Annotated in this window: 48 protein-coding genes (2 of these 48 cut by a window edge); 20 read left to right on the forward strand and 28 right to left on the reverse strand. The window is 72.1% G+C overall.

Annotated features, from left to right (window positions below; all coding sequences use genetic code 11):
• The 3 genes from AB0I15_RS36635 to AB0I15_RS36645 form a co-directional block, all read right to left on the reverse strand.
• Positions 1–625, reverse strand: partial view of an amino acid transporter gene (locus AB0I15_RS36635; RefSeq protein WP_358106011.1) — the beginning only. The gene continues 1,304 nt to the left of window position 1, outside the view; the window shows 625 of its 1,929 coding nt (coding positions 1–625); its start codon is at positions 623–625; the stop codon falls past the left edge of the window.
• A 146-nt stretch (positions 626–771) separates the two neighbouring features.
• On the reverse strand, positions 772–1,254 hold the full coding sequence (locus tag AB0I15_RS36640) for a GNAT family N-acetyltransferase (protein ID WP_358106014.1): 483 nt from the start codon (positions 1,252–1,254) through the stop codon (positions 772–774).
• Between the two features lie 173 nt (positions 1,255–1,427).
• Positions 1,428–2,594 carry a hypothetical protein gene (locus AB0I15_RS36645; RefSeq protein WP_358106017.1) on the reverse strand — a complete coding sequence of 389 codons (1,167 nt, stop codon included), beginning with the start codon at positions 2,592–2,594 and terminating at the stop codon, positions 1,428–1,430.
• Between the two features lie 294 nt (positions 2,595–2,888).
• On the opposite strand from AB0I15_RS36645, the gene AB0I15_RS36650 reads away from it, so the two are divergent.
• Positions 2,889–3,245, forward strand: coding sequence for a hypothetical protein (locus AB0I15_RS36650; protein WP_358106019.1), 357 nt, complete (start codon positions 2,889–2,891; stop codon positions 3,243–3,245).
• 72 nt (positions 3,246–3,317) lie between these two features.
• A complete protein-coding gene (locus AB0I15_RS36655; protein WP_358106022.1) occupies positions 3,318–5,429 on the forward strand; it encodes an alpha/beta hydrolase-fold protein in 2,112 nt (703 codons plus the stop codon).
• Between the two features lie 65 nt (positions 5,430–5,494).
• Here AB0I15_RS36655 and AB0I15_RS36660 read toward each other — a convergent pair whose 3' ends face one another.
• Complete coding sequence (locus tag AB0I15_RS36660) at positions 5,495–6,388, reverse strand: NmrA/HSCARG family protein (protein ID WP_358106024.1); 894 nt, start codon at positions 6,386–6,388, stop codon at positions 5,495–5,497.
• A 101-nt stretch (positions 6,389–6,489) separates the two neighbouring features.
• Here AB0I15_RS36660 and AB0I15_RS36665 point away from each other — a divergent pair, with 101 nt between their 5' ends.
• On the forward strand, positions 6,490–7,065 hold the full coding sequence (locus AB0I15_RS36665) for a helix-turn-helix domain-containing protein (RefSeq protein ID WP_358106027.1): 576 nt from the start codon (positions 6,490–6,492) through the stop codon (positions 7,063–7,065).
• 6 nt (positions 7,066–7,071) lie between these two features.
• On the opposite strand, the gene AB0I15_RS36670 is transcribed toward AB0I15_RS36665, so the two are convergent.
• Positions 7,072–8,565, reverse strand: a complete 1,494-nt coding sequence (locus AB0I15_RS36670) for a serine/threonine-protein kinase (RefSeq protein WP_358106030.1) — start codon at positions 8,563–8,565, stop codon at positions 7,072–7,074.
• A gap of 300 nt (positions 8,566–8,865) precedes the next feature.
• On the opposite strand from AB0I15_RS36670, the gene AB0I15_RS36675 reads away from it, so the two are divergent.
• The 7 genes from AB0I15_RS36675 (at position 8,866) to AB0I15_RS36705 (ending at position 27,365) form a co-directional block, all read left to right on the forward strand.
• Positions 8,866–9,315 (forward strand): Rrf2 family transcriptional regulator, encoded by a 450-nt coding sequence (locus tag AB0I15_RS36675; RefSeq protein WP_358106033.1) that lies wholly within the window; start codon positions 8,866–8,868, stop codon positions 9,313–9,315.
• 92 nt (positions 9,316–9,407) lie between these two features.
• Complete coding sequence (locus AB0I15_RS36680; RefSeq protein ID WP_358106036.1) at positions 9,408–10,832, forward strand: MFS transporter; 1,425 nt, start codon at positions 9,408–9,410, stop codon at positions 10,830–10,832.
• Between the two features lie 268 nt (positions 10,833–11,100).
• Entirely contained in the window at positions 11,101–16,383 is a 5,283-nt protein-coding gene (locus AB0I15_RS36685) for a LamG-like jellyroll fold domain-containing protein (RefSeq protein ID WP_358106039.1), read from the forward strand.
• Between the two features lie 80 nt (positions 16,384–16,463).
• Positions 16,464–16,682 carry a hypothetical protein gene (locus tag AB0I15_RS36690; RefSeq protein WP_358106042.1) on the forward strand — a complete coding sequence of 73 codons (219 nt, stop codon included), beginning with the start codon at positions 16,464–16,466 and terminating at the stop codon, positions 16,680–16,682.
• 98 nt (positions 16,683–16,780) lie between these two features.
• Positions 16,781–17,458, forward strand: a complete 678-nt coding sequence (locus AB0I15_RS36695; RefSeq protein WP_358106045.1) for a hypothetical protein — start codon at positions 16,781–16,783, stop codon at positions 17,456–17,458.
• A 375-nt stretch (positions 17,459–17,833) separates the two neighbouring features.
• Positions 17,834–21,097, forward strand: coding sequence for a LamG-like jellyroll fold domain-containing protein (locus AB0I15_RS36700; protein WP_358106047.1), 3,264 nt, complete (start codon positions 17,834–17,836; stop codon positions 21,095–21,097).
• A 76-nt stretch (positions 21,098–21,173) separates the two neighbouring features.
• Positions 21,174–27,365 carry an RHS repeat-associated core domain-containing protein gene (locus AB0I15_RS36705; protein ID WP_358106050.1) on the forward strand — a complete coding sequence of 2,064 codons (6,192 nt, stop codon included), beginning with the start codon at positions 21,174–21,176 and terminating at the stop codon, positions 27,363–27,365.
• 76 nt (positions 27,366–27,441) lie between these two features.
• Here AB0I15_RS36705 and AB0I15_RS36710 read toward each other — a convergent pair whose 3' ends face one another.
• The 5 genes from AB0I15_RS36710 to AB0I15_RS36730 are packed head-to-tail and all read right to left on the reverse strand — an operon-like array spanning position 27,442 to position 32,168.
• Positions 27,442–28,515 (reverse strand): hypothetical protein, encoded by a 1,074-nt coding sequence (locus AB0I15_RS36710; protein WP_358106053.1) that lies wholly within the window; start codon positions 28,513–28,515, stop codon positions 27,442–27,444.
• A complete protein-coding gene (locus tag AB0I15_RS36715; RefSeq protein WP_358106055.1) occupies positions 28,512–29,570 on the reverse strand; it encodes an extracellular solute-binding protein in 1,059 nt (352 codons plus the stop codon). Before AB0I15_RS36715 ends, AB0I15_RS36710 begins: the two co-directional genes overlap by 4 nt.
• Positions 29,571–29,614: 44 nt before the next feature.
• A complete protein-coding gene (locus AB0I15_RS36720; RefSeq protein WP_358106058.1) occupies positions 29,615–30,592 on the reverse strand; it encodes an ABC transporter ATP-binding protein in 978 nt (325 codons plus the stop codon).
• A complete protein-coding gene (locus tag AB0I15_RS36725) occupies positions 30,589–31,380 on the reverse strand; it encodes an ABC transporter permease (RefSeq protein ID WP_358106061.1) in 792 nt (263 codons plus the stop codon). The genes AB0I15_RS36720 and AB0I15_RS36725 overlap by 4 nt, the downstream gene beginning before the upstream one ends.
• Entirely contained in the window at positions 31,377–32,168 is a 792-nt protein-coding gene (locus AB0I15_RS36730; RefSeq protein WP_358106064.1) for an ABC transporter permease, read from the reverse strand. The genes AB0I15_RS36725 and AB0I15_RS36730 overlap by 4 nt, the downstream gene beginning before the upstream one ends.
• A gap of 166 nt (positions 32,169–32,334) precedes the next feature.
• Here AB0I15_RS36730 and AB0I15_RS36735 point away from each other — a divergent pair, with 166 nt between their 5' ends.
• Entirely contained in the window at positions 32,335–33,276 is a 942-nt protein-coding gene (locus tag AB0I15_RS36735) for a LacI family DNA-binding transcriptional regulator (protein ID WP_358106067.1), read from the forward strand.
• A 53-nt stretch (positions 33,277–33,329) separates the two neighbouring features.
• Here the strand turns inward: AB0I15_RS36735 and AB0I15_RS36740 are convergent, their stop codons facing one another.
• From AB0I15_RS36740 to AB0I15_RS36750, 3 genes are all read right to left on the reverse strand, one after another.
• On the reverse strand, positions 33,330–34,049 hold the full coding sequence (locus AB0I15_RS36740; protein ID WP_358106070.1) for a hypothetical protein: 720 nt from the start codon (positions 34,047–34,049) through the stop codon (positions 33,330–33,332).
• 112 nt (positions 34,050–34,161) lie between these two features.
• On the reverse strand, positions 34,162–34,869 hold the full coding sequence (locus tag AB0I15_RS36745) for an SGNH/GDSL hydrolase family protein (RefSeq protein WP_358106074.1): 708 nt from the start codon (positions 34,867–34,869) through the stop codon (positions 34,162–34,164).
• Between the two features lie 2 nt (positions 34,870–34,871).
• Positions 34,872–36,284 carry an MFS transporter gene (locus tag AB0I15_RS36750; protein WP_358106077.1) on the reverse strand — a complete coding sequence of 471 codons (1,413 nt, stop codon included), beginning with the start codon at positions 36,282–36,284 and terminating at the stop codon, positions 34,872–34,874.
• A gap of 166 nt (positions 36,285–36,450) precedes the next feature.
• Between AB0I15_RS36750 and AB0I15_RS36755 the strand changes: the two genes are divergently transcribed.
• Positions 36,451–37,929 (forward strand): AlkA N-terminal domain-containing protein, encoded by a 1,479-nt coding sequence (locus tag AB0I15_RS36755; RefSeq protein WP_358106080.1) that lies wholly within the window; start codon positions 36,451–36,453, stop codon positions 37,927–37,929.
• Here the strand turns inward: AB0I15_RS36755 and AB0I15_RS36760 are convergent.
• The 10 genes from AB0I15_RS36760 to argH form a co-directional block, all read right to left on the reverse strand.
• Positions 37,904–38,665 (reverse strand): Crp/Fnr family transcriptional regulator, encoded by a 762-nt coding sequence (locus tag AB0I15_RS36760; RefSeq protein ID WP_358106083.1) that lies wholly within the window; start codon positions 38,663–38,665, stop codon positions 37,904–37,906. The genes AB0I15_RS36755 and AB0I15_RS36760 overlap by 26 nt on opposite strands.
• 20 nt (positions 38,666–38,685) lie before the next feature.
• A complete protein-coding gene (locus tag AB0I15_RS36765) occupies positions 38,686–39,249 on the reverse strand; it encodes a hypothetical protein (protein WP_358106086.1) in 564 nt (187 codons plus the stop codon).
• Between the two features lie 184 nt (positions 39,250–39,433).
• Positions 39,434–40,750 carry an MmgE/PrpD family protein gene (locus AB0I15_RS36770; protein WP_358106089.1) on the reverse strand — a complete coding sequence of 439 codons (1,317 nt, stop codon included), beginning with the start codon at positions 40,748–40,750 and terminating at the stop codon, positions 39,434–39,436.
• Entirely contained in the window at positions 40,747–41,586 is an 840-nt protein-coding gene (locus tag AB0I15_RS36775; protein WP_358106092.1) for a polysaccharide deacetylase, read from the reverse strand. Before AB0I15_RS36775 ends, AB0I15_RS36770 begins: the two co-directional genes overlap by 4 nt.
• Entirely contained in the window at positions 41,583–42,461 is an 879-nt protein-coding gene (locus tag AB0I15_RS36780) for a polysaccharide deacetylase (RefSeq protein WP_358106095.1), read from the reverse strand. The genes AB0I15_RS36775 and AB0I15_RS36780 overlap by 4 nt, the downstream gene beginning before the upstream one ends.
• A 37-nt stretch (positions 42,462–42,498) precedes the next feature.
• Positions 42,499–43,338 (reverse strand): ABC transporter substrate-binding protein, encoded by an 840-nt coding sequence (locus AB0I15_RS36785; RefSeq protein WP_358106099.1) that lies wholly within the window; start codon positions 43,336–43,338, stop codon positions 42,499–42,501.
• An 8-nt stretch (positions 43,339–43,346) separates the two neighbouring features.
• A complete protein-coding gene (locus AB0I15_RS36790) occupies positions 43,347–44,099 on the reverse strand; it encodes an amino acid ABC transporter ATP-binding protein (protein ID WP_358106102.1) in 753 nt (250 codons plus the stop codon).
• On the reverse strand, positions 44,096–44,917 hold the full coding sequence (locus AB0I15_RS36795) for an amino acid ABC transporter permease (protein WP_358106105.1): 822 nt from the start codon (positions 44,915–44,917) through the stop codon (positions 44,096–44,098). The genes AB0I15_RS36790 and AB0I15_RS36795 overlap by 4 nt, the downstream gene beginning before the upstream one ends.
• 10 nt (positions 44,918–44,927) lie before the next feature.
• Positions 44,928–45,494 carry an XRE family transcriptional regulator gene (locus AB0I15_RS36800; RefSeq protein ID WP_358106108.1) on the reverse strand — a complete coding sequence of 189 codons (567 nt, stop codon included), beginning with the start codon at positions 45,492–45,494 and terminating at the stop codon, positions 44,928–44,930.
• Positions 45,491–46,909 carry an argininosuccinate lyase gene (argH, locus tag AB0I15_RS36805; RefSeq protein WP_358106111.1) on the reverse strand — a complete coding sequence of 473 codons (1,419 nt, stop codon included), beginning with the start codon at positions 46,907–46,909 and terminating at the stop codon, positions 45,491–45,493. The genes AB0I15_RS36800 and argH overlap by 4 nt, the downstream gene beginning before the upstream one ends.
• 107 nt (positions 46,910–47,016) lie before the next feature.
• Between argH and speB the strand changes: the two genes are divergently transcribed.
• From speB to AB0I15_RS36840, 7 genes are all read left to right on the forward strand, one after another.
• The gene (gene speB / locus AB0I15_RS36810) at positions 47,017–47,949 is read left to right on the forward strand and encodes an agmatinase (RefSeq protein WP_358106115.1); all 933 of its coding nucleotides are present in this window, start codon (positions 47,017–47,019) and stop codon (positions 47,947–47,949) included.
• Positions 47,946–49,520: a thiamine pyrophosphate-binding protein gene (locus AB0I15_RS36815; protein WP_358106118.1), complete on the forward strand. Its 1,575-nt coding sequence runs from the start codon at positions 47,946–47,948 to the stop codon at positions 49,518–49,520. Before speB ends, AB0I15_RS36815 begins: the two co-directional genes overlap by 4 nt.
• Positions 49,521–49,674: 154 nt before the next feature.
• The gene (locus tag AB0I15_RS36820; RefSeq protein WP_358106121.1) at positions 49,675–49,797 is read left to right on the forward strand and encodes a hypothetical protein; all 123 of its coding nucleotides are present in this window, start codon (positions 49,675–49,677) and stop codon (positions 49,795–49,797) included.
• A 49-nt stretch (positions 49,798–49,846) separates the two neighbouring features.
• Positions 49,847–50,668 carry an SDR family NAD(P)-dependent oxidoreductase gene (locus AB0I15_RS36825; RefSeq protein WP_358106124.1) on the forward strand — a complete coding sequence of 274 codons (822 nt, stop codon included), beginning with the start codon at positions 49,847–49,849 and terminating at the stop codon, positions 50,666–50,668.
• A gap of 99 nt (positions 50,669–50,767) precedes the next feature.
• Positions 50,768–51,100, forward strand: coding sequence for a serine hydrolase domain-containing protein (locus AB0I15_RS36830; protein ID WP_358106127.1), 333 nt, complete (start codon positions 50,768–50,770; stop codon positions 51,098–51,100).
• The gene (locus AB0I15_RS36835; RefSeq protein ID WP_358106178.1) at positions 51,022–51,282 is read left to right on the forward strand and encodes a serine hydrolase; all 261 of its coding nucleotides are present in this window, start codon (positions 51,022–51,024) and stop codon (positions 51,280–51,282) included. The genes AB0I15_RS36830 and AB0I15_RS36835 overlap by 79 nt, the downstream gene beginning before the upstream one ends.
• Before the next feature lie 6 nt (positions 51,283–51,288).
• Entirely contained in the window at positions 51,289–52,236 is a 948-nt protein-coding gene (locus tag AB0I15_RS36840; RefSeq protein ID WP_358106130.1) for an aminoglycoside phosphotransferase family protein, read from the forward strand.
• A 25-nt stretch (positions 52,237–52,261) separates the two neighbouring features.
• Here the strand turns inward: AB0I15_RS36840 and AB0I15_RS36845 are convergent, their stop codons facing one another.
• Together AB0I15_RS36845 and AB0I15_RS36850 are read right to left on the reverse strand one after the other, a co-directional pair.
• Positions 52,262–52,630, reverse strand: coding sequence for a barstar family protein (locus tag AB0I15_RS36845; RefSeq protein WP_358106134.1), 369 nt, complete (start codon positions 52,628–52,630; stop codon positions 52,262–52,264).
• 8 nt (positions 52,631–52,638) lie between these two features.
• Positions 52,639–53,052, reverse strand: coding sequence for a ribonuclease domain-containing protein (locus tag AB0I15_RS36850; protein ID WP_358106137.1), 414 nt, complete (start codon positions 53,050–53,052; stop codon positions 52,639–52,641).
• Between the two features lie 281 nt (positions 53,053–53,333).
• Between AB0I15_RS36850 and AB0I15_RS36855 the strand changes: the two genes are divergently transcribed.
• On the forward strand, positions 53,334–53,909 hold the full coding sequence (locus AB0I15_RS36855) for a hypothetical protein (protein ID WP_358106140.1): 576 nt from the start codon (positions 53,334–53,336) through the stop codon (positions 53,907–53,909).
• A gap of 9 nt (positions 53,910–53,918) precedes the next feature.
• On the opposite strand, the gene AB0I15_RS36860 is transcribed toward AB0I15_RS36855, so the two are convergent.
• The 3 genes from AB0I15_RS36860 to AB0I15_RS36870 all read right to left on the reverse strand — a co-directional run.
• Positions 53,919–55,550, reverse strand: coding sequence for a serine/threonine-protein kinase (locus AB0I15_RS36860; protein WP_358106143.1), 1,632 nt, complete (start codon positions 55,548–55,550; stop codon positions 53,919–53,921).
• Positions 55,547–57,337: a serine/threonine-protein kinase gene (locus tag AB0I15_RS36865; protein WP_358106146.1), complete on the reverse strand. Its 1,791-nt coding sequence runs from the start codon at positions 57,335–57,337 to the stop codon at positions 55,547–55,549. Before AB0I15_RS36865 ends, AB0I15_RS36860 begins: the two co-directional genes overlap by 4 nt.
• Before the next feature lie 67 nt (positions 57,338–57,404).
• Positions 57,405–57,671 carry the final stretch of a helix-turn-helix domain-containing protein gene (locus AB0I15_RS36870; protein ID WP_358106149.1) on the reverse strand. The gene runs 375 nt beyond the window's last position, so only the last 267 of its 642 coding nucleotides appear in the window; its start codon lies beyond the right edge, outside the window; the stop codon is at positions 57,405–57,407.

Below are 57,671 nucleotides of genomic sequence, written 5' to 3' on the forward strand. Positions count from 1 at the left end.
CGGCGGTGACCACGACGACCACGTTGAGCACGAGATAGACGGCGACCAGGACGACCGCGATGGAGATGGCCTCACTGAAGCCCGCCAGGAACACCCCGCCCAGCGCCGCGATCAGCAGCAGCGTGACCGGCACCTGCGCGCCCTCCCAGGAGCGCGGGACGAAGGGGTTGTGCAGGATGTGCGCGGTGGCGTCCGCCGCCGACAGGGTGATGGTGACGATGAAGGCGGTGGCCACGAAACCCAGCAGGAACAGCACCAGCAGCTTGCCGCGCCAGCCCGGCATCAGGCGCTCCAGCATCGACAGCGAGCCGAGCCCGTTCGGGCTCTGCTCGGCCACCGCCCGATAGGTCGGCAGCGCGCCGAACAGCGTCAACGCGACCAGCAGCAGCGTGGCGACCGGGCTGAGCGCTCCGGCGGCGAGGGCGGCGATGCCCGGCTGGTAGCCGAGGGTGGAGAAGTAGTCCACGCCTGTCAGGCACATCACCTGCCACCACGTGTGGCGGTGGCCGGGCGTCTCGTCCTTCGGCGGATGGCTCGCCAGGCCCTCGGGGCGTTGCAAGCCCTTGAGCAGCCACCGCTGCAGTGCCGTTCCCGGCATCGCCGCATGCTGGTCGCCGTCGCTCACGTAGAGCCTCCATCAAGGAAACATCAAGACGAATGCACCCTAGTGAGGCGAAGAGCCGTATTCCCGTGATCATGGCGTCAAGAAAACGTCAAAAATCGGCGCCGCTCCGGGACGCGATGTGTGCGTCCCGAAGCGGAGCGGTTCGGCTAGAGCTGCCGGTAATAGACGGTCACCGGAAGGGGGACGCACCCGAGCCGCTCGTAGAGGGCTCTGGCGGGCGCGTGGAACGGGTCGCCGCCGGTGCCGATCTCGACCACGTCGGCTCCCCGCGACCGCATGTCCGCGAAGGCGTGCTCGCAGAGCGCGGTGCCCAGGTGATGCCGGCGGTGCCGGGCCGAGACGGCCAGGTGGGTGATCGTGCCGTTCCTGCGGGCCGGGTCGACGCCCCAGGCGACGTATCCGGCGAGGGCGTCCTCCGATTCGGCGACCGCGACGTACCGGTGCCGGGCCGGATCATGGAGCTCGGCGACCTGCTCGCGGTAGTCGTCACGCCAGTCGCCGTGCTGGTTGGCGAAGATCACCTCGCCGACCAGGGGACGGAACCGCTCCTCGTAGAACGGCCGGAACGTCTCGATGGTGAGGTCGGTGACTCGGGCCAGGTCAGGCCGAACGAACGGGCGAATGCGCATGGAAGTGTGCCTTTCAGGCTGAGGGCTTGATACCCGGACGGAAAAGGGCATCGATCGGCCCGCTCACGCCTGTTGCCGGCGGTGAGCGGCCCTCAGCGGCGGGGACGCCCGGCGGCGAAGCACTCCATGACCCGCAGCATGGCCCCGGCGGGGCGGTGACGTCAAGGCGGTTTCTACCGCCAACGCCGGCGCAGGCCGAGCACTATGTCGCGCAACCACAGCAGGTGGTTGCCGCCGTCTTCGACGGTCGGCACGATGGCGTGCGCCTCGCTGTAACCGTTCCAGGTCTCGACGGAGAGCCCGGCCGTGGCGAACTCCAGCGCCAGAGCCCGTTGACGCTGCCGCCACTGAAGGTTGAATCCGTAGACGGCGGGGTCGTCCCGGAAGGGGAGGTGCCTGTCGTCGAAGCCCGGGATGACGGGGGCGACGAACGGGATCCCGGAGTCGTTCCAGCGGGTCAGGATGCCGCGCGCATAGGCGAGCCGCTCGTCCTCGGTGATGGCGGCCTGAGGCTTGCGCGGGCCGAGGCTCTGCGACGTGATGTTGTACGGGTTGACCGCCAGGACGCTGGGGGTGTCCCGCAACGCGGCCGGATCGGGTCCCTCATGGGAGCCGAACCCGGGCAGCGGGGTCGGGTCGACGATCATGCCGACCTGGTGCCCGGTCCGCCGGCGGATCAGCTCCGCGGCGCGGTCGAAGCCGGCCGCGAAGACCAGCGGGTCGATCGGGCCACCATGGATCGACTCGATCAGCCAGATCACGTGGCGTTCCTGGCCGAGGGCGTCGTAGAGCTTCAGGTGGTTGGGCTGGTCGCCGAAGTTGCCGAGCAGCCAGACGGCACGTTCGACGAGCCCGTCGAGGTCGGCCGGGAACGCCTCCCAGAACCTGAACTCGGGCGAGACCTCCAGCATCGGCGCGATGAGAAGGTCTCGTTGCCGGGCGGTGTCGAACAGCTCCACGACCCGGGAAATCTGCTCCGCTTCCGTGTAGGTCCCGGGGCCGTCCCAGCGCTGCCGCGAGAACAGCCACGCCGGCGCGAACGCGTCGGTCTCCCCGCGGTGCCCGAAGTACGAGAGCTTCATCGTGTTGAGGCCGGCCGAGGCGAACTGCTGCACCGCGAAGTCGATGTCCGCGCGGTCCGTCCAGTCCAAGCGGCCTTCCTCCAAGGGCGTGCGGGCGTAGAAATGTTGCCTGGTGACCGGGTTGGGCGGCCCGGCGAAGAACAGCGCGCTCAGGATGCGGTCACCCTGGTGGCGACCGTCGTTGGCGATCCTCCCGCGCACCGCGGTCGCCCGCCGGCGCGGGTCCTGGCCCGGCGGCAACCCGGCCGACGCCAGCATCGCTGCCCCTCCGACCAGCGCATGCCGCCTGGTGAATGTGGTCAAGTCCGGTGAACGGGTCGGCCTGGACATTCGTCCTCCTCTGCTCCAAAGAGACAGGTCTTTGACCCTGCAAAGACTGGCGTCGCCCGTTGCGGTCCTGTTGCAGGGAGAGCGGGCGGCGACCCTGGCACGGGCGACGGGACAGGAGGAACGGACTCTTCCGCCGCGCGCTCCTCCGCCACCGCTTCCACCGTGCACGGCCACCATCCCTGTACGAGCACGCGCTCGCCGCGTCCGGCACCGCGCTGACCGGTGACTACAACCGACGCCGGGGAGGTCGTGGTCAGGATCCCGATCGAGGGCACGGACGTGCGGGATCTCCGGGTGCGGCGGGAACACGAGGTGCTCGGCGCGCCGGGCGGCCTGACGCCTCGGATGCCACGGCTGCTCCACCACTCCGACAGGCCCGCGTTCCAGGTGCACACGTACGTCAGCGGCCTGGTCCTCAACGGCCTCGCGCCCGCGGCGTACCCGTGCCCGGCCAGGTCGGAGGCGCTGCTTCAGTGCATCGCGCGGGTGGTCGTGTCGATGGCCGACGACCCCGACGCGACGACCCCGCCCATGGCGGGCTGCCGCGGAAATCCCTTATGGGCCGTTGCCCACAGTTGACACGGCTTCCCCAACCCCATGAAACTCTCCCGAAACAGCAGACGCATGCCGTAAACGTTTACAGGAGTGTCGATGCCCCTACCCCGATGGATCGCCGCCGGCGCGCTCGCCGTCGTGGCCGCGCTCAGCCTGACGGCCGCGCCCGGCGAGACGGACGCGCGGGCGGGCGGGACGCTCACGACCGGCGCGGCGCCGTCGCCGGCCCTGGGGGAGGACATCGCCTACAACGTCTACCTGCCCGCCCGCTACGACCGGGGGACGGCCCGCCATCCCGTGCTCTACCTCCTGCACGGCCGTGGCGACACCATGCAGGCGTGGACCCGCGTGAAGACGACGCTCGACGACATGATCCGCACCAAGCGGATCCCGCCGGTCATCGCCGTCATGCCGGACGCCCCCTGGAACGAGCGCGGCAACTGGTACGTGGACTCGCGCCACACCGGCGACGACCTCCCCGGCCGCCCGGTGGAGACGGCGCTGACCCGGGACCTGATCGCGCACGTGGACGCGACGTACCGGACGGCGCCGATCAGGCAGGCGCGCCTGGTCGGCGGCTACTCGATGGGCGGCGCGGGCGCGCTGCGGTTCGCGCTCGCGCACCAGGACCTGTTCGGCGCCGCCGCCGTGCTCAGCCCCGCCGTCTACACGCCGTTGCCGCCGTCCGCCTCCTCCGCACGCGACTACGGGGCCTTCGGCAAGGGGGACGCGAAGTTCTCCGAGGAGGTCTACCGCGAGCTCAACTACCCGGCCCTGCTCCCCGGACTGGACGCGGACCTGCCCGTCCGGCTGTTCGTGGCGGTCGGCGACGACGAGTACGCCAACCCCGACCCCGCCGACGCCCGCCACGACCTCGACCTCGAATCCGCCGCCCTGTACAACGCCGCCAGGCGCTCGCCCGCGATCTCCGCCCAGCTCCGCGTCATGGACGGCGGCCACGACTGGACGGTCTGGACGCCCGCCTTCGAGCAGGCCATGGCCGAGCTGGGGCCGGGCCTGAGCACGACGCCGCCGACCGGCCTGCCCGCCCCGCTGCACGGCACGCCCGCCGCCGACTGGGCCGGAGGCGTCGCCGCCCACGCCGACGGCTCCCTGACCATCGGGTACGCCGCCGGTGGCCCGGTGAACGGACAGCCGCACGCCGGTCGCCTGGACGCCGTGCTGACCCGTACCGGAGGCTGGACCAGGCAGATCGGCACGGCGGCCGACGAACGCCTCTACGGCGTCGCGCCCCTGCCGGACGGAGGCGTGCTCGCGGCCGGCTACACCAAGGGCGACCTGGACGGCCGGCACGCCGGGAACGCCACGGACGACGCGTTCGTCGTCAGGCTCGACGCGAAGGGGGACGTCCGGTGGATCACCCAGTTCGGCGCCCCGGGCACGGCCGACCGCCTGTACGGCCTGACCGCCGCCCCTGACGGCGGCGCGTACGTCGCCGGGTACACCAAGGGGGCACTCGACGGCCCCAACGCCGGCGACAAGGACGCCATCGTCGCCCGCCTCGCCCCTGACGGCACGCTGACCTGGATCCGCCAGTACGGCGGCCCCGGCGAGGACAAGGCGTCCGGCATCGCCGCCGACGCCACCACCCTCTACCTGACCGGCAGCGCCACCGCCGCCCTGCCCGGCACCACCGCGCTCGGCGGCCTGGACGGCTGGATCGCCGCCTACTCCGCGGACGGCACCAGGAAGTGGGCCGCCACCACGGGAGGCGCCGGCGACGACCGGCTGAACGCGGTCACCGTCACCACGACCGGCCTGGCCGTCGCCACGGGGGTCACCACCGGAGCCGCCGCGGGCGACGCCCTCACCGTCGCCTACACCGCCCAGGGCAAGCGGCGCTGGCAGCACACGCTCGCCACGCCCTCGGCCGACGAGGGCGCCGCCGTCACCGCGCTGCCCGGCGGGGAGGTGGCGGTCACCGGCTACACCCGGGGCCGGGTCGGGGTGCAGGCCGGCGGGGCCGACGCCCTGACCCTGCGCCTGGACGCCAAGGGCGCCCAGCGCGCGGCCGCCCAGCTCGGGACGGCCCGCGACGACGCCGTGGACCCCTTCGCGGAGCCCAACCTGTACGCCGCCGCCACGCCCGCGGGCCGGCCGGCGATCACCGGCCTGACCTACGGGACACCGGAGGGCGGGGACGCCCCGGGCAACGGCGACGTCTTTCTCACCATCCTGCCGGGGTGACCCGGGGCGTGCGGTCGCCACCCTGCTCTTCGCGGCACGGGTCGGGACCGTGGGGAGCGGCGCGTTCAGAGGGTGGCGCGGGCCCAGTCGGCGAGGGTCGTCGTCGGGATCGAGAGGGCGTGGGCGAACTCGGGACGCGCCGGCGCGGGATGCAGGCTGATGTAGCGCTGGGACTCGACGAACGCGCTGAGCAGCCCCGCGGCCTGCGCCTCCGACGGATCGGCGGGAAGGGTGACGGGCCTTCCCAGGACGTCGGAGAGGATCGCGGCCACCTCGCGGAAGGTCAGCAGGTCGCCGGCCAGCTCCAGCTCCACGCCGTCGAACCGCTCGGGGCCGGCGAACGCGGCCGCGGCGGTGGCGCCGATGTCGTCCACGGCGACGAAGGGCTGGGGGACCTCGGGGTCGATGGCGATCAGCAGATGGTCCGGCTTCCCGTCGGCGTAGTAGAACGACGGGTAGACGAGGTTCTCCATGAAGGTGCTCGGGCGCAGGATGGTCGTGTAGCGGGTCGCCGCGTCCCGCATCGACTGCTCGGCGGCGGCCTTGCTGTGCCAGTAGTGCTTCATGTGGCTGCCCCATCGCCTCTCGTCGATGGGTTCGCGGCTGCCCGCTCCCGACACCGAGGTGTGCACGATCTGTTCGACGCCGGCCTTCTCCGCCGCGGTGGCGAGATTGCGGGCCTGCCGCATCTCCGAGTCGCCGAGGAGATCGGCGAAGTCGGGCATCTGCACCGAGAACACGCCTCGGGCGCCGTCGAGCGCCGCTAGCAGCGAAGCCGGGTCGTCCAGGTCGCCGGTCACGAGCGTGGCGCCGTGGGCGGCGATCTCCTGTGCGCGTGGCGAGGCGGGATCGCGTACGAGAGCGTGGACGTCCGTTCCCGCGCGGAGCAGCGCCCGCGCGGTCGCGCCTCCCTGCCGTCCGGTCGCTCCCGTGACCAGCACGAACGATGAATCCGACACGTCGACCTCCAGCGGCCCCATAAACGGAGGGGCACCCCGTTTCTCTGGGCGCTACGATATGGGGGGTCCCTCCGTTTTGTCCAATGAAGGTGAGCGCAACGATGAACGCAGCAGGTCCGGGACGCCGGGCGGACAGCCGGCGCAATCGCCAGCGGCTGCTCGACGCCGCGGAGGAGGTGATCGAACGGGACGGCGCACAGGCCTCACTCGAAGAGATCGCGCGCCGCGCGGGCGTCGGCTCGGCCACCCTGCACCGGCACTTCCCGTCGCGGCAGGCGCTGCTCAACGCGGTGTTCCACGAGGGCGTCGAACGGCTCTGCCGGCGCGCCCGGGAGCTCGCCGACGGCCTGGCCCCCCGCGACGCGCTCGCCGTCTGGCTCGAGGAGCTGACGACCTACACCACGACCACCCGCGGGCTCGCGATGACCCTGATGTCGGGCCCCGGCGGCGCCATCGCCGTGGAGGACAGTTGCCACGGCCTGATCCACGATGCGGCGGCGCGCCTGGTCACGGACGCGGAGAAGGCGGAGGTCCTGCGCGCGGAGGTGGCGCCGCACGAGCTCATCGCCCTGGCCAACGCCATCTCCCTGGCCTCCGAGGGCGATCCCGGCAGCGCGCGCCGGCTGCTGGCGCTGGCCCTGGGGGGCGTCCTGAAGAGCCCGCCCGCGAAGGTGTGAGGAGGCTCAGCCCGCCGGGCGCTGCGCCTCCAGCGCCTTGGCCACGGACGCGGCGGCGCGCTGGAGGGCTGCGGTGCCCGATCGGCGGCCGTAGTAGCTGAGGTTCACCGTGGCGTTGGACATGCGGAAGATCATGTTGGCCACGTACATGCCGTTCTCCTGGTGGACGGAGGCGAAGGACTCCTCACCGACCACGGGTTTCCGGGCGAACGTGACGTCCGGGTGCTCGTCCCGCAGGTCCTGGTAGGTCTGTTTGATGCCGGCGAAGTTGGCCTTGGCTCCCTTGAGGGTGGGGACCGGGTAGACGGCGACGGTCGCGTAGGAGCCGTTGACGCCTCTGTACTGGCATATCCCCCGGGTGCGGTGGTCGCTTTCGAGGCCGCCGCCGAGCAGGGTGCGTACCTGGGCGGCGGTCAGCACGCGGCATGAGTGCAGTTTGGTGGTGAAGAGCGGCTTCGCGGCCGGCGTGGTGGTCTTGGACGACGCGGACGGCGGGGACGACGCGGACGACGCGGGGGTGCTCCGGCCCGGATCGCCGGTCGCGCCGAGGGCGCCGGGGCGGGAGATCCCCCAGATCACCGCACCCACCGCAAGGGACAGTGCGACCACCACCGCGCCTCCCACGACGGCCAACCGGTGCCATGTGGGCGCGGGCCGCCCCGCCGAGGGCCGGGTGATCTCCGGGACGTCGCCCCGGGCCGTCGTCTCGAGCCACGCCGACGCCTGCTGGAGGGTGCAGCGCCGCTGGGGCTCCTTTTCCAGCAGCGCGGCGAGCACGGGCGTGAGCGGGCCCGCACGCTGAGGGGGCGCGGGCTCGTGCATGAGAACGGAGGCCATCACGGCCGCCGCGTTCGGGCCGGTATGGGCTTTTCTGCCCTCCACCGCCACGTACAGGGTGGCTCCCAGCGACCACAGATCGGCCTCCGGGCCGTCGGTCTCGCCGCGCAACCGCTCCGGCGCGATGTAGCCGGGGGAGCCGTTCAGCAGGCCGGTCTGGGTCAGCGCGGCGTCCCCTGCCACGGTGGCGATCCCGAAGTCGGTCAGCAGCACGCGTCCGTCCTGGGTGATCAGGACGTTGCCCGGTTTGACGTCGCGGTGCAGGACCCCCATCGCGTGCGCGGCGGCCAGCGCGTCGAGCACGTGCCGCCCGATCCAGGCGACCTGGGCGGGTGGCAGCGGCCCGTCATCGCGGACGATCTGGTCGAGGGAACGGCCGTTGACCAGCTCCATCACGATCCACGGCCGGCCGCTGTCCATGACGACGTCGTGCACCGTGACGATCGACGGATGAGAACGCAGCCGCGCCGCGGCACGGGCCTCGCGCAGGGTCCGTTCGGTCAGGTCTCTTCTGGCGGCCTCGTCCAGGTCGGGCGGCAGGCGTACTTCCTTGATCGCGACCTGCTGGCGCAGCAGTTCGTCGACGGCCAGCCACACCGTGCCCATGCCGCCCTGCCCGAGCTGTGACATCAGCGAATAGCGGCCTGCCAGCATCATCGCCATGCCCCCAGGGCGTGGCGGCACGCGTCATCGCGGCATAAGCGGGCCGTGCGTGGTCTGGCTCCGGCCGGCGTGGATTCCGCCGCCATCTGTTCCTCCTGGACCTGAGGGGCTCGCATGGATCGGCCGTCGGAGTACGTCGCGACCGCCCGGCATTCGGCGAAGCCCGTCGTGGAAGGGCAAACCGTAGCACGCGCGACGTCGGGTGCGTGGCTTGAAACGATCATTTCCGCTGCGCGGATTGACACGGCGATTTAACTGAAACTACTGTCGTTACAGTTCGGTCGGCGCCGGGAGGGGGACATGGTGGGGCTCAGCAGCAGGAGCGCGGTCGCGATTCACGCGCTCACCATGCTGGCCCGCTCGGACGACCACTCGCTGACCTCCGCGGAGATCGCGGACAGCCTGGCGAGCAACCCGGTCCTCGTGCGGCGCATCCTCGGCAACCTGCGGGACGCCGGCCTGGTGTGGTCCACCGAGGGGCGCGGTGGCGGCTGGTCCCTCGCCCGTCCCGCACGCGAGATCACCCTCCACGACGCCTACACCGCCGTCGAGGCGGGGCCGGTCCTGTCGCGGCACGCCCACCCGCCCAGCGACGCGTGCGCGGTCGGGCGCCACATGCAGGATCTGCTCGAAGCGGAGTTCCGAGACGCCGAAAAGGCCATGGAGGAGCGGCTCGGCCGGACCACCATCGCCCACCTGCACCGGCAGGTGCAGGACAGGGAGCGCGAGCTCGCGGCCCGGGATCGCTAGCCGAAGAACGGCGGAGGCAGACCCTCCGCCCTTCTTTTCCCCTAACTGTAACTACAACGGTGGCAGTATCTGCCGCGTGGAGGGCTCCTGGAATGGCACTCACCTCGACCTCGACCGGGCGAGCGGGCTCAGGGCGGGCCCTGCTGGCCGTGCTCATGCCGGCGATGCTCGTCACCGTCATCGCCAGCGACATGGTCAATCTCGTCCTCCCGTCGATCGGAGCGGAGTTCGGCGCCTCCGAGGCGGAACTCGCGTGGATCGTCACCGGGTTCCTGCTGATGTTCTCGGTCGGGGTCCCCTTCTACGGCCGCGTCTCCGACCGGGTGAGCCTGCGGCGGCTCTTCGGCTTCGCCCTGGTCACCTATGCCGCCGGAAGCCTGCTCTGCGCGCTCGCCCCCGGCCTCCTCGTGCTCGTGGCGGGCCGGATCGTCATGGGAGCGGGCGCGGCGGCGCTGCCCGTGCTCTCGATCATCGCCGTCACCCGGCTGATGCCGAAGGAGAGGCGGGGGATGGGCATCGGCGTCATCTCCGCGGCCACCGGTGTCGGCACCGCCGCCGGACCGGCCGTCGGCGGCGGCATCGGCCAGTTCCTCGGGTGGCCGGCGCTGTTCTGGCTCATGTTCGTGGCCGCGCTGGCCCTGCTTCCCGCGGCGATGCGCGTGCTGCCGGGCGAGCCCCCGGCGGGCGCGGGCCGGTTCGACCTTCCCGGCGGCATCCTGCTGGGGCTGGGCGCCGGGCTGGCCCTGTTCGGCGTGACCCAGGCCCAGGTCGCCGGCTTCGCCGCGCCCTCGTCCTGGGGCAGCCTCGTGGCCGCGGTCGTGGCGATCACGCTCTTCGGATGGCGTACGGCCCGCGTCGCGCAGCCGTTCGTGCCGCCCGCGCTGTTCACCAACCGGGTCTACGCGGCCGCGGTCGTCGTCGCGTTCCTGGCCATGATCGTCAACCTCGGCGGCCTGGTGTTCGTCTCGCTGCTGGTGGTCGACGTCAACGGCCTCGAACCGGGGCAGGGCGCCCTGGTCATGATCCCGGCCGGGATCGCCGTCGCCGCCCTCTCGCCGCTGATCGGCCGCCTCGCCGACCGCATCGGCACCCGTTCCCTGGTACTGGCGGGCCTCACGATCGTCGGCCTGTTCGCCCTGTTCCTGTCGAGCTTCGCGTCGGGCACGTCGGTGCTCCCCGCGGGGATCGGGATCTTCGGGCTCAGTGTCGGCTTCATCCTCGTGATGACGCCGATCATCAGCGCCGCGGCGAGCGCGCTGCCGGCCGAGCAGGTGGGCGTGGGCCTCGGGATCCTCCAGGGAGCCCAGTTCCTCGGTGCCGGCGCAGGTCCGGCCCTGTTCGGCGTACTGGTGACCGCGAGACGGGAAGGCGGCGGCGCGGCCCTGAACCCCCTGTACCCCGGCCACGAGGGCGCCGCCTTCTCCGACGTCTTCCTGGCCATGGCCGGGGTCGTCGTCCTCGCGCTGATCGTCGCCTTCCGGATGCGGCCAGCGGCGGGCCCTGCAAGATCACGATAATCCGCGGACAATCTCGACAGCACCGTCCTCCATGCTCATGAGGCTGTCCCGGCCCGGCCGGTCGTCCGGCCGGGAACCCTCGAAACGCATGGAGGAATGGGTGCCCCTTTTCCCCTCGATCCCCGGACGTGATCGTGATCGTCGCTTATCGGGAGATCACCCTCTGGCGGCGCCGGATCGGGCGCCGCTCCCGCCCCGGCGCGGGCCCGGACGTCCCGGTTGGGCCGCCGCGGCCTGCGTCGCCGCGCTGACCACGTCCATCCTCGTCGTGCCGTCCGCCGGTGCGGTGCCCGCCGCGGCCGAGACCGAGTCCGCCGCCGCCTCGGTCACCACATTCCCCAAGCCGGAGGATCCGGACGCCGACCTGCGCGCGGCCGTGGCCGAGGCGCGGCGGCGCGGCGGCGCGGTCCCCGTGGAGCCGGCCTATACGGAGACGTCGCGCACCTGGGCCTTCCCTGACGGGCACCTCACGACCCAGAGCTACGGAGGGCCCGCCCAGCGCAGGCAGGACGACGGCTCATGGGCCTGGATCGACACCACGCTGGTCGAGCGCGACGGCGTGCTCAAGCCCAAGGTGGGCCTGGCGGACGTGTCCTTCTCCCTGGGCGGCGATCGGCCGTTCGCGTCGTTGCGGCGCGCGAAGGGGCAGCAGGTGGCGCTGTCCTGGGCCAAGGACCTGCCCCGGCCGCAGGTCGCGGGGAGCGTGGCCACGTACCGGGACGCCGCCGGCCCGGGCGCCGATCTCGTCGTGACGGCGCTCCCGGCCGGATTCCGCCACGACGTCGTGCTGCGCGAACGTCCCACGGGCCCGGTGGAGTTCCGGATCCTCGTGGAGACCGACGGGCTCGACCTCGCCACCACCAGGCGAGGCGGCCTGAAGCTCACCGACCACGAGGGCGAGACCGTGCTGTCGGCGCCGGTCCCGAGGATGTGGGACGCGGGCGTGACCGAGCCCGAAGCCGGTCGGCCGGGCCGCGAGAGGCAGGTCGGCGCCCAGGTGGACGGCAAGGTGCTGGTGCTCAAGCCGGACGCCGCCTGGCTGGCCGACCCCGCGACCCGATATCCGGTCACCATCGACCCCACCACCACGCTGGGCATCACCCAGGAGGTGGGGGTCAGGTCCCCCACGAGGCAGTCCTCGCCCGGCTACGTGGGCCGGTCGAACGCGACCAGCGGGGACACCCTGGACCGGGCGTTGATGCAGTTCGACACCTCCTCGATCGCGAACCGCCAGGTGATCCGGTCCACGATGCAGCTCATGCTGCGCCAGGACGTCATCAACTGCGGCGAGTTCCAGGGGATCGTGGCCCAGCGCATCACCAAGAAGTGGGTGGCCGACAACACCTTCTGGGGCAACCAGCCCACCACCACCTCCGAGGGCCGCTCCGCCATCGACCCGTGCGCCCTCCCGGACACGGAAGGCTCGGTCTGGAGCTGGGACCTCACGGCGATGACCGCGATGTGGGCGTCGGGGACCGCGAACCACGGCCTGATGCTGAGCCTGACCGATGAGCTCCCCATTCCCCGCTACTACTCGGAGTCCTTCGCGTTCTGGCCCCAGTTGTTCGGCCAGAACGTGCCCAAGCTGAGCGTGGACTGGGTGCTGCCGCCGGAGATCCCCACCGTCTCCGCCGAGTCGATCGACTCGATCAGCGGCAACGACGCCATCGCCCGCAGTACGAACGTGAAGGTGACGTACGGATCCAGGGTCGCCGAGACCGCGAACCTGGACTACACGGTCACGGTCAACGACTCCACCATGACGCCGCCGGCCGCCCAGTTGCCCGCGGGGGAGGCGGCGTACTGGAAGCTGGACGAGACCGGCGGGAGCACGGCCGCCGACGCCTCCGGCAAGAATCTGCCCGCCACCCTGTCCGGCACGTACGGCAGGGAGGCCGGTCAGCTCGGCCAGGCGGTGACGTTCACCGGCAACGGGCGCGCCGCCACCGCCAAGCCGGTGCTCAACACCAACCAGAGCTTCACCGTGACGACCTGGGTACGGCTGGACAAGAGCAGCGAACCTCAGACCGTGCTGTCCCAGATGGGCGTCAACCAGCCCGGCTTCGCCCTGAACTACGAGACGTCCACCGCACCGGAGTACGACCAGCGGTGGGACTTCACGATGATCACCCAGGACGTCGCGGACCGCATCCACGAGGTCCCGATCCAGTCCAAGGACCTGGCCAAGATCGGTCAGTGGACCCACGTGGCCGTGCAGTACGACCAGAGCGCGGGCAGGATCCGCCTGTACGTGGACGGCACGCTGTCCGCCGAACGCGCCCACACCGTCACCTGGAACGCCCGCGGCGCCTTCGAGATCGGCCGCGGCCGGGTTATCGCCGGCAACCTCAACGGCTCGGTCGACGACCTGCACGCCTACCAGCGGGCGCTGACCGCGGACGAGATCCGCGCGCTGGTCGGCGTGCCCGGCACCACCACGCACAACGGCATCCCGTCCGGGCGCCCGCTGGACAAGGTGTTCACGCTGGACAACCCGGCGAGCTTCAAGTTCGTGGTCAAGGCGTGCCGCAGCGGCGTCACGCCGCCGTCCTGCAACGAGAGCCCGGCGTACCGGATCACCTCGGACGCGCCGATGCCGCCCTCCGACACGGAGACCGGCATGGCGGACCCGGCCCAGCCGATCCTGTCGGGCATGGTCAACCGGCCCTCGGGCGGCCCCGTCACCGCGAAGTACTACCTGTACGACGACCAGAACCTGCCGGTCGGCACCGCGCCCCTCGGGACACGCGCGGCCAACGGCGGGGAACGCGCCTCGCTCCAGATCCCGGTCGGCACCGTTCAGCCGGGGCGGACGTACAAGTGGCAGATGGTCGCCTGCGCCACCGGCCCGGCCGGCGGCACCTCGACGAACCCCACCCCCAGCCCCACCCCTACGCCCACCCCGACACCGACACCGACGCCCCCGCCGGGCGGGGGCAGGTACGAGGCCGAGGCCGCCGCCCTGTCAGGCTTCACCAAGGTGAGCGACGGCCCCGGCGGGGCATCGGGATCCGCGGTGTGGAGCGACGGCTTCGACGACACCGTGACCTGGACCGTGAACGCCGCCACCGCCGGCTCGGCGACGCTCCGGCTCCGCTACGCCAGCGATCTGTCCTCCAGTTCGATCTGGCTCGACGTCAACGGCGGCGAGACCGTCCGCACCCTCGACGCGTCGTCCGCCTGGGCCGACCACCTCGCCACCGTGAACCTCAAGGCGGGCGCCAACACCATCCAGGTCGGCGTCGACGACACGTGGTTCGGCCTCTACCTCGACTACCTGGAGGTCCAGCAGGGCGCGGCGCCCGCCGCCCGCTCGGCCGCTCCCTCTGCCGACCCTTCCGCCGACGAGGGCATCGACGAGGTGTGCACCCCGAAGACCGTCGCGGTCCCGTTCACGACCCCGGGAACGCCGCCGCCCCCTCCCCAGGAGGACAGCAGGAACCTGACCCTGGGCAGGGACGGTTTCCTCATCAAGACCGCCAGGACCGACCCGGCCGCCTGCGACGGTGCGCCCTGCCCCCTGGCGGACGCGACCGCCCTGCGGATGGGAGGCGCCGGCGCCGAGAGGACGGCCACGGTCATCGGGCTCAAGCTCGGCGAACTGCCCGACGGAGCCGGGGTGACGACGGGCCTGCTCAAGCTGGGGGCGCCCACGTGCCCGGCGGGACCCTGCCCGGCGGACGCGGTGATCACGGTGGCACCGCTGAAGAGCGGGGTCACCGGGGAGACCAAGGGCTCCGACCTGGCCGGCGACGTCGAGCCGGGCACGAGGTACGACCTTCCGCTGAGCGCCCCGGAGGCCGACATCGCCGGCAGCGAGTACCAGTGGCTGCTGGTGACCTCAGGCAAGGACGAGGTCATCACCTTTGGCGAGCCGTCCGTGGCGCTCACGTACCTGCCGGCCGGGCCGCCGAGCGAGGTGCTCAACCTGAAGGCGAAGGGCGGCGACTCCAGCGTGATGGCGAGTTGGGGCCTGCCCGAGAGCAACGGCAGCGTCGCCATGCTGGAGGGCTATGACGTGGAGGTCGCCGACAGCGGCGGCGCGACCGTCAGGACGCTGGCCGTGAAGGACCCGTACGCGCTGGTCGGCGACCTGGTCAACGACATGACCTACACCGTGAAGGTACGCGCCAGGACCGCCTTCGGCACGAGCGGCTGGCAGGCGGCGACCGCGACGGCCAAGGCCCTTCCGCCACCGCCGAGTGAGGAGACGCCCTGCGTCCTCGACCCGTTCCCCAGGGACACGAAGGCCGCGACGCCGGAGTCGGGCGCCCAGGGCTATGTCGACCTGGTGAAGGCGTACTTCGAGGCGCAGGACGCCGTGCTGGAGGGCCGGGCCGGCAACATCTGGGACGCGCCGGGCGTCACTCCCCAGGCCGCCGCCACGGCCAAGCTCTCGCTGCTCAACGGCACGCTGCTGGATGAGCGTGCCTCGCTTGCGGCCCAGGGGCTGTCTCGTACGGGCTCCACGGTGACCCTCGGCGACGCCGTCGTGCACGCCGGGGAGAACGGCACCGTCCGCGTGGCGGTCAGCGTCAAGCGGGACTGGACGATCGAGGCGGACGCGGCCGGGCAGGCCAGGGCTCCGATCGGGACCACCGGGCAGGTCGAGCCGAGCGAACCCACCATCTCCATCTTCGTCTTCGACCGGTGCGGCAACGTCACCATCATCGAGGCGCCGCTGGACTGCGAGGAGGACTCGAGCGACTTCGGCGACCCCTGCCCGGGACAGGTCGAGGGCTCCCTGAACCTGCATGCCGCGACCGCCGCCTCCTGCGGCGCGGGATCGGGGAACACGCCGACGGGCCCCGTTCTCCCCTGCAAGGTGGACTCGCAAAAGCACACCATGCAATGCGAACAGCGTGACGACCTCGGGGCGAAAGGCTGGGTGGCGCGATCGATCCTGAAATCGCACTGGCTCGACGACTGGGACCTGCCGTACGGCGAGTTCCAGGTGGGCGAGGAAGGCAATTCGCTGAGTTACGAGAACACGACCGTGCTGGAACCGAAGACCAAGAACAGCCCTTATTACGGATACGGCACCGAATTCGCCAAGAAGCTGGCCGCCAGTCTCACGCTGAAGCATCTCGGCGGCGCCTGCTTCGTCATTTCCAAGGCCATCGTCACGCCCACCGCCGGGCTCTCCGTGGATCCGGCGGGCCAGGTCACGCCCAATTTCGGGCTGACCTACTCCAGCGACTCCAACGAGAAGTGCTCCACCTATCCCGGGCAGAAGCGCACCAAGTCGAGCCTCAGGGTGGTGGAGCCACAGGCCCTGATCACGGCCGAATGTCTCGGAGCGGCCGGCGTGTTCTGCGACATCACCAGATACAAGCATTATCTGATGACCGAGTACTGGTTCGACTTCAAGGTGAAGACGGGCAGCGACAACCATCCGCCCAAGGATGTTCGATACGTCACCTCGAAGCCCGTCAGGCACTCCCTGGAATGCAAGGTGGACCGAAGCCACCTGCTCGAGAACGGAAACACCTACTACTACCCCAACCCTTCGTGCAAGAAGAAGTCCACGCTGAGCAGCAAGCCCCTCTGAGCGCCATCGAGGACCTCGTCCAGTGAGGATCGGGACGGCGCGCACCGTCCCGGTCCTCCCGGGCATCGACCCGACAGGAGATGAGCGACGCCATGCCCGATGCCGAGGACCGTGACCGAGCCCAGGCGCGGAGCGTGCGCAACTGGGGGGCGCTGGCCATCGCCACCGGGCTGCTGGGCGTGCCGGTCGTCTTCTATCTCTTCGGCACGATGCCGATGCAACTGGAGATCCTGCTGCTCACCCTGGCCGTGGTCGGGGCGGGGCTGCGCATCGAGGCCGCGATCAGGGAAAGGAGCTGACCTCGGCCGGAAAGCCGGAACACCGGGGCTTCGCGGTATCAGCCCGGTCTCCCGCGTCTCTGGAAGCACGGCATGAGGTGTACACCGAGGGAGGGCCCATGCTCTGGATCATCGAGACGGAACCGGCCATCGCGCACGACGGCACGATGGAGCTGTCCGACCCCTACCGGACGGACGTCGGCTTCCTGGAGGGCAACCCTTCCATCAGGGGTCATCTGACGCGCCGCGACGTGACGTTCCCCAAGGCGGCCACCACGCCGACCGGCGGGCTGGTCGCCGGCGAGCCGATCTACGTCCTGGCCCACGCCGGGTTCCACAAGAGCGGCGAGCCGTGGATCGGCGGGATGAGCTTCAAGGCGTTCGCCGAGGAGATGGTGACGAAGTTCGGCGCGCAGCTCAAGAAGCGGACCGTGTACGCCCTGGTGTGCTTCATCGGGTCGCAGGCGCACCGGCTGGCCGAGGCGCTCGCGGAGGCGGGCGCCGAGAACGTCACCGTCTACGTGCCCGACAAGCTGATGTACGTCAGCACGGCCGGGATCCCGCACGTCCTGCAGCCGGACTGGGCGTTCGAGGTCGGCAACAAGAAGGTCCAGGCCCACCAGAGCCGGCACAAGGGCTTCAACGAATCGCTCCCGTGCGGCAAGGGATGGAGCGGAGCCAACGGCGCCGCCGGGACCGCGACCGTCATCCCGCCGAAGGACGTGGAGAACGCGGTGATCGGTCATTTCGACCCGGCCCGGGCCGAGAGCGAGAAAGCGGTGTCCGGGAAGAAGTAGCCTGGAGCGGCTGACGGCCGCCTCGACGTGCGGCGACGCACCGTGGCGGTGGGGGCACGTACCGACCCTCACCGCCACGGGCCAGCCCGGGAATCGCCAAACTTACCGGCCTATCAATGGCAATATTTGCCGAAATCCGGTCATTCCTGCAAATTGCCTGGATTTAATGAGCAAAACATTGATCGCCGGAGTGGCCCCGTACAGACTTGCGCTCAATTCTCCCGGCTTATGGAGCGCGTCAGCGGAGGCACGATGGCCCGGGTCAGGACCCTAGCTGCGGCGCGACGTCACCGAGGCGTCCGTTTACATCGCCCCAACTCGCCCGTCACCTATCTCACGGCAGCCGCCACGGCGACTGCCTTTCTTCTGCCCGGCGTGATCGTTCAGCCGGCGTCCGCGCGAACACCCGCGGCCACCGTCGAGCAGCGGCGGGAACCGCCGGACACCGCCACCGAGCAGGGCGCCCTGGCGGCGGCCCGGCAGAGCGGGGACCGCGTCGAGGTGGGTTCCCTGCGCACCGAGACGCGCACCGTCTACGCCGCCCCCGAGGGCGGCTTCGTGCTGGAGCAGCACGCCCGCCCGATCCGGGTACGCAAGGACGGCCGGTGGACGCCGGTCGACACCACCCTGCGCCGCCTGCCCGACGGCTCCGTCGTGCCCGTGGCAACGGCCGTGGACCTGCGCTTCTCCGGCGGCGGGGACGCCCCCATGGCCGAGGTCGCGAGGGGCGCCAAGTCGCTGGCGCTGACCTGGCCGGCCAGGCTGCCGGAGCCGGTGCTGGACGGCGCCACCGCCACCTACGCCGACGTGCTCCCCGACGTCGACCTGCAGGTGACGGCCGACGTGGACGGGTTCTCCCACGTGCTGGTCGTCAAGACCCGGCAGGCCGCGCTGAGTGGCGCCCTCGACCGGCTGAGCTTCGGGATGCGGGCCGAGGGCCTGTCGGTCCGCCAGGACCAGGGCGGCGGCATGCGCGCCGTGGACGCCTCGGGCGCGGAGGTGTTCGCCGCGCCGACGCCGCTGATGTGGGACTCGCCCGCCGACCAGCAGGGCAGGCGGATGGCCGCGGCCAACCGCCCGGGGGAGGGGCCGAACCCCGGCTCCCGGCACGAGGCGATGGGCCTGGACGTGGCCGGCGGCGGGCTGACCCTGACGCCCGACCGCGCCATGCTGGCCGACCCGGCCACCCGCTATCCGGTCTTCCTGGACCCGGCGGTGTCGGCGGCGCGCGGCGCCTGGACCTCGGTCTGGAAGAAGTACCCGACCACCAACTACCTCAACTCCAGCGACGTGGCCAGGGTCGGGCACGAGAACGAGACCGGCCAGACCAACCGGTCGTTCTTCCAGATGAACACCGGCACCGCCATCCACGGCAAGCAGATCATCAAGGCGACCCTGCGCACGTACGAGACATGGTCCTGGTCCTGCACGAAGAAGCCGGTGGAGCTCTGGCTGACCGGCGGGATCAGCAAGTCCACGACGTGGAACAACCAGCCGTCGTGGACCACGAAGCTGAACACCCAGACGGTCGCCAAGGGCTGGAGCACCTCGTGCCCGGCGGGCGGCGTGGAGTTCGACGCGACCGCCGCGGCGGCCCAGGCGTCGTCCAAGAAGTGGTCGAACATCACGCTCGGCCTGCGCGCCACCAGCGAGAGCGACACCTACGCGTGGAAGAAGTTCCGTAACAACCCCACGCTCGTCGTCGAGTACAACACCGTCCCGACCGCTCCCGTGGCCGCCGACGTCTGGTCCGACCCGGGCGGCGCGTGCGTGTCCGGCACCGCCCGTCCGCTGGTCGGCACCGCCACCCCGAAGCTGTGGGCCAAGCTGAAGGACGGGGACAACTCGGTGAAGGGCCGCTTCGAGTGGTACGACGCGGCCGGGACGAAGCGGGGCGAATATCTCACCCCCGCCGCCTCGTCGGGCAACGCCTTCAACGTCGCCGTACCCGCCGGGGTCTACGCCGACAACTCGGTGATCCGGTGGCGGGCGCGCGGCGAGGACGGCCGGGCGACCAGCGCATGGAGCCCCTGGTGCGAGATCGGCGTGGACACGACCGCCCCGGGCCGGCCACCCGCCGTCACCTCCGCGCAGTACCCCGAGAACGCCTGGGGCGACGGTCTCGGCCGCGCCGGGGCCTTCACCTTCGGCGCCGACGGCGTACCCGACGTGACCTCGTTCCTGTACGGGCTCAACACCAACCCCGCCACCGAGGTGCGCGCCGACGCGGCGGGCGGCTCGGCGACGATCCGGCTCACCCCGCTGGAGGAGGGCCCGAACGTGCTGTCGGTGCGCAGCAAGGACGCCGCCGGCAAGCAGGGCCCGATCCGCAGCTACGTGTTCAACGTCCGCGCCGGCACCGGCCCGGCCGGCTACTGGCGGCTCGACGAGGGCTCAGGCGCGACGGCCGGTGACGCGGCCGGCACACGCCCGGCCGCGGTCGCCGGGGCCGCGTGGAGCGAGGGCCGGGCGGGCAAGGCGCTGCGCTTCGCCGCCGCCGGCCAGCACGCCGCGACCTCCGGCGGCGTCGCGCCCACCGAGCAGAACCTCACGGTCTCGGCGTGGGTGCGGCTGTCGTCGCTGCCGACGGGCAATGCCGCCGCCGTCAGCCAGAGCGGGCAGGACAACAGCGGCTTCTGGCTCGGATACCGGGGCGGCGTGAAGTCGTGGTCGTTCATGATGAACCATCCGGGCGGCACGCCGCAGACGATCTGGGCGGAGAACGCCACGGTCGTCCCCGCCGCCGGGCAGTGGGCCCACCTGACCGGCATGTACGACTCCGCGTCCCGGTCGCTGTTCCTGTACGTCAACGGGCGGCTCGCCGCCGGCCCCGTCGCCTACCACGGCGGTGCGGGACCGGCGACGGCGGTGCAGTTCGGGCAGGCCCGCTACCAGGGCAGGCAGACCGACCCATGGCCCGGCGAGGTGGACGAGGTCCGGATCCACGACCGGGCCCTGGCCTCCGACGAGGTCGTGAAGATGGTCAACCACGCCGCCACGCTCACCGGCCACTGGATGCTGGACGAGGAGAGCGGCACGGCCGCCGCCGACGCCGCGAGCCGGACCGGCCCGCTCACGCTCGGCCCCGGCGCGTCGTGGACCGGCGGCTGGCTCGACGGCGCCCTCGCGCTCGACGGCGCCTCCGGCCACGCCGAGTCGGCGGGACCGGCGGTGCGTACCGACGACAGCTTCACCGTCACCGCGTGGGTCCAGCTCGACTCGCTGCCGGCCGCCGACGCGGGCGCGGTGTCCCAGCGCGGCGTTCAGGCCAGCGGGTTCGTCCTGGGCTACGCCGTGGAGGGCCCCCGCTGGTCCTTCGGCATGGCGGGCGCCGACGCCGACGGGGCGCCGGTGACGCGTACCCGCTCGGACGCGACGCCGTACGCCATGGAGTGGACCCACGTCGCGGGCGTGTACGACGCGCTCGCCAAGAAGCTGCGCGTCTATGTGGGCGGCCAGCTTGTGACCAGCACCGAGATCGACCACTCGAGCACCTGGAACTCCGCCGGGCCGCTCCAACTCGGCCGTACGACGAGCGACGGGGCGTTCGCCGGGCACTGGCCCGGGATCGTCGACGACGTACGCACCTACCAGGGCGTGCTGAGCGACACGGACGTCGCCAGGCTCGCCGCCGAATGACCCTCTCCACCGGCGGAGCCGCGCCCAGGCTCCGCCCACCCGGCCGCACTCTCATGCTCGACCCTGGACGGTGAGGATGTACGACCCCGAGGAGCTTCCGGAGCACGAACGTTCGACATTCCTGATCTTCGACTGGTTCCCGCGCAAGCTTCGCTGGTTCGTCCGTGGCTGCGCCGCCATGGTCGTGATGGTCCTGGTGCCGCTCGTGTACGCCATGCCGGCCCAGGCCGCGACCCGGGAACGGCCGGAGACGCAGAAGGAGGAGCCGGTCCCCGGCCGCCCGGTCCCGGTGCTGCCGAAGGGCAGGGACGCCGCGGCCGAAGGGGCGCTCAAGGCGGCGCCGGCGGTGTCCTGGCCGGAACCCGGCACGGCCGAGCTGACGCCGGGCGGCGGGGCCCGCACCACCGTCGGCTCCCTTCCGGTGGGGATCGCCGCCCCGGCGAGCACGAAGGCCAGGACCGCCCAGGCGGCGCCCGAGCGCGTCAAGGTCGAGGTGCTCGACCGGGCGCGGACCCCGGGCGTGGCGGGCGTGGCGCTGCGCCTGTCCCCTGGGCAGGGCGCGACGCGCGGCGGCTCGGCCAGGGTCGAGCTGGACTACTCGGGCTTCCGGCACGCGTTCGGCGGTGACTACGCCTCCCGGCTGAAGCTCGTCAAGCTGCCGGACTGCGCGCTGGGTGAGAGCGCGGCGACGGCCTGTCCCGGTCCCGAGCCGGTCTCGAGCGAGAACGACGTCAAGGCCGGCGTCATGACGGCCGAGGTGGACGTGGCGGCGTCCGGAGCGTCGCTGTACGCGCTGACCGCCGCCGCCGCGGGCGCCTCCGGCGACTACGCGGCCACGTCCCTGGCGGCGTCGGCGACGTGGAGCGTGGGCGTCCAGTCCGGCGACTTCACCTGGAACCACCCGATGCGGGCGCCGCCGACGATCGGCGGCGAGGAGCCGGTGATCAGCCTCAACTACTCGGCCCAGAGCGTGGACGGCCGCACCTCGTCCACCAACAACCAGGTGTCGTGGGCGGGCGAGGGCTTCGACCTGGTCCCGGGCGGATACGTCGAGCGCCGCTACAAGTCGTGCATGGCCGACGGGCGCAAGACCGGCGACCTGTGCTGGGACCACGACAACGCCACGCTCATGCTGAACGGCTCGGCCGTGGAGCTGGTCAAGGACGCCGCGACGAAGGCGTGGCGGCCCCGGCGCGACGACGGCACCAAGATCGAGCTGCTCACCGGCGCCGCCAACGGCGACAACGACGGCGAGCACTGGCGGCTCACCACGACCGACGGCACCCAGTACCACTTCGGCCTGAACCGGCTGCCGGGCTGGGCCTCGGGCCAGGCCGAGACGAAGTCGGCCTGGACGGTGCCGGTGTTCGGCAACGAGTCCGGCGAGCCGTGCCACAACGCCACCCCCGCCAACGCCTGGTGCCAGCAGGCGTGGCGGTGGAACCTCGACTACACGGTGGACCGGCACGGCAACGCCACCACCTACTGGTACGCCACCGAGACCAACCACTACGGCCGCAACGAGAAGCCCGACCTGGAGACCCCGTACGTCCGGGGCGGTTACCTGAGCCGCGTCGACTACGGCTACCGTTCCGGCGAGCTGTTCACCGTCGCGCCGGCGGCGCGGGCCGTCTTCACCGTGGCCGAGCGGTGCGTGCCCGGCGGCGCCGTCACCTGCGAGCCTGGCCAGCTCACCAAGGACACCGCCAGGCACTGGCCGGACGTGCCCTTCGACCGCAACTGCGACGCGGGCGAGACCTGCAAGGACCGGTTGTCGCCGACGTTCTGGACCCGCAAGCGGCTGGCGAAGGTGACGACGCAGGTCCGCTCCGGCTCGGCGTACCGGGACGTGGACTCCTGGACGCTGACCCACACCTTCCCGGCGACCGGTGACGGGCTGAGCCCGGCGCTGTGGCTGGCCTCGATCCGGCACTCCGGCCACGTCGGCGGCACCGCCACGCTGCCCGCGGTGACCTTCGCCGGCGTCCAGCTCAAGAACCGGGTCGACTCCGACGAGGGACGCGCCCCGCTGTACAAGTGGCGTGTCCAGTCGGTCTACAGCGAGTCCGGCGCGGAGACCCGGGTCAACTACGCGCCCGAGGATTGCCAGCCGGGCAGCCTGCCGGCGGCCGACCGCAACACCCGGCGCTGCTACCCGCAGCGGTGGGCGCCGCAGGACGAGATGGAGGTCCTGGACTGGTTCCACAAGTACGTGGTCGCGCAGACCGTGGAGATCGACAGGACCGCGGGCTCTCCGTGGGTGGTCACGGACTACGAGTACCTGGACGGGGGCGCCTGGCGCTACGCCGAGCACATCCTGGTCAAGCCCAAGGAGCGCACCTGGTCGGACTGGCGTGGCTACGCCCGCGTACGGGTCCGGCAGGGTGACGGGAGGGACGCGCCGCGCACGATGACCGAGCACCGGTTCCACCGGGGCATGCACGGCGACCGGCTGGCCGACGGCACCCGCAAGGCCGTCAAGGTCACCGACACCGAGGGCAGGGCGCGCGACGACCTCGACCAGTTGTCCGGGGCCGACCTGGAGACGATCGTGCACGACGGGGACGGCGGCAAGATCCTGTCGGCCACCGCCGAAGAGTCCTGGTCGCGCAAGACCGCCGAGTTCACCTTCGAGGGCGTGACCAAGACCGCGTACATCGTGCAGTCGGCGAAGATGACCACCCGGGACCTGAAGGAGGACGGCACCTGGCGGCGCACCGCCGAGGAGCGCGCCTACGACGAGTACGGCCTCATCACCCAGGTGAGCGAGCTGGGCGACGTGGCCGACGCGGGCGACGACACCTGCACCCGCCTCACCTACGCCCGTGACCCGGCCGTGTGGATGCTCGACTTCACCAGCCGGGTGGAGAAGACGGGCAAGCCCTGCTCGGCCGAGCCCCAGCGGCCCGCCGACGTCCTGTCGGACGAACGCTTCCACTTCGACGGCCGCGCGTTCGGGCAGCCGCCGGTGCGCGGCGACGTGACCCGTGAGGAGAGCCTGGCCTCCTACGACGGGTCCACCCCGAGGTACGTCCTGGACACGGCGCGCTCCTACGACGCCTACGGCCGCGAGACGGCGGAGAGCGACGCGGGCGGCGGGTCGAACACCACCACGTACGTGCCGGCCTCCGGCGCCCAGGCGACCGAGATGCGCTCCACCAACCCGCTCGGGCACGCCGACGTCACCTACGTCGAGCCCGCGTGGGGCGAGCCGGTCGCGGAGGTGGACGAGAACGGCCGCCGCACGGACCTGGAGCACGACGCGCTCGGCCGGCTGGTCAAGGTGTGGCAGCACGACCGGAGCAAGGCCACGGGCCAGTCGCCCAGCACCGAGTACGCCTACCAGCTCCGCACCGACGGCCCGAACGTCGTCACCACCAAGACGCTCGGGACCGACGGGCAGTACGTCGTCAGCCACGAGCTGTACGACGGGCTGCTGCGCGAGCGGCAGAGCCAGGAGCCCGCGCCCGGCGGCGGGCGGGTGCTCACCGACACCTTCCACAACTCGCTCGGCGAGGTGGCCAAGTCCAACGAGGGCTACTACGCCACGGGCGACGCGGGGACGAGCCTGTTCGCCGTCTCGGACGACGACGTCGCCGGGCAGGTCGTGTCCACCTACGACGGGAGCGGCGAGCTGACCGCGCAGAGCTTCCGCGTCAAGGGCGAGGAGAAGTGGCAGACCTCCACCCGGCGCGCGGCCGACCGGGCGCACGTCACCCCGCCACCCGGCGGGACCGCCACCACCCTCCTCGCCGACGCCGAGGGCCGCATCGCGGAGCTGCGCCAGTACAAGGGCGCGACCCCGGCCGGCGAGTACGAGGCCACCAAGTACGCCTACGACCGGGCGGGCCGGCTCACCTCGGTGACCGACGCCACGGGCAACGTGTGGCGGCACCACTACGACCTGCGGGGCCGCGAGTACCGGACCGAGGACCCGGACAAGGGCGTCACCACCCGCGTCTTCAACGACCTCGACGAGGAGGTCTCCACCACCGACGCGCGCGGCCGGACCCTGGTGCACGCCTACGACGGGCTCGGCCGCAAGACCTCGACCCGCGAGGGCTCGGCCACCGGCACCCTGCTGGCCGAGTGGCGTCACGACGTCCTGGCCAAGGGGCACCTGGCCGAGACGATCCGGTACGTGGACGGCCAGGCGTACTCCGCCAAGATCGAGGCCATCGACCGGGAGTACCGCACGCTGCGGCAGAGCGTCACGATCCCCGCGCGGGAGGGCAAGCTCGCCGGGACGTACGTCTTCAACACCCGTTACACCTCCGACGACCAGGTGCAGTCCATCACGTTCCCGGCGGCGGGCGGCCTGCCCGAGGAGAGCGTGACCTACGGATACGACGCGATGCGCCAGCCCAGCGCGGTCGAGGGCCTGTCCACGTACGTCACCGACGCCCGTTACAGCAAGCTCGGCGAGACGCTCCAGTACGAGCTCAGCACCGGCACGCGCAAGACGTGGCTGACCTTCACCCACGAGGAGGGCACCCGCAGGCTGATCAGGTCGCAACTGGACCGCGACGTCGGCACCACCTCCGACCTGGACATGAACTACACCTACGACGCGGTCGGCAACGTCATCCGCATCGCCGACAAGCCCGGCGGCCAGGCCGTGGACACGCAGTGCTTCACCTACGACCGCCTGCGCCGGCTCACCGCGGCGTGGACGGCCACCGACAACTGCGCCGCGGGCGCGCCGCGCTCGGACCTGATCGGCGGCGCCGCGCCGTACGCGACCAGCTACGCCTACGACGCCACCGGCAACCGGACGAAGGAGACCCACCACGCCTTCGGCGGCCGGGCGGAGGGCGTCCGCACCTACGCCTACCCGGGCGCGGGCCAGGCCCGGCCGCACGCGCTCGCGTCGGTCACGCCCACGGGGCAGGTGTCCGAGCCGGCCTCGTCCTACGAGTACGACGCGGCGGGCAACATGATCGTGCGCCGGCTCGGCACCGCGGAGCAGCGGCTGACCTGGGACGCCGAGGGCAACCTGGAGTCGGTGACCGAGGCCGGCAAGACCACCTCGTTCGTCTACGACGCCGACGGTGACCGGCTGATCCGCCGCACGCCGACGGACACCACCCTGTACGTCGACGACATGGAGCTGCGGCTCGACCACGCCGAGCAGGCGGTGGACGGCACCCGCTACTACACCGTCAACGGCGACGCGGTCGCGGTCCGGACGTCGGAGGGGAAGGTGTACTTCTTCGCCGCCGACCACCACGGCACGGCCAACGCCGCCGTCGACGCCCAGAGCGGCGCGGTGGCGATCCGCCGGCAGACCCCCTTCGGCACCGACCGGGGCGCTCCACCGCCGTGGTGGCCGGGCCAGCGGGCCTTCGTCGGCGGGACCGCGGACCCGACGACCAAGCTCGTCCATCTGGGCGCCCGCGAGTACGACCCGTCGATCGGGCGGTTCCTGTCCGTGGACCCGGTCATCGACGACAGCGACCCGCAGCAGATGAACGGCTACGCCTACGCCAACAACAGCCCCGTCTCCATGACCGACCCCGACGGGCAGCTCTTCTGGTTCGCGGCGGCCATCGCGCTCCGGATCGCCCTGCAGATGGCGGCCAGGCGAGCGGCCATCGCGGCGGCACGGGCGGCGGCACGCCGGGCGGCCGAGATCGCGCGGCGTAAGGCGCTGGAGGCGGCCCGGCGCAAGGCCGCGGAGATCGCCCGCCGCAAGGCGCTGGAGGCGGCCAAGAAGCGGGCCCTCGAGCAGGCCAAGAAGCGGGCCGCGGCGGAGGCCAAGAAACGGGCCGCGGAGAAGGCCAAGAAGGCCGCGGCGGAGGCCGCCAAACGCAGGGCGGCCGCGGCGCGGGCCAGAGCGGCGGCGGCACGGGCGCGTGCGGCGGCGGCGCGGGCCAGGGCGGCGGCGAAACGTGTGGCCGCCAGACGCGAGAAACCCGCCAGGGCCAGGCCGAACCACCGGCCCACCACCCGCCGGGCGCAGCAGCGGGCCAACCCGCCCAAGACGCAGCGAAATCCGGCGAACAGCAACCAGCCCCAGCGCAAGGGACTGTCCGACGCGCAGAGACGCTCGATCGACGAGCAGATGGGAGTGCGCCGCTACGATTCCAGCGAGCTGACCGCCCACACCCGGGCCGCCCGCAGCGAGTCGGAGCTGATGCCCTGGCAGGGCACCGGCCACAGCCCCGCCTCCAAGAGATACGTGTCGGACACCCCACGGGGCAGCAAGACACGGACCGTCCTGTGGTACGTCTGGCAGATCCTGCGCCCGCGCGGCGGCCCCGACTGATCCGCCGCCGACCGGCCGAAGCTCCGGCGTCCCGTCCCCGGGTGGCTCACCGCCGCCCGGGGACGGCGCGTGCGCGCTAGTCCACGCGCGCGAGTTCGCGCTCGAAGCGGTCGCGCAGCGCGTCCTTCTCGGGCTCCGGCAGCCAGCACGCCTCCACCCCGGCCAGCGCCATCGCCCGCAACCGCTCATCCGGTACGGCGAGCTGATCGGCGAGGATCCGGTACTCGTTCGCCAGCGACGTCGGGAACATCCCGGGGTCGTCGGAGGCGGGAATGACGTTGAGCCCGGCCTCGAGCATCGCCGCGATCGACGCCCGCCGCCACGGCCGCCACGAGCGCCGCGAGGTGGTCGAGATGACGGTGAACGGGGTCTGCTCGTCCCTGACCCTGGCCACGACCTCGTCGTCCTCGAGGACGAAGTAGCCGTGGTCGATCCGGTCGCACCCGAGCAGGTCGAGGCAGGTGACCGTGTTGGCGGCGACCGGCGCGTGCTCGGAGGAGTGCGCCGTACGGCGGAGCCCCGCCGCACCGGCGAGCCGGAAGGCGGTCTCGAACCGCTCGGGCGGCCCGGCGGTCTCCAGGTTGTCCAGCCCGATCCCCGCCACGTAGTCGTGCGGGTGGTCCACGACCGTGCGTACCCAGGAGAGCGCGTCCTCGCCCGACCCGCTCCGGTCGATGGCCGCGATGAGCCTGCCCGACATCCCGAAGTCGCGTTCGGCCATCCGGATGCCCTCGGCGTACGCCTCGATCACCGTGGCGTAGCCGAGCTTGTCCTGGTGCTCGGTCAGCGCGTCGAAGGAGACCTCGAGATGCCTGGTCGCGCTGGTCCGGTGGGCGTCCTCGAACGCCTCGTAGGTGATCCTGGTGAGGTCGTCGGGGGTGCGCAGGAGCCCGACCACCCACGAGGACACCTGGAACAGCGAGTAGGAGACCTCGGGCTCGTCCGCGCTCCTGCCCTGCGGAACCGGGATCCGGGTGTCCAGGTAGAGCACCGGGTCCGGCGGGAGCGAGTTCACGTCCGCGTAGATCCGCTCGGGCGTGTCGGGCAGGTCGAGCCCCTCCCGCTTGGCCAGCTCGGCGAAGGTCGAGGCGCGCACGGTGCCGATGAGATGGCAGTGCAGATCGACCTTGGGCATCAGGTCGAGGTTCACTTGCCGGCCACCTCGCGGGTGAAGCGGTCGACCCAGGCGGAGCGGGTGTCGACGAGCTGGGCGGGGTCGAGCGTCTTGAACCCGGCGGCCACGGGGTCCTTCGCCGCCTCGCCCGTCACCTTGGCGACGTCGGCCGGGACCTCGGCCTTCGGGTTCGTGGGCAGGTCACCGGCGGCCTTCGCCATCGCGCTCTGCGCCTCGGCCGACAGCATGTAGTCGATGAACTTGGCCGCTCCCGGCTGGTTGCGCGCGCCCTTGGGGATCATCGCCCGGTTGGTGGCCATGTAACGGCCCTTGGCGGGCGCCGTCCAGGCGATCGGCTCGCCCGAGGTGACGAGCTTGGTGGCGAAGCCGCTCAGCGCGTCGGCGGCGATGATCTCGCCCTGGGTGAGCAGGTTCGTGACCTCGGTCGAGGAGGTGTAGAACTGCAGGACGTTCGGCGCCCAGCCGGCCAGGGTCTTCAGCGAGGTGTCGATGTCGTAGGGGCCCTTGCCGTATGTCTCACCCACGCCCGAGATCATGAGTTGTCCGGCGGTCACCGAAATATCAGGAAGTGCGACCTTTCCCTTGTTCGCCGCGTTCGCGAACAGCTCCCAGTCGGCGGCCTGCTCCTGGCTGAGCCGGTCGGTGTTGTAGATGATCCCGTTGAGCTGGTGCGTGTAGGCCGGCCCCTCGTAGGCGCCCTCGGTCGCGAACGGCGCGAGCTCCTTGATGTTGGGCACGTCGACCTTCTGGAAGAGGCCGTCCTTCTGCCCGAGCGCGGCGAAGTAGTCGGAGATCAGCACCACGTCCGCCTCCGGCTCGCCCTTGGCGAGCTTCAGCTTCGACAGCCGGTCGGCGTTGGAGCCGGTGTCCAGCTCGACCTTGATCCCCGTCTGCTTGGTGAACGGGGTGACGACCGCCTGCTCGAACTCCTTCACCCCGAACGGGAAGGTGCTGACGACGATGGTCTGCTGGTCGGCCTGCTGCTCACCGGAGCCGGAACCGGAGCCGGAACATCCGGCAGCGGCGAGCACCGTCAGAGCAGCGGCCAGTACGGCGCGGCGCGTGGGCATGGGGTTCCTTCTTTCAGCGGAGTTTCAGCGGAGTGCGGCGGGCTTCAGGGGGCGAGAGAGACCAGGTGGTCGTCCGGCGCGATCACCGTGACGTTCGATCCGGGCGTCACGGTCGCGCCCCCACGTACGTCGGCGAGCAGCCTGACGGTCGCGCCCGACGGATCGACCACGTCCAGCGAGACCAGCAGGTCGACGCCGCGGAAGGCCACGTCGACCACCGTCGCGTCGAGGCCGGGGCCCTGCCCGGCGATGCGCAGATGCTCGGGCCGGATGGTCAGCGGGGTGCCGTCGGCCGCGGTGAGGAAGTTCTCGTAACCGAGGAACTCGGCGACGAAGCGGTTGGCGGGACGGGGGAAGATCTGCTGGGGAGAGCCCTGCTGCACGATCCTGCCCTCGTTCATGATGACCATCTCGTCGGACATCTCCAGAGCCTCGTCCTGGTCGTGGGTGACGAGGATGACGGTCAGCCTGGTCTCGGCCTGGATGCGCCTGATCTCGGCCCGCATCTGCACACGCAGGCGGGCGTCGAGGTTGGACAGCGGCTCGTCGAGCAGCAGGAGCTTGGGCCTGATCGCGATCGCCCTGGCCAGTGCCACCCGCTGCTGCTGCCCGCCGGAGAGCTTCTTCGGCTTGCGGTCGGCCAGGTGCGCGAGCCCGACGAGCTCCAGCGTCTCCATGACCCGCGACCGTCTCTCCGCGGACGGCACCTTGCGCAGCTTGAGCCCGTACCCGACGTTGTCGGCCACCGTCATGTGCGGGAACAGCGCGTACGACTGGAAGACCATCCCCAGGTTCCGCTTCTCCGGCGGCATGCGGGTGGTGTCGACCCCGTCGATGCGGATCGTCCCCGACGTCGGCGCCGAGTAGCCCGCGATCATCCTGAGCGTGGTGGTCTTGCCGCAGCCGCTCGGGCCCAGCAGCGTCGTCAGCTTCCCTGACGGCACGGCGAGGTCGATCTCGTCGACGGCGGTGAAGGAGCCGAACCTCTGGGTGACTCCGATCAGCTCGGCGGCGGCGGTCATTGGTTGATCCCTCCGAAGATCTTGGCGAATCCGACCGTGCGCTCGGCGATCACCGCGATGACCACGGTGGCGGCCAGGATGAGGGTGGACGCGGCGGCGACCATCGGGTCATAGGACTGCTGCACGTAGTCGAGCATCGTCACCGGCAGCGTCCGGAAGTCGCGTCCCTGCAGCAGGAGTGAGAGCGGCACGTTGTTGAACGAGGTGACCACGCTGAGCAGGCCAGCGGAGAAGATCCCCGGACGCAGGACGGGCAGCGTCACGTTGAAGAACGCGCGCAGCGGCGAGGCGCCGAGACCTCGGGCGGCCTCCTCCAGCCCGGGGTCGGCCAGCGCGAGCGAGGCGCCGGTCACCCGCACCGCGTACGGCAGCATCAGCGCCGTGTGCCCGACCAGCAGGGCGGTGAAGTTGCCCAGGTCCAGGCCGATCATCAGCTGCTGGAACAGCGCGAGGCCGACGACCAGCTCGGGGACGATGAGCGGCGACAGGAACAACCCCTCGACCAGTCCCTTGCCCGGCAGCTTTCCCCGGTGGACGGCGAGCGTGACGGGCACGCCGATCAGCAGCGCGAGCGCGGTGGCGAGTACGGCGAGCTCCAGGCTGGAGAGCGCGGCCTCGATGAACGGCTCGTAGCCGAGCGCCTCGTCGAACCAGCGCAGCGAGAGCCCGTCGGGCGGGAACCTCAGGGTGCTTCCCGCCGTGAAGGCGGTGGCGACCACGAAGATGATCGGCACGATCATGATGACGTAGCCGATGACCGCGAGCGCCGCCGTGATCGGCCGCTTCATGAGGTGGCCCCCTTCCGCCCGATCAGCGAGGACAGCCCGGAGACCAGGAAGACCAGGACCGTCATGATGAGCGCCGTCGCCGAGGCGGAGGCCCAGTCGAGGGTGGTGCTCGCGTAGTTGAAGAGCTGCGTGGAGAGCATCCGCTGGCTGGACCCGCCGAGCAGGTACGGCGTGGTGTAGGCGGTGACCGACCCCGCGAACACCAGGGTGGCGGCCACCACGATGCCCGGCATGGTCAGCGGGATGACGACGTTCCACATCGTGCGGACGCGGCTCGCGCCGAGCCCGCGTGAGGCGTCGTCCAGGCCGGGGTCGACCTGGGCGACGGCCGAGTAGCAGGAGATGATCGCCAGCGGCAGGAAGAGCTGGGTGAGGCCGAGGACGATCGCCAGCTTGGTGTAGAGGAGCTGCGGCGCCACGTCGACGACGCCGAGCTGGACGAGCAGTTGGCCGAGCGCCCCCTTGGAGCCGAGGATCACCAGCCAGCCGAACGTCCGTACCACGTTGCTCAGCATCAGTGGGAAGATCGCAACCGCCAGGAAGACTCCGCTCCAGCGTGACGGCGAGCGGGCGAGCCAGTAGGCGATCGGAAAGCCGAGGACGACGCAGATGATCGTGACGGCCAGGGCCAGCCCGACCGTGCGCCCGATCACTTCCAGGTCGTAGGGATCGGTGAGCATCTCGCCCAGGCGCGCGAAGATCTCGCTGGTCGGCACGTCCGGCGGCGCGAAGAGCATCGCGGCGGAGGGGACGAGGAAACCTGCGACGAGGAAGACGAGACCAGGCACCAGTAGAAAGGCCGATTTGCGGGAGATGTCGGCGTCCTTTCTCAGTGGCGTACGCTTGGGGGTGGAACCGGTTGTGGAACCGGTTCCGAGAGCCTGACCATAGATTATGAGCGGCCTTGCGCACAAACCCCCGTGTGAATTCCGTGTTACGACTCAAGGAGGATGGGTGCCGACACTCGCGGACGTCGCCGCGCTGGCCGGGGTTTCCAAGGCGACGGCCTCCCGCGCCCTGAGCCGGCCGGACCTGGCCGCCCCCGACACGGTGGCCCGCGTCCGCGCGGCCGCCGAGCAGCTCGGATTCGTCCCCAACCGGGCGGCCACCCAGCTCGCCCGGGGGCGGACCGGAGTGGTGGCCATCGTGGTGCCCACACTCGACAACACCTTCTTCACCCCGATCATCGGCGGTGCCCAGGCACGCGCGGCCGACTCGGGCATGCAGCTGACCATCGCGGTGCACTCCCTGGAGCACGCGGCCCAGCTCGCCGCGGTCGAGCAGCTCGCGCACCAGGTCGACGGCTTCCTGTTCACCGCGCCCCGGGGGTCGGACGAGATCGTCCGCGCCGCCGCGTCGTTCAAGCCGACCGTGCTCATCGACCGCGAGATCGAGGGCATGACCTCGGCCGTCGCCGACACGGCCACCGCCTTCGGCGCGCTCGTCACCTGGTTCGTCGAGAAGGGCCACGAGCGCATCGTCTACGTCGGCGGCCCGGTGGGCTCCTGGCAGGATCGCCAGCGCCAGGCGGCCATCCGCGCCGCGGCCGGGTCGAGCGGCGCGACGCTGACCATGCTCGGCCCCTTCCCCTCGACGTTCGCCGCCGGAGTGGGCACGGCGGAGGCCGTGGTGGCCGCCCGCGCCACCGCCGTGGTCCCCTACGCGACCTCGCTCGGCCTCGGGCTCATGTTCGCCCTGCTCAACCGCGGAATCCGCGAGGTCGTGGTCAGCTCGGAGCGCATGATCGTCGACAGCCTCGGCCTGGGCGACGTCCCCGCCATCGACGTGGACGGCGAGAAGCTCGGCGCGGTGGCCATGGACCAGCTCATGACCCTCCTCGGCGAGCGCAAGGAGCCACCGCCCACCCGACGCCGCCTCACGGTCCCGATCAGCTAGGCGCTACCGCTCTGGGCGAGATCGCTTCCGGGCGAGATCGCTCGGCGGCCGGATCAGGTGACGGCGAGGGCGATCGCGGGGGCCACGCGCGCGGATCCGATGCCGCGGTCGGGCTTGCCGAGCCGGAAACGCACCTTGCCCTTGAGCACGGTGCCGGACTCGGCCATGCCCTCGGTGAGACCTTCGCCGGGGAACAGTGTGAAGGTCCACCTCTGGTTCGCCTCGCAGTCGGGCAGCTCACGGCCGCCCTGCAGGACGCGTGCGCCCCAGAGCTGACGGATCATCAGGGCCCTGGTGTCGGTGCCGGCCACCGTGAACGCCGCCGCCGGCCCGTCGGCGACCTGGTGATGGCTGCCCAGAGACGGCCCGTAGGCGCCGGTGACGGTGGCGACCATGCTCCACGGCGGGCCCGGCCGGATGCCCAGGACCCCCGCGGACAGCCGCGCGTCGAACACGTCGCCGGCCGGTGCGCCGAGCCGGCCCGCCCGGACCGCCGCAGGCATCGGGCGTCGGGTGTCCAGCCTTCCGGGGTCGGGCACCAGCAGGACGCCGTACGTCGTCTCGTCGGCGAAGCGAGCCGAGGCGAAGTGATCCCTGAGCGCGGACACCACACGCTCGGCCTGCTCCCACACCTCGTCGTGGAACGCCGTCGCCAGATAGCCGGGGGTCACCGCCGGCAGCCCCGCCCCGGCCACCGCCGCGGCCACCGGCTCGCAGGCGGACCACCCGGACCCGGCCAGCCTGGCGATCTGCTCGTCCTTGAACGACAGCACGCAGTATCGCCGCCCCTCCCTGTGAAAACCCGTCGTCGAACCCGCCCGATGCTACCCACGACCACCGACAGAGGCTCCAGCGCCGGGGCCGAGCGAGTCCGGGCGGCGGCCTTCACGCGGACGGGACGGACGCGTGCGAGGTCAGCAGGCAGGCGAGCGCCCCGGCCAGGTTCGCGGCCGCCACCGCGTGGCCGCGTGCGTTGCAGTGGATGCGGTCACCGGCGAAGATGCCGGGGTCGGCGGCGAGGGGATGGGTGTGGTTGCCGACGTGGGCTCCGCCGTGTGCGAGCGCGATCCGGCTCGTGATCGCGTCCAGCCGGTCGAAGCGCTCCGCCATCGGGCCCGCGTAGGGGTCGGGAACGAGGCCCGATCGCGCGAGGTCGAAGAGCCCGATCGTGACGAGCCGTGCCCCCTGGGCGACGAGCGGTCCGACGATGGAGGTCAGCTCCTCCTCGAAGCGCTCTTCGTCGAACGACCGGCGCAGCGCGTCGTTGCCCCCGGCCGCGATGATCAGCAGGTCGGGCCGTAGCTTCAGGGCACGGTCCCGTTGCCGTCGGCGGATCTCGGCGGTGCGCAGGTCGCGCTCGCCGAGGTTGTGATACTCGAACGAGGGGTGCGCCGCCGCGAGCGCCTCGGCGACGCGTGCCGAGGCGTCCAGATCGCGGTAGCCGTCCAGCGGCTCCCGGACGCCCGCGGCGACGCTGTCGCCCACGACGACCATGCGCCGCCAGGGCGCGGACCGGATCAGGCGCTCCGACCCGGCCGGCCAGCGGCAGTAGGGATCGGACAGCTCGCGCAGGTGAGCGACGCCGGCTTCCATGGTCAGGCTCCCTTCACGACGGCGGACGCCGCCGACGGTGTGGCTTCGGGTGACACGAGGACGAGGCGGGTGCCGGCCACCGCCGCCGCGATCGCGGCGACGGCGCAGACGAGGTAGACCCGGGCGAGGTCCGGCACCCCGTCGGCGGGGGTGTGCCCGGCGAGCAGCGCCGCGAGGACGGCGACGCCGAGCGCGCCGCCCACCTGGCGAGCCGCGATGTTCAGCCCGGTGCCCGCCGCGAAATCGGCCGGCGGCACCGACAGCGCCGCCGCGCTGGAGACGCCGACGCTCACCGCTCCCATCGCCGCACCGCTGATGAGGCCCGCGGGAAGCCAGACGGCGAGAAAGTGCGGCTGCGCGGGCAGCCACAGCGCGAGCGCGCCGCTGGTGGCGGCCAGCCCGAGCGCGCCGGCCACCGTCAGGGTCCGTGGCGACGGCCGGCGGGCGAGGCGGCTGACGGCGATGCCCACACCGGCCGACGCGATGGCGCCGGGGGTCATGGCCAGACCGGCCTCGAGCTCGGAGTAGCGCCACACCTCGGTGAGGAACAGCACACCCAGCAGCAGCGTCGCGTACAGCACGACGCCGAAGAGCACCGAGACGACGTTCGCGCTCGCATAGGCACGCCCGCGCCAGAGGCCGATCTGGATCGCCGGCTCGGCGTGCCGCGACGAGCGGACGAGCGCGAGGGCGACCGCCGCCGCGCCGCCGAGCAGGCAGGCCAGTGTCGGGCCGTGCGTCCATCCCCAGCTCTGGCCGTGGGTGACGCCGAGCACCAGCAGGGCGATCCCGCCGGTCAGCAGCGCGGTGCCGGCCAGGTCGGGCAGCCGCCCGCGGACGGCCGCGACCGCGGGCAGGCGCAGGGCGAGCAGGCAGAGGGCGACCCCCGCGGGAACGTTGACGAAGAAGAGCGAACGCCAGCCGAAGGCGTTCACGAGCACCCCGCCGAGGGCCGGTCCCACGGCCGCCGCGACCGAGGCGGCGGCGCTCCACAGGCCGATCGCGCCCGCCCGGCCCGCCGCGGGGGTGTCGGCCAGGACGAACGCCAGCGACGCGGGCATCAGCGCCGCGGCGCCCACCGCCTGCGCCCCGCGGGCCGCCAGCAACAGCTCGAACGTGGGGGCGAGCGCCGCCAGCAGCGACGCGAGCGTGAACAGCGCGACCCCCACGACGAACAGCCGCCGGCGCCCGAGCACGTCGGCGGCCCGTCCGGCCGGGGCCAGCAACGCGGCGAACAGCACGGTGTAGAGGGTCACCACCCAGGACAGCGCCGTCAGATCGACCCCGCCGAAGTCGGCCGCCAGCGCGGGCACCGCGAGGTTGGTGATCGTCACATCGAGGAACGCGAGAAAGGAGCCTCCGCAGGCGAGCAGCAGGGGGATCGGCGGTCCGGCCGCCGGGTGGGGAAGGGTCATGCGGAGCAGTCCAGCAGCGGGAACCACCCGTGGTCTGGCAGGTTTGCGACGACACCGCGCGCCGGACCCGAGACAGGGGATCATGTCGTATTTCCGCCAGCCCGGACAGCCGCCCAGAGGAGATGCTGCCGGTGTGTACGAGGACGTGGAGCGATGCATCCGGGCCGTGCGGTCCAAAGACGCCCGGTTCGACGGCTGGTTCTTCGGCGCGGTGATCACCACCGGGATCTACTGCAGACCGAGTTGCCCCGTGGTGCCGCCCAAGGTCGAGAACATGCGGTTCTTTCCCAGCGCCGCCGCGGCCCAACAGGCCGGGTTCCGGGCGTGCAAGCGGTGCCGTCCCGACGCCAGCCCGGGTTCTCCCGAATGGAACGAGCGCGCCGACGTCGTGGCGCGGGCGATGCGCCTGATCGCCGACGGGGTCGTCGACCGTGACGGCGTGCCCGGCCTGGCCGCCCGGCTCGGCTACAGCACGCGGCAGGTCGAACGGCAACTGCGCGCCGAGCTCGGAGCGGGCCCACTGGCCCTCGCGCGCGCCCAGCGGGCCCAGACCGCCCGGCTGCTGATCGAGACCACGACCCTGCCGATGGGCGACGTCGCCTTCGCGGCCGGATTCACCAGCATCCGCACCTTCAACGAGACCGTACGCGAGATCTTCGCCCTCACACCGACCCGGCTACGGGAGCGCGGACGCCCGGCCGACACCCCCGGCGTACTGTCGGTACGGCTACCGTTCCGGGCCCCGCTGTGCCCGGGCAACCTGTTCGGCCACCTGGTCACGACCGCCGTACCGGGGGTGGAGGAGTGGCGCGACGGCGCCTACCGCCGTACCCTGCGCCTGCACCACGGCCACGGCATCGTCACCCTGCGCCCGCTGCCCGACCACATCGGCTGCCGGCTCTCCCTCACCGACCTGCGCGACCTGTCGGCGGCGATCAGCCGCTGCCGGCGCCTGCTCGACCTCGACGCCGACCCGGTCGCGGTCGACGACCTGCTCGGCGCGGACCCGGTGCTCGGCCCCGTCGTACGCAAGGAGCCCGGCCGCCGGGTGCCCCGCACCGTTGACGCGTACGAGTTCGCCGTGCGCGCGGTGCTCGGCCGGCAGGTGTCCACCACGGCCGCGCGGACCCACGCCGCCCGGCTGGCCGTCGCCCACGGCGAGCCGATCTCCGACCCCGCCGGCGGCCTCACCCACCTCTTTCCCGGCCCGGTCGCGCTGGCCTCGCTGGACCCGGCGACGCTCGCCCTCCCCGGTGCCCGCCGCGCCGCGCTCACCGAGCTGGTGGCCGCGCTGGCCGCCGGTGAGATCGACCTCAGCGTCGGCGGCGACTGGCAGCGGACCCGGGCACAGCTCGCGGCGGTGCGCGGGCTCGGCCCCTGGACCGTCGAGACCATCGCGATGCGCGCCCTCGGCGACCCCGACGCCTTCGTCCCCACCGACCCGGGAGTCCGCGCCGCCGCCCGCGAGCTCGGCCTGCCCCACACCCCGGCCGCGCTCACGCGCCGCGCCGCGGCCTGGCGGCCATGGCGCGCGTACGCCGTTCAGTACCTCTGGGCCACCGGCGACCACCCCATCGATCACCTGCCGCCCGGACCCCACGCGGAAGAACGCCCGCGCCTCAGAGGTCCACGTCGTCCTCGGTGACGCCGGGGACCGCCACGGCCGGGTCGGCGCCGTGGGCGGCCAGTGCCCGGAGCGCGGCCGGGTCGCGTACGACCATTCGCCGGTACCGGGTGCTGATCACCTCGCGGGTGCGCAACTCGGTGACCGCCCGGTGCAGACTCGGCTCGGAGACCCCGATCAGCGAGGCCAGCTCCGGCTGGCTGAGCGGAACCTCGATCCGCACGCCCTCGGCGCAGGGCCGGCCGTAGACGTCGGCCAGGTAGTTCAGCACCAGCACCAGGCGCACCACGGCGGGGGCGCCGCTGATGAACAGCCGGTGCCGGGTCACCCGCCGGAACTCTCCCAGGATCGCCGTCTGCAGCGCCCGCGCCGCCGGCGGGCGCTCCCGCAGGTAACCGAGGAACGCCCGCTGCGTCACGACCCGGGCCGCCACCTCGGTCAGGGCCACCACCGAGGCGGAGCGCGGCCGCTGGTCCAGCGCGGCCATCTCGCCGACCACCTCGCCCTGGCAGCGGATGGACAGCAGGACCGCCCTGCCGTCCACGGTGTTGCCGAGCACCTTGCAATAGCCGTCGAGCAGGACGAACACGTCGCCCCCCGCGGCCCCCTCGTCGATCAGCGTCGCGCCGGGCGGGAACGTACGCCGGGTGCCGAGTTCGAGCAGGCACCGCCGATCATCGTCGCCGAGCACGTGCAAGAGCGTCCCCGGCGCCCACCGCCCGGCCTCCGCAGGTGCCCGGCCGTCCCGCGGAGTCATCGCGATCCCCGCCGCCGCGTCTAGCGCCGGCCGCCGACCGGAGCCGCGGCCCGGACGGACGCGGCGGCGAGCCGGCGTTCGACCGCCAGGGCGGCGACCATCAGGACGAGCGCGCCGGCCGTCACGGCGAGCAGACCCACGACGCCGGTGACCGCCACGGCCAGCACCGCGGCGACCAGCATCGCACCGACGTGCAGGGACTGATCGATCAGGTAGGGCCCCTCCGCCCAGTCCTGGCAGCCCTTGGCCCGGACCAGCCGGCGGACGATCCAGCGGCGGTCGATCACCGCATGGGTGCTCGCCGAGACCACCAGCGCGACCGCGCAGCCGGTGAGCCCCACCGGCGCCACCAGGGAGACCAGCGCCAGGGCGACCGCCTGAGTGCCGGTGTAGGTGCCGACGTGGCGCAGGCAGGCCCCCCAGCCGGTCCACGGCGACACTCCCGCGGCGAGCTGCTCCGGACCGGGAAAGCCCTTCGCGACCGCGGTCCCGTTGCTCTGCACCACGTGGTCACCGATCTGGTGCCCGGCGTAGAGCGCGACGAACGTGACGGCGGCGATCGCAGCAGCGGCGGCACTCGGCATCAGGGTGGCTCCTCTCGAACGCGATTCGCCGCAGTCAAACACATCCCGACAGAGGAAACCTCATCATCTGATGGGAAGAGCCCTAGCTCACCCAGAGAGATACCCCACCCTCGGCCGAGAGGACCTTCCGATCACCGCCGGTTCCGGCCGGCCAGGGCGCGCGGGCGCCGGGCCCGCCCGGGAGTCACAGGAGCGAGAGCAGGTCTCGCGCGTCCGGGTGGGTGTCGAGGGCCATCACCTGGTCCGCCAGGCGCTCCCGGCCCGGTGCGAGGCCGTGGAACTTGGCGAGCAGCCGCTGGTCGGACAGCGGGTTGGTGGGCGAGCCGAGCGGATCACGCACCCTGGCCCGCCGGACGGCGCCCGAGGTCGTGGTGACGGTCAGGGTCGGCTCGTCGATGCCGCCCATCTCCGGGTCCACCTCCAGGTCGATGAGGTTCATCAGCTCGGCGGCCCGGGGGTCGCCGCGCCGGTCGGGGGAGTAGGCGGCCAGGTCGGCGTCGCCGTACAGGATTCTGGCGGCGACGCCGTACGGGAGGCTCAGTTGTGCGCGGGAGAGGGTGGTGACGTCGCGGCCGCCGCACATGCCGGCCACGAGCGGGCTCAGGCGCACGTGGATGCGGGCGATCTCGCCGGCACGCAGGTCCAGGCCGCCGATCGCGTCGATGGCGGAGTGGGTGCTGCGGCAGGACGCGTACGGCTTGATGGAGCAGCGCGAGATCCGCCACGCCGTGCCGAGGTCGCGGGTCAGCGCGCCGGGGTCGGCGTCGGCGCCCGCGTAGGTCCGCAGGAAGCCGCCCCACACGTCGTCGAAGATGTGGCCGGGGCCGCTCGTGCCGGACGCGGCCAGCAGCGCGGCGGTCAGGCCGCCCTCGGCGGCGCGGCCCGCGTGCAGCCGCTTGCTCGCCGCGCCGTCGTGCACGAAGGCCCACAGCCCGCCGGAGAAGCCGGCCGCCAGCCCCAGCGCGTGGGCGGCCCGCCCGCCGTCCAGCCCCAGCAGCCGCGCGCTCGCCGCCGCCGCGCCGAACGTGCCGCAGGTGCCCGTCGAGTGCCATCCGGCCTCGTTGTGCGGAGCGTAGCCGCCACACGCCTCCAGCGTACGGCGGGCCACGTCATACCCCAGGACGACCGCCTCCAGCAGCTCGGAGCCGCTGACCGGCCGGTCGGTGAGGCTGAGGCAGGCCAGCGCGGCGGGCACGACCACGGCGCCCGAATGGTCGCAGCCGCCGGTGTCGTCGAGTTCGAGCGCGTGCGCCGCGACGCCGTTGAGCAGCGCCGCGTCGCGCGGCGCCACGGTCAGCCCGGTTCCCCAGACGGGTGCGCTCCCGGGACCGGCCAGGCCGGGCGCGGGGGTGGAGGCACCGGCCAGGGCGGCGCCCAGCGTGTCGAGGAGGTGCCGCTTGGCCCGCTCGACCACGTCGGGCGGCAGCGGCGGGGGCCCGGCGACGAGGCCGGCGAGTTCGGTGAGGCCGGCGAGTTCGGTGAGCGGGGGAGGCGGTGTCACGAGGTCAGCTCCGCGAAGACGTCGGCGGGATGTCCGGGTTCGTTGCCCGTACGGGTGGCGCGCCAGTGGTCGGCCACCTGGCTGCCGGTCGCGAACCACACGCCGGGCCGTTCGCGCATGGCCGACAGCAGCGAGCGCAGGAGCCCGATGCGGCCGGGCGTGCCGATCACCTCGGGCTGCAGGCGCAGCACGTAGCACAGGCCGAAGCGGTGGTAGGCGTCGAACTCCTGGATCCAGTTCTCCAGCACGGCGGCGTAGGGGGCGATGCGCGACTGCCCGGTGGGGAAGGGCGGGTCGAGGTTGAACATGAAGTAGGGGTGGTCCTCCAGCTCGTGGTGGAGCGGGATCTCCACCAGGCCGGAGGGGTGGAAGTACGGCAGGTCGTCGCCCCGCCACGAGGACGACCAGTCGATGCCCAGCGCGGGCAGCCCGGCCGCGAGCCCGGGCTTCCATTCGCCGGCCGGGGTGCGGAAGCCGCGCGGGAGCGAGCCGGTCACCTCGGCCAGCGCGTCCTGGCCGCGCCTGATCGCGTCGAGCTGCCCGGCGAGGTCGAGCGGGTCGAAGTCCTCGTGCGCGTGGCCGTGGTTGGCGATCTCGTGGCCGGCCTGCCGTACGTCGTGGATCAGCCCCGCGTGCAGGCCGGGCACGAACCAGGTGGACGGCACCCCGTCCAGCGCCCCGAGCAGCCGATCGACGCCGCGGGTGACGCCGTACCCGCCGACGGACAGGGTCTTGACGCGGTCGCGCGTGCTCGGGTCGGCGGCCAGGATCGCCAGCTCGGCGTCGAGGTCGACGGTGATCAGTACGGCGCAGCGCGCCTCATCCGGCCAGGTCATGAGCCTTCCTCCGTGACCGGGGCGCGGTCATGCCGCTCCTTCCACCAGGCGGCCACGTCCCTGCCGGTGGCGAACCAGACGTCGTCGTGCGCGCGCATGTGCTCGAACAACCGCTCCAGCAGCAGGATCCGGCCCGGCTTGCCGGACACCTTGGGATGCCACAGCGTGCTCAGGCACAGCCCTTCGGCGTGGTAGCCGTCGAACTCCCGCTTGTAGTTGTCCAGCGTCGAGCCGTAGCCCGCGATGCGGTCCAGCCCGGCCGGGTAGTCGGGGCGGCGGGTGTAGGCGAGGTAGGCGTAGTCGTCCATGTCCCAGCGGACCGGGATCTCCACCAGCCCGCCGGGGTGCAGGTAGGGACGGTCGTCGCCGCGCATCGAGCTGGAGTAGAGGAAGCCCTCCTCGGTCAGGATCCGCGCGGTCACCGGCGACCAGTCGCCCGACGGCGTCCGGAAGCCGACCGCCGCGACGCCGAGCACGTCCATGAAGATCGCCTGGCTGCGGGTGAGGATCTCGCGCTGTTCGGCCTCGGTCCTGCCGTAGTACGGCTCGTGCCGGTAGCCGTGGTGGGCCACCTCGTGCCCGCGTTCCACGATCGTCCGGCATCGCTCCGGCCAGGTCTCCACCACCCACGCGGGCGTGTAGAAGGTGGCGGGCAGCTCGAAGGCGTCCAGCAGGTCGAGGATCCTGGGCAGCGCCCGCCACGGCCCATAGGAGCCGAGCGTGAAATATTCGGGCTTGCCCCAGAGGCTGCCGTCGAGCATCGCCCCGCCCGTCGGCCCGTCGAGGTCGAAGGCCAGCGACACGCACGACCTCTTCCGGTACGGCCAGCGGCTCCCGGGCGGCGCCTCGTCCGCGTGCCCGGTGGCCGCTGTCATCGTGCCGGGCTCAGCGGACAGGCGCAGGCCACGGGCCTCACTTGGCGGCCCCGTTGAGGGTGATCTGCTGGATGGCATTGTCCTTCAGGCCCCACTTGTCGAGCAGGCCGGCGTAGGTGCCGTCCTGCTGCAGGGCGCCGAGCGCCTTGATGACCGCGTCGCGCAGGCGCGGGTCCTGCTTGCCGAATCCCATGGCCTGGTTGACCTCGGTGAACGGCTCACCGATGACGTTGAACTTGCCGGGGTCCTGCTTGGCGATGTAGGGGAGGGTCTCACTGCCCTGGACAGCGGCGTCGAGCCTGCCCTGGGAGAGCTGGGTGCGGGCGTCCGCGGAGCCCTCCGTACCGACGATCTTGATCGGTTTGCCGGAGCAGTTCTGCTCGCTCCACTTCTTGATCTCGCCGGGGAAGGAGGTGCGGCGGCTGGCGCCCACGGTCTTGCCGCACAGGTCCTTCGGATCGGCGACCTTGGCCGTGGAGAAGAACTGCGCGCCCGAGCTCATGTAGCCGACGAGGTCGAGCGTCTCGCGGCGCTCGGGCAGGTCGCTCATCCCCGACAGGATCATGTCGATCCGCCCGGTGGTGACCGCGCTCTGCAACTGCTCGAAGGACGTCTCCTGCCACTTGACCGTGAGGCCGAGCTGCTTGCCGATGGCGTTGCCGAGGTCGATGTCGAAGCCGGTGAGCTGGTTGGTCGAGGGGTCCTTGAACTCCAGCGGCGGGTAGTTGGGCACGTTGCCGACCACCAGGGTCTTGGACTCGGCGATCTTCGGGGGCAGCCCGCCGTCCGAGGCGGCTTCGAGGTTCTCGGGCGCCTTCGCGGTGCAGGCGGTCGCGGCCACGGCGAGGCAGGCGAGGAGAAGGATGGGACGTGACAACGGAACTCCTAGAGAACTGCTGAGAGGAAGGTCTTCGTACGCTCGTGGGTGGGGTTGACCAGGACCTGGTCGGGGGTTCCCGTCTCGATGACGCGGCCGTCGTCCATGAACACGACCTGGTTCGCGACCTCCTTGGCGAACCCCAGCTCGTGGGTGACGACGACCATGGTCATGCCGGACGCGGCCAGGTCGCGCATGACCGCCAGCACCTCGCCGACCAGCTCCGGGTCGAGCGCCGAGGTGGGCTCGTCGAACAGCATGAGCCGTGGCCGCATCGCCAGCGCGCGGGCGATGGCGACCCGCTGCTGCTGCCCGCCCGACAGGGTCGAGGGGTAGGCGCCGGCCTTGTCCTTCAGCCCGACTCGCTCCAGCAGCTCCAGCGCCCGGCCGTGGGCGGTGTCGCGCGACTCGCGCAGCACCCTGATCGGGCCCTCGACGACGTTCTCCAGCGCGGTCATGTGCGGGAACAGGTTGAAGCGCTGGAACACCATCCCGATCGTGCGCCGCTGCCGGGCGATCTGGGCGTCGCTGAGTTGGTGCAGCCTCCCACCGCGCTCCACGTAGCCGAGCAGCTCTCCGTCGACCCAGGCGGCGCCCTCGTCGATCGTCTCGAGCTGGTTGACGCAGCGCAGGAACGTGCTCTTGCCGGAGCCGGACGGCCCGATGACGCACAGCACCTCGCCCGCGGCCACCTCCAGCGAGATGCCCTTGAGCACGTGGTTGGCGCCGAAACGCTTGTGGACGTCGACCGCCTTGATCATTTCTTCACTCCTCGGGAGAAGCGGCGCTCGACGACCAACTGGCCCAGGCTGAGGAGGGTGACCACGATCAGGTACCAGAACGTCGCCACGAACAGCAGCTCCATGACGCGGTTGTTGGCGTAGTAGATGTTCTGGGCGCTGTGCAGCACCTCCTGGTACTGGATCGCGCTGGCCAGCGACGTGAGCTTCACCATGCTGATGAACTCGTTGCCGATCGGGGGCAGGATGACCCGCATCGCCTGCGGCAACACGATCCTGCGCATCGTCTGGAAGCGCGTCATCCCGATCGCCTGCGCGGCCTCGGTCTGTCCCTGGTCGACCGAGAGGATGCCGCCGCGTACCACCTCGGAGGTGTAGGCGCCCTGGCAGATGCCGAGCCCGAGCAGCGCGGCGACGAACGGGGTCATCAGGTCGACCGTGCGCGCCTCGACGATGCCGGGGATGACGAAGTAGGGGAAGACCAGCGCCAGGTTGAACCAGAGGAAGAGCTGGAGCAACTGCGGCGTGCCGCGGAAGATCCACGTGTAGAGGTAGGAGACGCCGCGGGTGACGGGGTTCTGCGACATCCGCATCACCGCGAACAGCACGCCCAGGGTCAGCCCGACGATCATGGCGAGCACGGCCATGACGATGGTGTTGACCACGCCGGTGAGGATGGCCTGCGCGGTCAGATAGCGCCCGACCACGCTCCACTCGATCTGCCCGCCGGCGAACGAGACGACGATCGCCGCGAGGACGGCCACCACGACGATCGCCGCCACGTAGCGGCCGTAGTGTTTGCGCGCCACCCGGGGCAGGTGGGCGACATCTGTGGACATGGGGAACTCCTCACGAGCGAGAGGTCAGCGCGGGTGACAGCACCCACAGGACTCGGGTGATCTCATCGCCGGGGTTGGTGAAGGTGTGGGGGGTGTCGCCGGGGAACAGGAACGAGTCGCCTTCGCGCATCTCGATCCGCTCGCCCGAGGCCTCGATCGTGAACAGCCCCTTCAGGACGTGCACGAACTCGATGTCGACGGGAAGCGCGTACGGCTCGTGGCCCGATCCGCCGCCCGGCTCGATCTCGCTGAGCAGGACCAGCAGCCTGGCCTCGTCCTTCGGCGTGAGCTGGTACTCGGTCATCCCGCTGCCGCCGAACTCGAGCCTGGCCCGGCTCTCCGACCTGACCAGCCGCCCGCCCGAGCCGTCGAACAGGTCGGCCACGTCCAGGTCGAGCGCCTCGCACAGACGCAGCAGGGAGGCGACGGAGATGGACACCTGGCCGCGCTCGAACCTGGACAGGAAGCCCTTGGTGAGCCTGGCCCGCTCGGCCACCTCGGTCAGGCTGAGCCGGCGCCGGCGGCGGAGTTCGCGGGCTCGCGGGCCGAGACCGGGCGAGTCCGGAATCGAGATCACGTCGCGGGTCCACGGTAGTCGCCTGCCCAGGCGCGCTGCCGCGCCAGCACACCGTCCAGGCGGTCGATCTGCTCGAGGACCCGGTCCGGCGAGGTGGCGCCGTGGCCGGTGCGCGCGGCGAGGGCCGCCTCGACGGTGAGGTGCGGACGCACGTCCGGCGTCAGCCGCGCGTCCACCGCGGCCAGGTCCGCGTCCGACAGCTCGTGCAGGTCCAGACCCTTGTCCTCGCACGTACGCACGAGCGCGCCGGTGATCTCGTGGGCCTCGCTGAACGGCACGCCGCGGCGCGAGAGCCAGTCGGCCACCTCGGTGGCCAGCGTGAAGCCCTCGGTCGCCTGCCTGCGCAGCTCGTCGGCGTTCACCGACAGCGTGCGCACCAGCCCGGCCATGGCGGGCAGTACGACCACCAGGGTGTCCACGGTGTCGAAGACGGCCGCCTTGTCCTCGGCCAGATCCCTGTTGTAGGCCAGCGGCATCGCCTTCAGCGTCGCCATCAGGCCGTTGAGGTTGCCGAGCAGGCGGCCCGCCTTGCCTCTGGTGAGCTCGGCGATGTCGGGGTTCTTCTTCTGCGGCATGATCGAGCTGCCGGTGGCGAAGGAGTCGTGCAGCTCCACCCAGCGGAACTGGCGCGAGGCCCAGGTGCAGATCTCCTCGGCCAGCCGCGACAGGTTCACCCCCAGCATCGAGGCGGCGAACAGGAACTCGGCCACGTGGTCGCGGCTGGCGACGGCGTCGATGGAGTTCTCGCACGGCCCGTCGTAGCCCAGCTCCGCGGCCGACAGCTCCGGATGGACGGCTATCGCCGACCCGGCCAGCGCCGCCGAGCCCAGCGGGGAGCGGGCGGTGCGCCGGTCCCAGTCCTCGAGCCGGTCGGCGTCACGGGCGAACGCCTGCGCGTGGGCCAGCAACTGGTGCCCGAACACGATCGGCTGGGCGGGCTGCAGGTGGGTGAAGCCGGGCGCCGCGGTGCGGACGTGGCGGCGGGCCTGCCCCACCAGGCCGTCCTGCAGCTCGGCCAGGGCCAGCACCAGCTTCCTGGCGTGGTCGCGCAGGTAGAGCCGCAAGTCGTTGGCCGTCTGGTCGTTGCGCGAGCGGCCGGCGCGCAGCTTGCCGCCCACCTCGCCCAGCCGCTCGACCAGGACCCGTTCCAGGAAGGTGTGCACGTCCTCGTCGGTGCCGTTCGGGCCGACGCGGCCGGCGCGTACGTCCTCGTCCAGCGTGTCGATCCCCGCCAGCAGCCGCTCCGCCTCGGACTCGTCGACGATCCCGGCCCTGAGCAGCTCGCGGACGTGAGAACGCGAGCCGGCCAGGTCGTAGGGCGACATGCGGAAATAGCTGTCGGGGGCGCGGGAGAGAGCGAGCAGGGAGGGATCGGCAGGCGAGCGGAAGCGTCCACCCCAGAGCTGTTCGGACAACGCGGTTGCCTTCCGGTAAACGAGGTTTTCCGACATAGTGGTCTGCGTTGCCAGGGGTGTCAATAGCGCCTTTTGAGCCGAAATTTGCTGTTAACAAGGGGAGTTCTATGTCTCAGGGACCCGTCGACGCCTCGCAGGTGCCACGCTTCGCAGGGCCCGACACCTATGCCCGCCTGCCCCGCCTCGACGAGGTGGAGCGGGCGGATGTCGCGATCGTCGGCGTGCCGTTCGACAGCGGGGTCTCCTACCGTCCCGGCGCCCGCTTCGGCCCGGCCGCGGTGCGTCAGGGCAGCAAGCTGATCCGGCCCTACAACCCGGCGCTGGACGTCTCGCCGTTCGCCGAGCTGCAGGTCGCCGACGCCGGCGACATCGCCTGCAACCCGTTCGACATCGGCCAGGCCATCGACACGATCGAGCAGGCCGCCGGGGAGTTCGACGCCCACCTCGTCACCATCGGGGGCGACCACACCATCGCACTGCCGCTCCTGCGCGCCGTGCACCGCAAGCACGGGCCGCTGGCGCTGCTGCACTTCGACGCCCACCTGGACACCTGGGACACCTACTTCGGCGCCGAATACACCCACGGCACCCCGTTCCGCCGCGCGGTGGAGGAGGGCATCCTCGACACCGAGGCGCTCAGCCACGTCGGCATCAGAGGCCCGCTGTACGGCAAGGCCGACCTCGACGAGGACCGCCGGCTCGGCTTCGGCATCGTCACCTCGGCCGACGTCATGAGGCGCGGCCCCGACGAGATCGCCGACGCCCTGCGCCAGCGGATCGGCGACCGCCCGCTCTACATCTCCGTCGACATCGACACGCTCGACCCCGCCCACGCCCCGGGCACGGGCACCCCGGAGGCGGGCGGCCTGACCAGCCGCGAACTGCTGGAGATCCTGCGCGGGCTGTCGGGCTGCAACCTGGTCGGCGCCGACGTGGTGGAGGTGGCCCCCGCCTACGACCACGCCGAGATCACCTCGGTCGCGGCCGCCCACGTCGCCTACGACCTGATCAGCCTGTTCGCGCTGGGGAAGCGGACATGAGAACCGGGGGAGACCTGGTCGCCGAGACCCTGGTCGCGCTCGGCGCCACGACCGTGTTCGGCGAGCCCGGCCAGCACGCCCTCGCCCTGTTCGACGCGCTGCGCCGTTCCCCGCTGCGCTACGTCGGGTGCCGTACCGAGCTGGGCGTCGCCTTCGCCGCCGACGGCCATGCCCGGGCCACCGGGACGGTGACCCCGTTCATGGTCTCCACCGGCCCCGGCGCGCTGGCGACCCTGCCCGCCCTGATGGAGTCGCGCCTGGCCTGCGCGCCCGTGGTGGGGATCTCCAGCCAGATCCCGTCCGACGGGCTGGGCGGGCGCCGGAAGGGATACCTCCACGAGCTCCCCGACCAGGCGGCCGCCTTCCGCGGCGTGGCCGCATCGGTCCAGGTCGTACGGGCGGCTTCGCAGATTCCCTCCGCCCTGGCCCAGGCCTGGGAGGCGGCGCTCAGCGTGCCGCAGGGTCCCGCGTGGGTGGAGATCCCGCAGGACGTCCTGCTCGCGCCCACGGACATCCCGGTGGTGACCGACCTGAGCGTGCGCCCGCGCACACCGCAGCCCCGCGCCGAGCTCGTACGCCAGGCCGTACAGGTGCTCGACTCCGCGTCGAACCCCGTCATCCTGGCCGGCGGCGGGGTCAGCCTGTCCGGGGCGGGGCCCGAGCTCCTGGCCCTGGCCGAGAGGCTGCGCGCGCCGGTGGTCACCACGTTCGCCGCGAAGGGCGTCTTCCCCCGCGAGCACCCGCTGTCGCTGCAGTCGTGGCTGGAGGACCGCTTCGTCACCGACTTCCTCGAAGAGGCGGACGTGCTGCTGGTCGCCGGTTCGGGGCTGGGGGAGCTGTCCAGCAACTACCACACGATGCGCCCGCGGGGCCGCGTCGTCCACATCGAGGCCGACCCCGGCAAGCTGGAGGCCAACACGAGCGGTTCGCTCGCCGTGCACGCCGACGCCAGGGCGACGCTGGGCGCGCTCGCCGCGGCGGTCAGCCCCAGGGAGGGCGACGGGCGCGCGGAAGCTGCCGTGGCGGACGTGCTGCGGCGGGTGCGCGACCGGCTCGGCGGCCACGAGCAGGAGTTCGCGCTCCTGGCGGCGATCCCGTCCGGCGTGCTGTCGTTCTGGGACATGACCATCCTCACCTACTGGGCCTGGTCGGCCTTCCCCGGCCACATGTGGTCGGCGCAGGGCGCCGGCGGCCTCGGCTACGCGCTGCCCGCCGCGGTCGGCGCGGCGGCCTCCGGCGAGCGCGCGCTCGCGATCTCGGGCGACGGCGGCGCGATGTACGGCCTGGCGGAGCTGGCCACCATGCGCCAGCACGACCTGGACGTCACCTGGCTGATCGTCGACGACGGGGGTTACGGCATCCTGCGCGAGTACATGACCGGCGCGTTCGGCACTCCCACCGGCACCGAACTGACCAGGCCGGACTTCGCCGCCCTGGCCGCGTCGTTCGGGGTCCCCGCCCGCGTCGCCACGCCCGCCTCCCTGGCCGGGGACCTCGCCGGCGCCCTGTCCGAGCCGGGCCCGAACGTCGTGGTCCTGCACGCCGAACCCCGCATGTTCGCCCCGACCTAGCCCCGCCACCACCAGGAGGGCCGCGTCCGGGCCTTGATGAGGGCCTGGCGGGCGGCGGTGTCCCGCTCGTTCCAGCCGAGGTACTTGCGGATCAGGGATGGCGTGCCATCCGGCTCGTCCGCGCCCTGATCGAGCTCACCGTGCTCGCCGCCGGATGGCTGCTCGGGAGAAGCGTGGGGCCGGCACCGTGCTGTACGCCCTCGCCGTCGGCCCGATCACCCAGTTCTTCCTGCCCCGCTTCGCCGGCACCGACCAGGGTGCCGCAGATCCGAGATGACGATCGGACACGATCTAGAGTGGAGGCGACTACGGAAGGGGCCGGGCCGATGGCGGGCAGGATCATCGTCGTTACCGGGGCCAGCGACGGCATAGGCCGGGCCGCGGCGCGCGCCCTGAGCGGGCGCGGCGAGAAGGTCGTCGTGGTCGGGCGTTCGGCCGGCAAGACCGAGGCGCTGGCCCGCGAGCTGGAGGCCGACCACCACGTGGCCGACTTCGCACGCCTGGAGGAGGTGCGGGCGCTCGCCGCGACGCTGCTCGACCGCTATCCGGCCATCGACGTCCTGGCCAACAACGCCGGCGGCATCATGGGCTCGCGCACGATGACCGGCGACGGCCACGAGACGACCTTCCAGGTCAACCACCTCGCGCCGTTCCTGCTCACCACGCTGCTGTCCGAGCGGCTGGTGGCGAGCCGCGCCACCGTCATCATGACCTCCAGCATGCTCAATCTGCGGGCCCGCCTCGACCTCGACGACCTCGACCTCGTCCGGCACTACGCGGGGGTGCGCGCGTACGCCAACGCCAAGCTGGCCAACCTCCTGTTCACCCGTGAGCTGCAGCGCCGCCACGGTGACGAGGGCGTCAACGCGGTCTCCTTCCACCCCGGCGCCGTCGCCACGAACTTCTCCGGCGGCACCAACAGCATGGCCCGCCTGGTCTACCACACGCCGCTGAAACGGCTCATGCTCACGCCCGAGCAGGGCGCCGACACCCTGGTCTGGCTGGCCACCTCCGTGCCCGGCGCCGACTGGGTCCCCGGCGGCCACTACGAGAAGCGGCGCCCCGCGCCCGTCCACCGGCTGGCCGGCGACGCGGACGCCGCGCGGCGGCTGTGGGAGCGCAGCGAGGAGCTGCTCACCACCGGCTGAGGCGAGCGGATCGACCCGCACCGGGGTCAGCTCTACCGGCCGATCCGGGAGCACCTTCCGGAGTTCACGCTGGCCGACCCGGCCGCCGTCGCGGCCCTGGTGGCCAACCTGTCGGGCGCGTCCCAGGTCACCCCGCCGGGGACGATGTTCTCGTACAACAACGCCGGCTACGTGGTGCTCGGCCGGTTGGTCGAGGTGCTGGACGGCCAGAGCTGGAGTCGGTCGGTGCAGCGCCGGCTCATCGAGCCCCTCGGCCTCAGGACCGCGGTCACCCTGCCGGAGCAGGCGCTCATGCACCGAACCGCGGTCGGGCATCTCGAGGCGGGCGGGAGCATGCGGCCGGCGCCCGCCAGGTGTCGTCGCCGCTGTCGGGGTTCCCCGGCTCGTACGGGCTGGGCATGGAGCTGCACGACTGGGACGGCGGCACGGTGATCGGCCACCACGGCGCGACGATCGGGCAGCAGGCCTTCCTGCGCATGGCCCCGGACGCCGGCGTCGCGGTGGCGCTGCTGACCAACGGCGGTGCGGGACACGGGCCTGTTCACGGGCGGCGGCAGCGATCGTCCGGGCTTGACTGCGCCTGGCCGATCCGCGAGCATCGATGGCCGACCTGAGGAGTAATGATCGACTACCGGCAGAAGCACACCGCCGACTGGCTCCACCACTTCGCCCGCCGCGGCCACCGCGCCGCCCGGCCGCTGGCCGCCGGGGTCGAGGGGGCCGTCTACCGGCTGGACGACGGGATGGTGGCCAAAGTCTGGAGCGGCAGGGCGCCGGCGGATCTCGACCTCACCCGTCAGGTCTACGCCGACATCGCCCGCCACCGGCTGCCCTTCTCCACACCGGAGATCCTGGAAATCGAGGAGCGCGAGGGCGTCCTGGTCACCTACGAGCGCGAACTGGCCGGGTCGCCGCTCCGCCCGGACTCGGCGGTGCGCGAGGCCGGGCGCGACCTGCCCGCCAAGGAGACCGACGCGCTCCTCACGGTGCTCCGCGGCCTGGCCGCCGTCCCCGGCACCGAGGCCATGCGGCGCCTCACGGTCCAGGGCGACGACCGGCCGCTCTGGCGAGGGCACACCCGCTTCCCCGACGCCCTCGCCGCCGTCGTCGAGCGCGCCGCCCGCCGGCACGGCGACCTGCTCGCCGCCCACGTCCCGGACCTCGCCGCGCTGGTCGTACGGACCGCCGGGGCGCTGCGGGCACTGCCCGGCACGCCCGTCACCGTCATCCACGGGGATCTCGTTCCGCCCAACGTCCACGTGGACGACGCCGGCCGGCCCGTCGCCATCCTCGACTTCGGCTTCTTCACCACCGCCGGCGACCCCGCCTTCGAGGCCGCCATCACGGCCGCCGTCTGGGACATGTACGGGCCGCACGCCGAGGAGCACGTCGCGGCCCTCACCCGCCTCTTCGCCGCCGAGCTGGGCCACGCGCCGCGGACGCTGGCGCTGTACCAGCAGGCCTATGCGCTGACCACCTACGACCTGTTCAGCTCGGACGGCTCCGACGGCCACTTCCGCTGGTGCGCGGCGCTGCTCAACCGCAGCCCGCGGGAAGGCAGACCCTGAACGATCTGCCCCGGGCCCGGCCGGCTCAGGCCAGCGCGGCGGCGACCCGCCGCCGGAGCGGCACCTCGTGCCCGGGGTCGGTGTGCAGGGTCACGGTCAGCCCGCTGTGGGCGACGTCGGCGAAGACGGCCAGCAAGGTGACCAGGTGCCCGGGAGGCTCGGCGCTGAGCAGTTCGTCGGCGTTCGTGATGATCAGGGCGACGGCGCCGGTATCACGCAGGCAGTCGGCGAGGGCGTCCCAGTTGTGGCCGAAGTAGTCGGGGAAGCGCAGAGCCCGCGAAACCTCGTCGAAGAAGGCTGCGCGGGTCCGGCAGGCTCCGCCGTCGACCATCGCCGGCGCCGGGGCCGCCGACACCGTCAGCCAGGGCGGCAGTGCGTCCGCGGCGGAGGTCATAGGAGTTCCTAGAGCCGGTGGAAGTCGGTGTAGTGGTTGGGCGAGAACCAGGTCACGCCCGTGCTGCGGTTGACGACGATCCGGTACGCGTCCCGCGCGGCACCCTGTGCCCGTGAGTACACGTCGTACTCATGGTAGGTGGCGCCGCTGGGGAGCTGGCCCTCGCGGTTGTAGAAACGCCCGCCGGCGAAGTTGTACCTGCCGTCCGGCCAGGAGTACCAGGTCCTGGTGGTGGGGTAGCCCTTGGACGCCCAGATCGACCTGGCGGAACGCGCGTCGGCGCACCGCGAGATGGTGCAGGAGTTGTAGACGGCGGCGTCGGCGGGGGAGATGCCGGCCAGGCCGATGAAGGACGTGAGGGCGGTGACGATGACGGCGAGCCTGAGCGGCCAGGAAGGTCCGGGACGTCGCTGGGTGTGCACGAGGCCTCCTAATGGGGCAAGGCGGACACCGTAATGGTCACCGTTCATCCGGGCCGGATAAAGACAGAGATCGTCAAAAGTGTGGTGAACACTTCATGGAGACATCGTCTCCTCCGGCGGCGGGAGGGTGTTCAGGGAGCCGTGCTCCCCTGCCGGCGGTGGCCACCGGATCTTCTGCGGGGCCCGCCTGCCCGACGAGAGCCACGAGCTGCGCACCGAGCCCCACGAAACCTGCGGACACCTTCTAGCGGGACGACCGGCGATCTTGGATAATCGGGGCCATGCCCAGGATCAGCGGCGTCTTATCGGGGGTGACGCTCCTCGGCGGCCTGCTCGCGGGGTGCGCCGGCGGCGACCCGGCGGCGACCACGCCACCCGCGAAACCGTCCACACAGAGCACCACGGCCCCACCGAGCACCACGGCCCCACCGCCGGCGTCGACCGCCCCGGCCCGCGCCTTCACCCTGCCCAAGGACTGTGACGATCCCCGGCTGATCGCGGCCGTGGGCCCACTGATCAAGGGCAAGAAGTTCGATCAGCGCTTCGACTCCGCCGACAAGGTGACCTGCTCGTGGGGGAAGAAGATCCCCAGAACCGGCGTGACGATCGCCCTTCCGTCGGCGGCGCCCACGTACAAGGACTTCCCCGCGGCCGAGGTGCCCGAGCTGACCGCCCTCGGGGTCAAGGCGCAGGCCGGTGGCACCGAGATCGCCGTCGGCGACCGGTCCCTGTACAACCAGGCGTTCGTGGTCATCGCCCCGCAGTTCCGGCTCACCGTCGACCAGATGAGCGAAGAGCGGCGCGACGACGCCCTGCGCGAGGCCGCCGTCGCCCTCACCACCTGGCTGACGTCCTAGCGCCCCGGCTCAGGACACCCCGAGCTCCCGGCTGCTCCCGATCCGGAAGGAGCCGCCGTCGGGAACCATGGTGAGCATGCGCACGGTCCCGTCCGGGCCGAGGCGGAGCACCAGCGCGCTCCCGGAGGCGAGCGTGTCGAAGGCGACGGCGCGCGCACCGCCGCCCGCCGCCGCCGAGAGCAGCGCCGCCGTCCGGCCGGAGGGCCACTCGCCCGTGGTCGTCTCGGCCGAGTCCGGCTGCGGGCTTGCCGGCCAGACGTGATCCAGCTTCCACACGGTCCCGACCCTGCGCATCTCCATCACCACACCGCCACGGCGGTAGTCGTGGGCGGCATCGCCGGTGACGACCGTCTGCCCCCAGACCAGCACGACGACCCGGTCCGTCCGGGCGGCGACGATTCCGCTCTCGGCCGCCGTCGCCTCCTGCACGATCTTCTCGTCGCGGATCCGCCGCGCCTGGTCCCGGAGCCGGCCGGTGTACTCCACGTTCGCACGTCCCGTGGTCGCGCCGTCCATCGCCCGAAGGTCCTGGTCGAGCGTCTTGTGGCCGAAGCTGTTGACGATCCCGTACGCGCCGCGCGCCGCCTCCTCGGCCTCCCCGGCGTACAGCGGCGGCGGCAGGATGCTCCCCGTCCGCGTGTCCGCCGGCGAAACCTCCTCGCCGGGCGAGCCCCGCCACGTCGCCGCACCGATCCCGCCGGCGACGACGGCGACGGCCACCGCCGCGAGGATCCAGGCCCGCTTCCGGCTCCGTGGCCGCGCCGGCGCCCCGGCGGAGGCCGGCGGGGTGCGATCGACCAGGTGGTAGAGGAGGTCCTGGGCGGACGGACGGCTCGCCGGGTCCTTGGCCAGGCAGGCCCGCAGGATCGCGCGCAGGAAGCCGTCCGGCTCGGTGTCGGTGCCCAGGTCGGCTTCCTGGTGGAGCACGCGGTAGACGACGGCCTGCACGGTGTCGTCGCCGAACGGATGGCGGCCGGTCGCGGCGTAGGCGATGGTCGCGGCCCAGGAGAAGACGTCGGCGGCGGTGTGCGGCGGCTGCCCGGCGAGCTGTTCGGGCGCCATGAAGGCGGGAGTGCCGGTGACGGCGGAGCCCGGCGTGGGGACGTTGAGGGCGTGCGCGAGGCCGAAGTCGACGACGCGGGGGCCGTCCGGGCCGATGATCACGTTGCGCGGGGTCAGGTCGAGGTGGGCGACGCCCGCGCGATGGATCGCGGTCAGGGCGGTGGCGGTGGCGACGGCGAGCCGTTCCAGCGCCTCGCCGCGAAGGGGACCCGCGCTCCGGACGAGCTCGTCCAGGGACGGTCCGGGCACGTACTCGGTGACGATGTGCGGCGGATCGGCCGTCAGGTCGGCGTCGAGCACCTGGACCGTGCAGAACCCGGAGACCCTGCGGAGCAGGTCGAGCTCGGCCGCCATGCGGCGCCGGGCGGCCGCGTCGGAGATCCGGGGGAGCGCTTTCACCGCGACCTGCCGCCCGTCGTCCCCCGCCTCGCCTTCCCCGGCGTCTCTCCCGGTGTCTCCCCCGTCGTCTCTCACGGCGAGGAAGACGACGCCCTGACCGCCCGCGGCCAGCCGCCGCAGCACCCGGTAGCGCCCGATCCTCTGCGGATCTCCCGGACGAGGCACGTAGGCCGTGCTCATTTCGTACGCCGCTCGAACAGGGACCAGTTGTCCTTCGGCGACGTGATGTCCTCCACCTTCCAGCGCCCGGCGACCCGCCGCAGGTGCAGCCGGTAGGTCACGACCTTGTGGGCGGGGGCCTTGGCCGAGTCCCCGAGGTGGATGAGCGTCGCGGAATCGGGCCCGTCGAACCGTTCGAAGGCCGTGCCGATCTCCCGGTACTGCCAGGTCCACCAGTCGGGCACCTGATCGTCGGGGATCGCGGCCAGCTCCCGCCACCACGTCTCCGCCCGCCCGGTCGTGCAGCGGTCGAAGAAGTCGGGACGTTCTTCCAGGCGGGGCCCGTTGATGAAGGACTCGGTCTGGCAGCGGGCGGCCTCGGCGACCATGCTCCGGACCTCCGCGGTCGGCCAGGCCGCGCCGGGCGGAGGCGCGGTGCCGGCCGGTGTGGTCCGCGCGTAGTCCATCGTCCAGCCGCCGCCCGCGGGAACCATCTCGGCGAACAGCAGGGGGTCACTCGACTTCGCCGGAGTGCCGTTCTGGGTGATGGCGCTGAGCCCGGTGACGATGGTCGACACCCGCTCCGGCGACGCCCAGACGATGCCCACGGCGATCGCCCGCGCGGTCTGCTTCGCCTTCGCGGCCACCACCGCGCTCTTCGAATTGCCGATCAGATGCCGGTAGTCCTGCGCCGCCACCCCGGAGAGCAGCGCCAGCGTACGCCGCGCGCCGCCGTCGTAGTCGGTGTGGTCGAGGCTGTACCACGCCTCGAAGGCCGTGCGTGCCGCCCCCGCCGCCGCCAGCGAATATGCCGGCGGCTCGTTGGTCGGCGCGGGCTCCGCGGCCTTCGTCACCCTTCTGTCCCCCGCCCACCAGATCGCACCTGCCGTCAGGGTGATCGCCGTGGCGATCGCGACCGCCGCCGAGATCGCCCGCCGTGCCCTCGGTGACGTCGCCCGTGCTCGCGCGGGTAATCGCCCGGTCCGGCGTGGCCCGGTCGGGGGGACGGCGCCGAGATCCATGATGGACAGCGGAAGTTCGGAGGCGGCCGGCCGGTCGGCGGGCTCCTTGGCGAGGCAGCGCTCCACCAGGGAGCGGAGATGACCCGGAAGGACGCCGAGGTCAGGCTGCTCGTGGAGGACGCGGTACAGGACCGCAGGAAGCGTGCCGGCCTCGTACGGGGAGTGGCCGGTGGCGGCGTACACCATGGTGGCGCCCCAGGCGAAGACGTCGGCGGCGGGGCCGAACTCCTCGCCCCTGATCTGCTCGGGAGCCATGTAGCGGGGAGTGCCCACGAGCCCGCTGGCGAGGGCGGCGCCGTCCTGGAGGACACGGGCGATGCCGAAGTCGATGACGCGTGGACCGTCGTGCCCCAGCAGGACGTTCTGCGGTTTGAAGTCGCGATGGACGATGCCCGCCCGGTGGATGGCGATGAGAGCCGTGGCCGTCGCCACCGCGAGCCGGTCGAGCTCGGCTCCCACCAGAGGCCCGTTCCTGGCGACATGGGCATGGAGGGAGGGGCCGGCGACGTACTCGCTGACGATGTACGGCGGGTCGGCCGTCACATCGGCGTCGAGGACCTGCGCGGTGCAGAAGCTGGAGACGCGCCGGAGGACGGCGAACTCACGCTCGAACAGGCGGCGGGCGTCGGAGCCGACCTCGGCGTCGATGACCTTCAACGCCACCTGGGCGCCGTCCGGCGCGTCGGCCAGGTAGACGATGCCCTGGCCGCCGGCCCCCAGCCGTCCCGTCAGCACGTAACGCCCGACCTGCCGGGGGTCGCCTGGAAGCAGCGGGTCGGTACTCATCACCGCCCAGGGTAATGATCGTTCCGCCCACCGGCCAGTGCGGAGACGAGATCGCGGCGTCGTGTGGTCACCGTCGCGGAGGCGGCTCCCGCAATCCGTTCTCCAGCAGCGCGAACGCGTGCTCCGCGGCGGCCACCGCACCCGCGTAGCGCGCGTCGGCCGGCTCCCCGTACGCCAGGCGTTCGGCGTTGTCCTGGGCCAGCGCCCACTGGACGGCGACGATCTGGACGGCGGCCAGCCGCGCCGTGAGCTCCGGAGTGCCGGCCGTCTCCCGCAGGGCCTGGGCGAGCGCGCGTTCGGCGCCGGTCTTGAACCGGTCCATCCGGGCCACCAG

Source organism: Nonomuraea sp. NPDC050643, from assembly GCF_040654715.1.
Lineage (GTDB): Bacteria > Actinomycetota > Actinomycetes > Streptosporangiales > Streptosporangiaceae > Nonomuraea.

Excerpts from the sequence above, each read along its gene's own strand:
- AB0I15_RS36640 (WP_358106014.1), bottom strand. The coding sequence starts at position 1,254 with ATGCGCATTCGCCCGTTCGTTCGGCCTGACCTGGCCCGAGTCACCGAC.
- AB0I15_RS36645 (WP_358106017.1), bottom strand. The coding sequence starts at position 2,594 with ATGCTGGCGTCGGCCGGGTTGCCGCCGGGCCAGGACCCGCGCCGGCGG.
- AB0I15_RS36655 (WP_358106022.1), top strand. The coding sequence starts at position 3,318 with ATGCCCCTACCCCGATGGATCGCCGCCGGCGCGCTCGCCGTCGTGGCC.
- AB0I15_RS36665 (WP_358106027.1), top strand. The coding sequence starts at position 6,490 with ATGAACGCAGCAGGTCCGGGACGCCGGGCGGACAGCCGGCGCAATCGC.
- AB0I15_RS36670 (WP_358106030.1), bottom strand. The coding sequence starts at position 8,565 with ATGGCGATGATGCTGGCAGGCCGCTATTCGCTGATGTCACAGCTCGGG.
- AB0I15_RS36675 (WP_358106033.1), top strand. The coding sequence starts at position 8,866 with ATGGTGGGGCTCAGCAGCAGGAGCGCGGTCGCGATTCACGCGCTCACC.
- AB0I15_RS36680 (WP_358106036.1), top strand. The coding sequence starts at position 9,408 with ATGGCACTCACCTCGACCTCGACCGGGCGAGCGGGCTCAGGGCGGGCC.
- AB0I15_RS36690 (WP_358106042.1), top strand. The coding sequence starts at position 16,464 with ATGAGCGACGCCATGCCCGATGCCGAGGACCGTGACCGAGCCCAGGCG.
- AB0I15_RS36695 (WP_358106045.1), top strand. The coding sequence starts at position 16,781 with ATGCTCTGGATCATCGAGACGGAACCGGCCATCGCGCACGACGGCACG.
- AB0I15_RS36705 (WP_358106050.1), top strand. The coding sequence starts at position 21,174 with ATGTACGACCCCGAGGAGCTTCCGGAGCACGAACGTTCGACATTCCTG.
- AB0I15_RS36715 (WP_358106055.1), bottom strand. The coding sequence starts at position 29,570 with ATGCCCACGCGCCGCGCCGTACTGGCCGCTGCTCTGACGGTGCTCGCC.
- AB0I15_RS36720 (WP_358106058.1), bottom strand. The coding sequence starts at position 30,592 with ATGACCGCCGCCGCCGAGCTGATCGGAGTCACCCAGAGGTTCGGCTCC.
- AB0I15_RS36725 (WP_358106061.1), bottom strand. The coding sequence starts at position 31,380 with ATGAAGCGGCCGATCACGGCGGCGCTCGCGGTCATCGGCTACGTCATC.
- AB0I15_RS36745 (WP_358106074.1), bottom strand. The coding sequence starts at position 34,869 with ATGGAAGCCGGCGTCGCTCACCTGCGCGAGCTGTCCGATCCCTACTGC.
- AB0I15_RS36750 (WP_358106077.1), bottom strand. The coding sequence starts at position 36,284 with ATGACCCTTCCCCACCCGGCGGCCGGACCGCCGATCCCCCTGCTGCTC.
- AB0I15_RS36760 (WP_358106083.1), bottom strand. The coding sequence starts at position 38,665 with ATGACTCCGCGGGACGGCCGGGCACCTGCGGAGGCCGGGCGGTGGGCG.
- AB0I15_RS36765 (WP_358106086.1), bottom strand. The coding sequence starts at position 39,249 with ATGCCGAGTGCCGCCGCTGCTGCGATCGCCGCCGTCACGTTCGTCGCG.
- AB0I15_RS36775 (WP_358106092.1), bottom strand. The coding sequence starts at position 41,586 with ATGACCTGGCCGGATGAGGCGCGCTGCGCCGTACTGATCACCGTCGAC.
- AB0I15_RS36780 (WP_358106095.1), bottom strand. The coding sequence starts at position 42,461 with ATGACAGCGGCCACCGGGCACGCGGACGAGGCGCCGCCCGGGAGCCGC.
- AB0I15_RS36790 (WP_358106102.1), bottom strand. The coding sequence starts at position 44,099 with ATGATCAAGGCGGTCGACGTCCACAAGCGTTTCGGCGCCAACCACGTG.
- AB0I15_RS36795 (WP_358106105.1), bottom strand. The coding sequence starts at position 44,917 with ATGTCCACAGATGTCGCCCACCTGCCCCGGGTGGCGCGCAAACACTAC.
- speB (WP_358106115.1), top strand. The coding sequence starts at position 47,017 with ATGTCTCAGGGACCCGTCGACGCCTCGCAGGTGCCACGCTTCGCAGGG.
- AB0I15_RS36815 (WP_358106118.1), top strand. The coding sequence starts at position 47,946 with ATGAGAACCGGGGGAGACCTGGTCGCCGAGACCCTGGTCGCGCTCGGC.
- AB0I15_RS36820 (WP_358106121.1), top strand. The coding sequence starts at position 49,675 with ATGGCTGCTCGGGAGAAGCGTGGGGCCGGCACCGTGCTGTACGCCCTC.
- AB0I15_RS36825 (WP_358106124.1), top strand. The coding sequence starts at position 49,847 with ATGGCGGGCAGGATCATCGTCGTTACCGGGGCCAGCGACGGCATAGGC.
- AB0I15_RS36840 (WP_358106130.1), top strand. The coding sequence starts at position 51,289 with ATGATCGACTACCGGCAGAAGCACACCGCCGACTGGCTCCACCACTTC.
- AB0I15_RS36845 (WP_358106134.1), bottom strand. The coding sequence starts at position 52,630 with ATGACCTCCGCCGCGGACGCACTGCCGCCCTGGCTGACGGTGTCGGCG.
- AB0I15_RS36855 (WP_358106140.1), top strand. The coding sequence starts at position 53,334 with ATGCCCAGGATCAGCGGCGTCTTATCGGGGGTGACGCTCCTCGGCGGC.
- AB0I15_RS36860 (WP_358106143.1), bottom strand. The coding sequence starts at position 55,550 with ATGAGCACGGCCTACGTGCCTCGTCCGGGAGATCCGCAGAGGATCGGG.
- AB0I15_RS36865 (WP_358106146.1), bottom strand. The coding sequence starts at position 57,337 with ATGAGTACCGACCCGCTGCTTCCAGGCGACCCCCGGCAGGTCGGGCGT.